At 66.0% G+C, this 56,978-nt stretch carries 51 protein-coding genes and 1 pseudogene (2 of these 52 cut by a window edge); 30 read left to right on the top strand and 22 right to left on the bottom strand.

Going from position 1 to position 56,978, the window contains the following annotated elements:
• From AKG07_RS09860 to AKG07_RS09830, 7 genes are all read left to right on the top strand, one after another.
• Positions 1–449 carry the 3' portion of a carbohydrate ABC transporter permease gene (locus AKG07_RS09860; protein ID WP_308418027.1) on the top strand. 379 nt of this gene lie to the left of the window's left edge, so the window shows 449 of its 828 coding nt (coding positions 380–828); its start codon lies off the left edge, out of view; it ends in the stop codon at positions 447–449.
• Entirely contained in the window at positions 446–1,369 is a 924-nt protein-coding gene (locus AKG07_RS09855) for a carbohydrate ABC transporter permease (RefSeq protein WP_082297886.1), read from the top strand. Before AKG07_RS09860 ends, AKG07_RS09855 begins: the two co-directional genes overlap by 4 nt.
• The gene (locus AKG07_RS09850; RefSeq protein ID WP_233277242.1) at positions 1,366–3,846 is read left to right on the top strand and encodes a glycoside hydrolase family 2 protein; all 2,481 of its coding nucleotides are present in this window, start codon (positions 1,366–1,368) and stop codon (positions 3,844–3,846) included. Before AKG07_RS09855 ends, AKG07_RS09850 begins: the two co-directional genes overlap by 4 nt.
• Positions 3,843–4,841 carry an ROK family protein gene (locus AKG07_RS09845; protein WP_053097706.1) on the top strand — a complete coding sequence of 333 codons (999 nt, stop codon included), beginning with the start codon at positions 3,843–3,845 and terminating at the stop codon, positions 4,839–4,841. Before AKG07_RS09850 ends, AKG07_RS09845 begins: the two co-directional genes overlap by 4 nt.
• Positions 4,838–7,588, top strand: a complete 2,751-nt coding sequence (locus AKG07_RS09840; RefSeq protein ID WP_053097705.1) for a CIA30 family protein — start codon at positions 4,838–4,840, stop codon at positions 7,586–7,588. Before AKG07_RS09845 ends, AKG07_RS09840 begins: the two co-directional genes overlap by 4 nt.
• Positions 7,589–7,977: 389 nt before the next feature.
• Positions 7,978–9,102, top strand: coding sequence for a hypothetical protein (locus tag AKG07_RS09835; protein WP_150115114.1), 1,125 nt, complete (start codon positions 7,978–7,980; stop codon positions 9,100–9,102).
• 24 nt (positions 9,103–9,126) lie between these two features.
• Positions 9,127–9,750: a uracil-DNA glycosylase gene (locus AKG07_RS09830; protein ID WP_053097703.1), complete on the top strand. Its 624-nt coding sequence runs from the start codon at positions 9,127–9,129 to the stop codon at positions 9,748–9,750.
• 14 nt (positions 9,751–9,764) lie between these two features.
• Here the strand turns inward: AKG07_RS09830 and AKG07_RS09825 are convergent, their stop codons facing one another.
• The 6 genes from AKG07_RS09825 to AKG07_RS17665 all read right to left on the bottom strand — a co-directional run bounded on the left by AKG07_RS09825 (position 9,765) and on the right by AKG07_RS17665 (position 14,425).
• Positions 9,765–10,454 (bottom strand): HNH endonuclease, encoded by a 690-nt coding sequence (locus tag AKG07_RS09825; RefSeq protein ID WP_053097702.1) that lies wholly within the window; start codon positions 10,452–10,454, stop codon positions 9,765–9,767.
• Positions 10,451–11,554 (bottom strand): hypothetical protein, encoded by a 1,104-nt coding sequence (locus AKG07_RS09820; protein ID WP_053097701.1) that lies wholly within the window; start codon positions 11,552–11,554, stop codon positions 10,451–10,453. Before AKG07_RS09820 ends, AKG07_RS09825 begins: the two co-directional genes overlap by 4 nt.
• Complete coding sequence (locus AKG07_RS09815; protein WP_150115112.1) at positions 11,554–12,363, bottom strand: hypothetical protein; 810 nt, start codon at positions 12,361–12,363, stop codon at positions 11,554–11,556. Before AKG07_RS09815 ends, AKG07_RS09820 begins: the two co-directional genes overlap by 1 nt.
• Positions 12,344–12,739, bottom strand: a complete 396-nt coding sequence (locus AKG07_RS09810) for a hypothetical protein (RefSeq protein ID WP_053099243.1) — start codon at positions 12,737–12,739, stop codon at positions 12,344–12,346. The genes AKG07_RS09815 and AKG07_RS09810 overlap by 20 nt, the downstream gene beginning before the upstream one ends.
• A 118-nt stretch (positions 12,740–12,857) precedes the next feature.
• Positions 12,858–13,238, bottom strand: a complete 381-nt coding sequence (locus tag AKG07_RS09805; RefSeq protein WP_053097699.1) for a hypothetical protein — start codon at positions 13,236–13,238, stop codon at positions 12,858–12,860.
• Between the two features lie 980 nt (positions 13,239–14,218).
• Positions 14,219–14,425 carry a hypothetical protein gene (locus tag AKG07_RS17665; RefSeq protein ID WP_150115111.1) on the bottom strand — a complete coding sequence of 69 codons (207 nt, stop codon included), beginning with the start codon at positions 14,423–14,425 and terminating at the stop codon, positions 14,219–14,221.
• 508 nt (positions 14,426–14,933) lie between these two features.
• Between AKG07_RS17665 and AKG07_RS09800 the strand changes: the two genes are divergently transcribed.
• From AKG07_RS09800 to AKG07_RS09780, 5 genes are all read left to right on the top strand, one after another.
• Entirely contained in the window at positions 14,934–15,434 is a 501-nt protein-coding gene (locus AKG07_RS09800; protein WP_053097698.1) for a hypothetical protein, read from the top strand.
• Between the two features lie 1,751 nt (positions 15,435–17,185).
• Complete coding sequence (locus AKG07_RS09795; protein WP_053097697.1) at positions 17,186–17,413, top strand: helix-turn-helix transcriptional regulator; 228 nt, start codon at positions 17,186–17,188, stop codon at positions 17,411–17,413.
• Entirely contained in the window at positions 17,413–18,549 is a 1,137-nt protein-coding gene (locus AKG07_RS09790) for a tyrosine-type recombinase/integrase (RefSeq protein WP_053097696.1), read from the top strand. Before AKG07_RS09795 ends, AKG07_RS09790 begins: the two co-directional genes overlap by 1 nt.
• Positions 18,550–19,063: 514 nt before the next feature.
• Positions 19,064–19,756, top strand: a complete 693-nt coding sequence (locus tag AKG07_RS09785; protein ID WP_053097695.1) for a hypothetical protein — start codon at positions 19,064–19,066, stop codon at positions 19,754–19,756.
• Positions 19,749–20,135, top strand: a complete 387-nt coding sequence (locus AKG07_RS09780; protein WP_053097694.1) for a hypothetical protein — start codon at positions 19,749–19,751, stop codon at positions 20,133–20,135. The genes AKG07_RS09785 and AKG07_RS09780 overlap by 8 nt, the downstream gene beginning before the upstream one ends.
• A 162-nt stretch (positions 20,136–20,297) precedes the next feature.
• On the opposite strand, the gene AKG07_RS09775 is transcribed toward AKG07_RS09780, so the two are convergent.
• Positions 20,298–23,255, bottom strand: a complete 2,958-nt coding sequence (locus tag AKG07_RS09775) for a DEAD/DEAH box helicase (RefSeq protein WP_171821940.1) — start codon at positions 23,253–23,255, stop codon at positions 20,298–20,300.
• A gap of 425 nt (positions 23,256–23,680) precedes the next feature.
• On the opposite strand from AKG07_RS09775, the gene AKG07_RS17870 reads away from it, so the two are divergent.
• The 7 genes and pseudogenes from AKG07_RS17870 to AKG07_RS09745 form a co-directional block, all read left to right on the top strand.
• A complete protein-coding gene (locus AKG07_RS17870) occupies positions 23,681–23,845 on the top strand; it encodes a hypothetical protein (RefSeq protein ID WP_171821939.1) in 165 nt (54 codons plus the stop codon).
• Between the two features lie 418 nt (positions 23,846–24,263).
• Positions 24,264–24,842 carry a TetR/AcrR family transcriptional regulator gene (locus AKG07_RS09770; RefSeq protein WP_201778455.1) on the top strand — a complete coding sequence of 193 codons (579 nt, stop codon included), beginning with the start codon at positions 24,264–24,266 and terminating at the stop codon, positions 24,840–24,842.
• Positions 24,843–24,957: 115 nt separating this feature from the next.
• Positions 24,958–25,584: an NAD(P)-dependent oxidoreductase gene (locus AKG07_RS09765; protein WP_053097691.1), complete on the top strand. Its 627-nt coding sequence runs from the start codon at positions 24,958–24,960 to the stop codon at positions 25,582–25,584.
• A gap of 17 nt (positions 25,585–25,601) precedes the next feature.
• Positions 25,602–26,474: an oxidoreductase gene (locus AKG07_RS09760; RefSeq protein ID WP_053097690.1), complete on the top strand. Its 873-nt coding sequence runs from the start codon at positions 25,602–25,604 to the stop codon at positions 26,472–26,474.
• A gap of 68 nt (positions 26,475–26,542) precedes the next feature.
• Positions 26,543–27,010 (top strand): nuclear transport factor 2 family protein, encoded by a 468-nt coding sequence (locus AKG07_RS09755; protein ID WP_053097689.1) that lies wholly within the window; start codon positions 26,543–26,545, stop codon positions 27,008–27,010.
• Positions 27,011–27,084: 74 nt separating this feature from the next.
• A complete protein-coding gene (locus AKG07_RS09750; RefSeq protein ID WP_171821938.1) occupies positions 27,085–27,414 on the top strand; it encodes a DUF2316 family protein in 330 nt (109 codons plus the stop codon).
• Positions 27,415–27,542: 128 nt separating this feature from the next.
• Positions 27,543–27,797 (top strand): annotated as a pseudogene (locus tag AKG07_RS09745) (gfo/Idh/MocA family oxidoreductase); the annotation flags it as partial.
• A 118-nt stretch (positions 27,798–27,915) separates the two neighbouring features.
• Here AKG07_RS09745 and AKG07_RS09740 read toward each other — a convergent pair.
• Both AKG07_RS09740 and AKG07_RS09735 read right to left on the bottom strand, forming a co-directional pair.
• Positions 27,916–29,010 (bottom strand): rhamnogalacturonan acetylesterase, encoded by a 1,095-nt coding sequence (locus tag AKG07_RS09740; protein ID WP_082297883.1) that lies wholly within the window; start codon positions 29,008–29,010, stop codon positions 27,916–27,918.
• Positions 29,011–29,120: 110 nt separating this feature from the next.
• Positions 29,121–29,909: a sialate O-acetylesterase gene (locus tag AKG07_RS09735; protein ID WP_053097686.1), complete on the bottom strand. Its 789-nt coding sequence runs from the start codon at positions 29,907–29,909 to the stop codon at positions 29,121–29,123.
• A 179-nt stretch (positions 29,910–30,088) separates the two neighbouring features.
• On the opposite strand from AKG07_RS09735, the gene AKG07_RS09730 reads away from it, so the two are divergent.
• Positions 30,089–32,830, top strand: a complete 2,742-nt coding sequence (locus AKG07_RS09730) for an exo-rhamnogalacturonan lyase family protein (RefSeq protein WP_053097685.1) — start codon at positions 30,089–30,091, stop codon at positions 32,828–32,830.
• 205 nt (positions 32,831–33,035) lie between these two features.
• Positions 33,036–34,322, top strand: coding sequence for an ABC transporter substrate-binding protein (locus tag AKG07_RS09725; RefSeq protein WP_053097684.1), 1,287 nt, complete (start codon positions 33,036–33,038; stop codon positions 34,320–34,322).
• A gap of 149 nt (positions 34,323–34,471) precedes the next feature.
• Here the strand turns inward: AKG07_RS09725 and AKG07_RS09720 are convergent, their stop codons facing one another.
• A complete protein-coding gene (locus AKG07_RS09720) occupies positions 34,472–35,473 on the bottom strand; it encodes a hydroxyacid dehydrogenase (protein ID WP_053097683.1) in 1,002 nt (333 codons plus the stop codon).
• Entirely contained in the window at positions 35,470–37,446 is a 1,977-nt protein-coding gene (locus AKG07_RS09715; protein WP_053099241.1) for a DUF2264 domain-containing protein, read from the bottom strand. Before AKG07_RS09715 ends, AKG07_RS09720 begins: the two co-directional genes overlap by 4 nt.
• A gap of 112 nt (positions 37,447–37,558) precedes the next feature.
• On the opposite strand from AKG07_RS09715, the gene AKG07_RS09710 reads away from it, so the two are divergent.
• Positions 37,559–38,626, top strand: coding sequence for a LacI family DNA-binding transcriptional regulator (locus tag AKG07_RS09710; RefSeq protein ID WP_053097682.1), 1,068 nt, complete (start codon positions 37,559–37,561; stop codon positions 38,624–38,626).
• A 681-nt stretch (positions 38,627–39,307) separates the two neighbouring features.
• A complete protein-coding gene (locus tag AKG07_RS09705) occupies positions 39,308–39,913 on the top strand; it encodes a hypothetical protein (protein WP_053097681.1) in 606 nt (201 codons plus the stop codon).
• A 286-nt stretch (positions 39,914–40,199) separates the two neighbouring features.
• On the opposite strand, the gene AKG07_RS09700 is transcribed toward AKG07_RS09705, so the two are convergent.
• Complete coding sequence (locus AKG07_RS09700) at positions 40,200–41,441, bottom strand: Fic family protein (protein WP_082297882.1); 1,242 nt, start codon at positions 41,439–41,441, stop codon at positions 40,200–40,202.
• A gap of 648 nt (positions 41,442–42,089) precedes the next feature.
• Here AKG07_RS09700 and AKG07_RS09695 point away from each other — a divergent pair.
• Entirely contained in the window at positions 42,090–42,617 is a 528-nt protein-coding gene (locus AKG07_RS09695) for a GNAT family N-acetyltransferase (RefSeq protein ID WP_082297881.1), read from the top strand.
• 72 nt (positions 42,618–42,689) lie between these two features.
• On the opposite strand, the gene AKG07_RS09690 is transcribed toward AKG07_RS09695, so the two are convergent.
• The 3 genes from AKG07_RS09690 to AKG07_RS09680 form a co-directional block, all read right to left on the bottom strand.
• Complete coding sequence (locus AKG07_RS09690) at positions 42,690–43,346, bottom strand: hypothetical protein (RefSeq protein WP_053097679.1); 657 nt, start codon at positions 43,344–43,346, stop codon at positions 42,690–42,692.
• A 107-nt stretch (positions 43,347–43,453) separates the two neighbouring features.
• Positions 43,454–45,097: an MFS transporter gene (locus AKG07_RS09685; protein WP_233277241.1), complete on the bottom strand. Its 1,644-nt coding sequence runs from the start codon at positions 45,095–45,097 to the stop codon at positions 43,454–43,456.
• Between the two features lie 148 nt (positions 45,098–45,245).
• The gene (locus AKG07_RS09680; protein WP_053099234.1) at positions 45,246–46,613 is read right to left on the bottom strand and encodes a D-alanyl-D-alanine carboxypeptidase family protein; all 1,368 of its coding nucleotides are present in this window, start codon (positions 46,611–46,613) and stop codon (positions 45,246–45,248) included.
• Positions 46,614–46,754: 141 nt separating this feature from the next.
• Between AKG07_RS09680 and AKG07_RS09675 the strand changes: the two genes are divergently transcribed.
• From AKG07_RS09675 to AKG07_RS09665, 3 genes are all read left to right on the top strand, one after another.
• A complete protein-coding gene (locus tag AKG07_RS09675) occupies positions 46,755–47,405 on the top strand; it encodes a hypothetical protein (protein WP_053097678.1) in 651 nt (216 codons plus the stop codon).
• A 130-nt stretch (positions 47,406–47,535) separates the two neighbouring features.
• Positions 47,536–48,396, top strand: a complete 861-nt coding sequence (locus AKG07_RS09670) for a CPBP family intramembrane glutamic endopeptidase (protein ID WP_053097677.1) — start codon at positions 47,536–47,538, stop codon at positions 48,394–48,396.
• Positions 48,397–48,428: 32 nt separating this feature from the next.
• Positions 48,429–48,941, top strand: a complete 513-nt coding sequence (locus AKG07_RS09665) for a GNAT family N-acetyltransferase (RefSeq protein WP_053097676.1) — start codon at positions 48,429–48,431, stop codon at positions 48,939–48,941.
• A 17-nt stretch (positions 48,942–48,958) separates the two neighbouring features.
• Here AKG07_RS09665 and AKG07_RS09660 read toward each other — a convergent pair whose 3' ends face one another.
• The 4 genes from AKG07_RS09660 to AKG07_RS09645 form a co-directional block, all read right to left on the bottom strand.
• Positions 48,959–49,309, bottom strand: coding sequence for a hypothetical protein (locus AKG07_RS09660; RefSeq protein WP_053097675.1), 351 nt, complete (start codon positions 49,307–49,309; stop codon positions 48,959–48,961).
• 67 nt (positions 49,310–49,376) lie between these two features.
• Positions 49,377–49,694, bottom strand: coding sequence for an NIPSNAP family protein (locus tag AKG07_RS09655; protein WP_053097674.1), 318 nt, complete (start codon positions 49,692–49,694; stop codon positions 49,377–49,379).
• Between the two features lie 40 nt (positions 49,695–49,734).
• Entirely contained in the window at positions 49,735–50,175 is a 441-nt protein-coding gene (locus tag AKG07_RS09650) for a hypothetical protein (protein WP_053097673.1), read from the bottom strand.
• A gap of 137 nt (positions 50,176–50,312) precedes the next feature.
• Positions 50,313–51,608, bottom strand: a complete 1,296-nt coding sequence (locus AKG07_RS09645; RefSeq protein ID WP_053097672.1) for a DUF1254 domain-containing protein — start codon at positions 51,606–51,608, stop codon at positions 50,313–50,315.
• 101 nt (positions 51,609–51,709) lie between these two features.
• On the opposite strand from AKG07_RS09645, the gene AKG07_RS09640 reads away from it, so the two are divergent.
• From AKG07_RS09640 to AKG07_RS09630, 3 genes are read left to right on the top strand one after another with little or no spacing between them, the layout of a single operon-like run.
• Complete coding sequence (locus AKG07_RS09640; protein WP_053097671.1) at positions 51,710–51,970, top strand: hypothetical protein; 261 nt, start codon at positions 51,710–51,712, stop codon at positions 51,968–51,970.
• Positions 51,963–52,436, top strand: a complete 474-nt coding sequence (locus AKG07_RS09635) for a BLUF domain-containing protein (protein WP_053097670.1) — start codon at positions 51,963–51,965, stop codon at positions 52,434–52,436. Before AKG07_RS09640 ends, AKG07_RS09635 begins: the two co-directional genes overlap by 8 nt.
• Positions 52,437–52,480: 44 nt before the next feature.
• Positions 52,481–53,275 (top strand): alpha/beta fold hydrolase, encoded by a 795-nt coding sequence (locus tag AKG07_RS09630; protein WP_053097669.1) that lies wholly within the window; start codon positions 52,481–52,483, stop codon positions 53,273–53,275.
• Between the two features lie 39 nt (positions 53,276–53,314).
• Here AKG07_RS09630 and AKG07_RS09625 read toward each other — a convergent pair whose 3' ends face one another.
• The 3 genes in view from AKG07_RS09625 to AKG07_RS09615 are tightly spaced (each overlapping or abutting the next) and all read right to left on the bottom strand, a layout consistent with a single transcriptional unit that may run on beyond the window.
• The gene (locus AKG07_RS09625) at positions 53,315–54,934 is read right to left on the bottom strand and encodes an MFS transporter (protein WP_053097668.1); all 1,620 of its coding nucleotides are present in this window, start codon (positions 54,932–54,934) and stop codon (positions 53,315–53,317) included.
• Complete coding sequence (locus tag AKG07_RS09620; protein WP_053097667.1) at positions 54,931–55,665, bottom strand: ion channel; 735 nt, start codon at positions 55,663–55,665, stop codon at positions 54,931–54,933. The genes AKG07_RS09625 and AKG07_RS09620 overlap by 4 nt, the downstream gene beginning before the upstream one ends.
• Positions 55,662–56,978, bottom strand: partial view of a DUF2252 domain-containing protein gene (locus AKG07_RS09615; RefSeq protein ID WP_053097666.1) — the 3' portion only. Its footprint extends 150 nt past the window's final position; only the last 1,317 of its 1,467 coding nucleotides appear in the window; its start codon lies off the right edge, out of view — the gene reads right to left on this strand; its stop codon occupies positions 55,662–55,664. The genes AKG07_RS09620 and AKG07_RS09615 overlap by 4 nt, the downstream gene beginning before the upstream one ends.

Raw genomic sequence — 56,978 nt, 5'->3', positions numbered from 1 at the left:
AAGACCCGCCTCAGTGGCTAGGAGACCCCTCGTTCGTCAACGCTTCCCTCGCGGCCACGTCGGTCTGGCGCTACATGGGGCTCAACTTCGTACTCTTCCTCGGTGCGATCCAGTCCGTGCCGGCAGAACAGTACGAAGCCGCCGACATCGACGGGGCGAACTCGTGGCACAAGTTCCGCTTCATCATCCTCCCCAGCATCCGTCGCATCCTCGGGCTGTCCTTCATCCTCGCGATCGCCGGCGCGCTGTCGGCGTTCGAGATGCCGTACATCATGACCGGCGGTGCGAACGGGTCTGAGACCTTCGTGATCCAGACGGTGAACACGGCATTCAAATTCTCGAAGGTGGGCCTCGCGTCGGCGATGGCGGTCGTGCTCCTGGTGATCGTCCTTGTCATCACGTTCGTCCAACGCCGGGTCTTCCCCGATGAGAAGGGAGGCGAGTCATGACCGTGACCGCAGTCCGCACGCAGGGTGCGCCGCCCGAGCCCTCGTCCTCGCGCGAATCTCGAGCGCGCCGACGCGCGAGCACCCACCGACGCGGAGCCGCAGCGCTGACGGCGACGACCCTGAAGTACGCATCGCTCATCATCGCGAGTCTCTTCGCCCTCGTGCCGCTGGCGACCATCTTCATGCTCGCCTTCAAGACCGACCGGGAACAGCGAACGACCGGACCACTGACCCCGCCGTCGAACTGGTTCAACCTCGACAACTTCGTCGTCGCCTTCGACCAGGGCGGTATGGTCACCGGATTCCTGAACACCGCGATCATCCTGCTGGTCTCAGTGACGGGTACGATTCTGATCGGCACGATGGCGGCCTACGCCCTGGACCGCTTTCGCTTCCGGGGTCGCAAGCTCGTGATGGCGCTGTTCCTGCTCGCGACCCTCGTGCCGTCCGTGACGACGCAGGTGGCCACTTTCCAGGTCGTCTCCGCGCTCGATCTCTTCAACACACGCGGCGCGGCGATCCTGCTGTTCATGGGCACCGACATCGTCGCGATCTACATCTTCCTGCAGTTCATGCAGTCGATCCCGATCTCGCTAGATGAGGCGGCGATGCTCGATGGCGCGAACCGCTTCACGGTGTACTGGCGCATCATCCTCCCGTTGTTGAAGCCCGCCGTCGCCACCGTGGTGATCATCAAGGGCATCGCCATCTACAACGAGTTCTACATTCCCTTCCTCTATATGCCCTCGCAGGATCTGGGGGTGATCTCCACGTCGCTGTTCCGTTTCATGGGTCCGTTCGGAGCGCAGTGGCAGATCATCGCGGCCGGCACCGTGCTCGTCATCATTCCGACGCTCGTCGCCTTCCTCTTCCTGCAGCGATACATCTACAACGGCCTGACATCTGGAGCAACCAAGTGAGCATCACCGACATCACCACCGCCCGTCCATCGACCAGCCGTGCGCTGCATGAGGGATGGAGTCTGCGCGCCACGGGAGGTGCGGTTCCTGCGTCCTTCTCTGGTCTGAGCGTCCCGGCGACCGTCCCGGGCCTGGTCCACACAGATCTTCTCGACGCCGGGCTGATCCCGGATCCTTTCCTCGACCGCAACGAGCACCTGGTGACCTGGATCGGCTCCACTGACTGGGAGTATCGCACCGCGTTCGATTGGACGCCTGACGGGCACGATCGCCACGACCTCGTCTTCGAAGGACTCGACACCGTCGCGACCATCTCACTGAACGGCAGCGTCGTGGCTGAGACGCGCAACCAGCACCGCACCTACCGCCTCGATGTCGATGCGCTCCTGCGGGAGGGAGAGAATGAGCTCGTCGTGCACTTCGGCTCGCCCGTCGCAGCCGCCGATCGTGCGAGCCTCGAGATCGGGTATCGGCCGCATACCTACTTCCACCCCTTCAATGCCATCCGCAAGGCCGCCTGCAACTTCGGGTGGGACTGGGGTCTCGACGCCGCATCGGCAGGGCTCTGGAAGCCGGTCAGCCTGCACGCATGGTCGGGTGCACGACTCGCGTCCGTGCGTCCGGTCGTCACGGTGGACGGTGACGACCGTCGCGTGGCGGTGCACGTCGAGGTGGAGCGCGCAAGCGATGCCGACGTGACCCTGGCTGCCGTGGTCGCCGGGGTGACCGGCCGCGTCGAACTCAGTGCCGACGAGACCATCGCCGTCGTGGACCTCGCTGTCCCCGACGCTGAGCTCTGGTGGCCGCGTGGTTTCGGTGAGCAACCCCTTTACGACCTCGCTGTGATGCTCGAGCAGGGCGGCGAACACATCGCGGACTGGACGCGTCGCATCGGGTTCCGCACCGTCGAGGTCGAGTTGGAACCGGACGTCGAAGGCACGTCCTTCCGCTTCGTCGTAAACGGTGAGGCCGTGTGGGTGCGAGGGGCGAACTGGATTCCCGACGACGCCTTCGTGACCCGAGTCGATCGTGCTCGTCTGTCGCGCCGCCTCGACCAGGCGGAGTTCGCCAACATGAATCTGCTCCGGATCTGGGGCGGCGGCTACTACGAGTCGGATGACTTCTACGAGCTGTGCGATGAGCGCGGCATCATGGTCTGGCAGGACTTCCTCTTCGCCTGTGCAGCGTATGCCGAAGAGGAGCCGATGTGGAGTGAGGTCGAGGCCGAGGCCCGCGACAACATCACCCGGATCATGCCGCATCCGAGCATGGTGCTGTGGAACGGCAACAACGAGAACATCTGGGGCTTCGAGGAGTGGGGCTGGGAGAAGCGCGTGCAGGGCCGCACATGGGGAATGGGGTACTACCTCGACCTCCTGCCTCGTCTCGTCGCCGAACTCGACCCGGCCGGGAACTACACCGCGGGTAGCCCGTGGTCGGGAACGCCGGAGATTCCCGCAAACGATCCTGATCACGGCTCGGTGCACCTGTGGGAGCTGTGGAACCGCGTCGGCTATCCCGCCTATCGTGACGTCTCGCCCCGATTCGTCGCCGAGTTCGGATGGCAGGGCCCTGCCACCTGGTCGACAATCGAACGGGCGATCTCAGACTCGCCTTTGACGCCCGAATCGCCGGGGATGATCCATCACCAGAAGGCGACAGATGGCAATGACAAGCTCACCGATGGGCTCGTCGCGCACCTGCCGCTTCCGGATGACACCGAAGACTGGCACTGGGCCATGTCGCTCAATCAGGCCAACGCCGTGACCGTCGCCATCGAGCACTTCCGCTCGCTGAGCCCGCGGTGCATGGGATCCGTCGTCTGGCAGCTCAACGACTGCTGGCCGGTGACATCGTGGGCGGCTGTCGACGGGGATGAGCACGCGAAGCCCCTGCTGTACGCGCTTCGACACGTCTATGCGGATCGCCTGGTCACCGTGCAGCCGCGTGGCGAAGGACTCGTTGTGGCGGTGCTCAACGACAGCCCCGACGCCCTGACGGAGGATCTGATCGTCCGGCGACTGCGGTTCGACGGGACGGAGCTGGCATCGGCGACGATCCCGCTCGACCTCGATCGTCGTTCCTCCGTCACCGTCGACATCCCTCCGGGGGTGGCGACCGTGTCGTCCCGCGAGGATGAGGTGATCGTGGCCACGGTCGGCACCGAGCGGGGGTTCTGGTACTACGCGGAAGCGCGTGACTCCAGCCTTCCGGCGCCGGCGTTCACCACCGATGCACAGCCCTGCGAAGACGGGTACACGGTCACTGTCACGGCCGAGGTGTTCCTACGAGATCTGGCTCTGCTCGTCGACAAGGTCGACCCTGCAGCCGTTGTCGACGACCAGCTCGTGACGATGCTGCCTGGCGAGACTGTCACGTTCCAGGTGCGCACCAGCGCGACGCTTGATCCCGCCGCTCTGGTGTCGACCCGCGTGCTGCGCACGGCGAACCAGTTGGTCGCAGACTGGGCGCGATGAGCATCGTCTCAGATTCCCCGAGGTCGATCGCGCTGGCGATCGACCTCGGGGGCACCAAAGTCGAGGCGGCGCTCGTCGACTCGGAGGGCGCGATCCTGCCTGGCAGTCTCCACCGCGAACCGACGGGGTCGGGAGCTGGCCGGCGCGAGCTCGAAGAGTCGATCGACCGCGCCGTGCGCGCATCGATCGAGCGAATGCCGGAGACGGCAGCACTGATCGGAGTCGGGGTCGGGTCGGCCGGCCCCGTCGACCTGGGCCGCGGGACGGTGAGTCCGAAGAACCTACCGGAGCTGCACGGTTTCGACTTCGCAGCTCACTTGGATCGGCTGGTCCCCGGTCTGCCCGTCGTCATGCGTCTGGACGGCACCTGCATCGCCCTCGCCGAGCACTGGCTGGGGGCCACCCGTGGCGCAGCGCACTCGATGGCGATGATCGTCTCCACCGGAATCGGCGGCGGAATCATCCTCCACGATCGGCTCATCTCCGGGCGCAGCGGCAACGCAGGGCATATCGGACAGGTGCAGATCGCCACGCGTACCGAGTCGGACTCCGCCGACGACGTCACGCTCGAACGGATCGCGTCCGGCCCCCGCAGCGTTGCCTGGGCGCAGGCGAACGGGTGGTTCGGCGGCACGGGGGAGGAACTGGCCGCAGACGCAGCCCGCGGAGAACCGGTCGCGCGCGCCGCGATCATCCGCTCAGCGACGGCCGTCGGCCAGGCGATCGCCAGTGCGGCGACGCTGCTCGACCTCGAGATTGTCGCCGTCGGCGGGGGATTTACCGCGGTCAGCACCGATTACCTCGAGCTCGTCCGTCGCGCGGTGCAGGACGCGATCGTCTTCGACTACGCCGCCGACGTGATCGTCACCGGCTCGGCACTCGACGGAGCCGGCCCGATACTCGGCGCCGCCGCACTGATCCACCGGGCGGATGCGCTCGGCAGCACCATTCCCGAACCTCTGCACGACCCCAGACGAAGGAGCCTGGCTCGATGAACCGACGCACCCCCCGCCCCCGAAGCACCGGTGGCCGCCGACTCTCGGCGGGTATTCTCGCCGTCACGGTGGCCGCAGCGCTGCTGCCGGCGGCTGCCGCCCCGGCCTCGGCAGCGCCTGAAGACTGGACCTCGCTCAACAGCACCTTCGTGCAGCGCGACGGCAGTCGGCTCGTGCTCGATGGTGACACATTCCGCTTCAGTGGGCCGAACATCTACTGGCTGGGGCTGGACGAGAACGTGGGCGGTGTGGACTACCCGACCGCGTTCCGTATCGCCGACACTCTCGATGCCGCCGCACGGATGGGGTCGACGGTCGTCCGCACGCACATGATGACCTCGACCGGCCAGGACGGCGCGAGCCCGCTGGCGATCATGCCGACCATCGGGGAGATCAACGAGGAGGCATTCGCGACGATCGACTTCGCGATCGCGTACGCCGGCACGCTCGGCATCCGCTTGATTTTGCCGCTCACCGACGAGTGGGAGTACTACCACGGAGGACACCGTGACTTCACGGCACCCTTCGGGCTGGCATCAGCCGACTTCTACACCGACGATCGAGCGATCGGCGCCTATCAGGACTACGTCGACACCATTCTCCAGCGCACCAATGCGCTCACCGGCATCCGGTATGTGAACGATCCGACCATCATGGCGTGGGAACTCGGAAACGAGTTGGAGGGGATGACGGCGCCTTGGATCGACCAGCAGGTTGCCTTCATCAAGGAGCGCGCCCCGCAGCAGCTCGTCGCCGCCGGCCGTCGGTTCGACATCGATCCGGACACACTCGCCGCCCCTGGGCTCGACATCGTCGATGTGCACTACTACCCGCCGACGGCCTCGCGCGTGTCTGCGGATGCCGCTGCTGTGGCGGCCGCTGGGAAGGTATACGTCGGCGGGGAGTATGCCTCGACCGCTGCCAGCACCGAGCTGCTCGAGCCGTTGGTCGAGGATCCGAACGTGACGGGCATGCTGTTCTGGTCGCTGTTCGGCAATAATGACCGGGGCGGCCTCGTGCCCCACGACGACGGATTCACCATTCACGCGCCGGGAGTAACCGACGCAGAGCGGGGTCGCGTGTCGGCGATTTCGGCATACGCGGCCGCCGTCGGTGGCTCATCCGCGCAACCCGCCATCGGTTCTCCCCTCATCATCGCGATCGACCGAGTCGACGGAATCAACACGGTGTCGTGGCGCGGTGCGGGTGGCGCCTCGGCCTACCGTCTGGAGCGATCCACCGACGGAGTCGCGTGGGCGCAGGTCGACACCTCCGTACTGGGTGCGGATGCCGAGTCGGCAACGGACTTCGTGTCGCCAGCCGGCGCGATCTACCGCGTCGTCGCCGTGGATGCATCCGGCGTGGACGCCACGGTGTCGGAGCCGGTGGCGACAGAGGCCGACACGCGAGTGCTCGTCGATCCGCTGGAGTCCTGGTTCCTCACGGAGGCGCACGAGAACGTGAGCATCGTTCCCCGTGCGGACGGCACCAGCGTCGTCGCGACCGGCGACGTCGCGACCATCACCTGGAAGCAGGATCGCCTGACTGCCGCGAGTTTCATCATCTCTGGGTCGGTCGTCGTGGAGTCGAGTGCGGATGCCGTGAGCTGGACGACGGCGTCGACGCAGGCGAGCGATGGAGTGCTGACGGCAAGTGACCTCGTCGGCCCCTACCTGCGAGTCAGCCTGGCGGGTGACGCGAGCATCTCGCGCGCCACGATCTGGTCGGCGGTCGATGCGCCGAGCGGTCCGCCTGCTGCATTCGGATTGATCGCCCCCGCCGCGGGCAGCATTGATGTGACGGCCACCCCCACGTTCGAGTGGGAGGCGGCAGCGGGCGCAGCCTACTACCGCTTCACCCTCGCGAAGTCGGCCGATCTCGCGAGCCCCCTGGTCGTCACCGAGGGTATCCAAGCGACGACGGTGAAACCGGATGTCGAACTGGAGCCGGGGGAGCGGTACTGGTGGTCGGTGACGGCCGTCAACGGCATCGGAACCACCGCATCGTCTGCGGGACCCGCCGACTTCATGATGAAGTCTCTGCCGAGCGATGTGCTGGTCGTGGAGGACTTCGAGTCCTACGCCGATGATGCGGCTCTCGCCGCGACTTATGTGCGTAACACCGGCGGCGGCGCGATCGCTCCCGCCCTCGCGCCGAACCCCGAGACGGGTTCCCAGGCGATGCTCGCCGCCTATGACCTCGGTGGCCCCGGCTATGCGGGCGTCGTGCGAACGTTCGCGGAGCCTCAGGACTGGTGGGGGTATGCCGGCCTCGAGTTCTGGGTGCAGGGCACTCCCGGTGACGCCGTGACCGTGCAGTTCGTCGCGCAGGGCTCTTACTGGGAGACGCTCGCGCCCATCGAGGGCGACGGATGGCAGCGCGTGGAGATCCCCTTCTCCGACTTCGCACCTCCGGCATGGGCGCCGGACGCCGCCTTCGATCCGACTGCTGTGACGCAGCTGGGGTTCTACCTCGGAGGTGAGGGCGCCGGCGAACTTCGGGTGGACGATGTGGTCACCGTCGTCCAGGCAGTGGACCCGGATCCGGGTGAGGAGCCTGGGGCTGAGAATCCTGGCACCGGCGACCCCTCGAGCGGCGGGGGAGGCGCTGATGGATCCGGGGCTGGGAACGGCGGAGAAGACTTGGCAAGCACAGGAGGGGCTGTCGGGCCGTGGATGTTCGTAGGGGTGATCATCCTTGCCCTCGGAGGAGCACTGCTCGTATGGGGACGTCTGCGCAGGAGCTGACGGAAACGCACGCCGACGTTAACGGCCGCCCCCGATGCAGTGGGGGTGGCCGTCAACGCTCGCTACTTCTCTCCCTTGTTTCGGGCGAAGGCGATACGACTCCGGAGTGTGAAGCGTGGATCGATGCCGGCGACCACACGTTTCGGATCAGCGACGAGTCGCGGCGCTGCGCGTTGCCGGACAGTCGGGATAACTGGTCTTATCGTGGCCAATGGGCCAGACGTTGAAGTGAGATGGGGCTGAGTAGGTATCTGGCGTCTGAGCAGTGCTCGAGCGGGATCGCGGGGGTGCGAGCGTCTGCAAAGAGGATCAGAGGTCCTGACGCCGCGATTAGGCTCACGACATGGGACAGGCTCAGCACTCAGGTGGCCCGCGACCGGTTGACGCGAATGAGTGACAGCTGGCTGCCGGAGCATCAAGAGCATGCGCTGTACACCGCTGCGCACATAGATGCGCAGATTCTGCGGCTCGGGCAGATCCTGCATCCATACTTGGCTGCCGACCCCCTCAAACTGGCTCAGAGGCTGACGCCGACCACCGAGGAGGTCGTGCTCGCTTCGATCGCACCGCTGCCGCAAGCAGTGCCCCGGCTGTTCGCGGACGCTCTCAATCAGACCCGCAACCTCATGGAACACTGCCTGTTCGCGGAGGTCGAGTCGCAACTGGGGCGCGATCTGGATCGCAAAGAGGCTGCCCTGATCGAGGTACCGGCGAAGCTCTCAGCGGAAGAGTTCGATGCCTGGGCCTCCGATAAGCGACGCAGACCGTTAGGCGTCTTCGTCCGCGGGAGCGAGCTGTACGAACGCCTTCACCGGCTCCAGCCTTTTCACCGCCGAGACGTGGACATGCACCCCCTGAGACGTCTCGCAGAGCACACAAACTTCGCGAAGCACCGAGAGCCGAGCGTCACGCTGACCCGAGTCGGTCGGGTCGACCTCGAGGATGGCTCACACATGGCCTTGCGCGCCGGCGAGCAACAGGTCGCTGAGGTTGGCAGCGTTCTTGCTTCCGTTCCTCGAGGTACGAAGATGGGCGTCTCCATCTGGCCGGAGGTGGTTGTCCGGAGACCTCACACCGGTACGGTGTACACCCTCATGCACGAGGTGGGTCAGTTGGAAGAATGGGTCCGAGAGCAGGCCGTTCCAATCCTGGTGAGAGGAAGCACAGACCTGCCGAAGATCCCGCCGAACCTCGACCTTTCACGCGGGTACGCGTCGTTCTCCGACGCGTGGAACGCCGCCAGCCGGGACGTAGCCCACACGCGCCTCACCCGACGTATGGCTGGTGAAGGCGTTAGACGCGATCTCCTCGAAATGCTCGCCGAATCCTACGGCGATGACAAGCGAACCGCCTTCGCGGGCTGGCTCAGCACTCTCGACGAATCGGAGGTGCTGGCTCTTTTCGCACCCGTCGGCGAAGCCGCGCTTCGGGGAGATCATGCAACCATCGAGCATCACCTGCAGCTCTGGCGTGAGCGAGCTGGCGTCGCGATTGACGCTGACTCCGCCCGGTAAGCAGCGCACTGCTACCGTCAAGCCATGCCGAAGCAGATGGCCATCGAGGCGTTCCGTGAGCAGCAGTGGGCTGATCGCTACGCGGCTCACGTCGCGCCTGTGAACGAGTACGTCGACGAACTACGCGAGGTGGGTCGAGGCTGGGCGCCGTACGTCGCTCCCCTCCATGGCGGAGTCGAGTCCCGGGTGCTGAGCATCCTGCGCGACCCAGGCCCGGCGACGCAGGACGAGGTCGGCAGTGGGTTCATCTGCGTCGAGAACAACGACGGCAGCGCCGAGCTGCAGGCGGTCTTGCTCGAGGAGGCCGGGGTCTCGCCCTTCGAGTTGCTCCCGTGGAACGCCTACCCCTGGTACATCAACCGCGCTCCGAAGGCGTCAGAGCTGGATGCCGGAGTCGAGACGATCCTGCATCTGCTGGAGCTCGCGCCGAAGGTGAAGATCGTCCTGCTTCAGGGCGGTGACGCAGACCACGCCTGGCGGCGACTCTTGCGCATCGCCCCGACTGTCGAGCGGGATCGTGGGCTCACGGTCGTGCGCACGTTCCATCCGTCGCCGCAGGCGTTGTTCGTGCGCGATCTCGAGGAGCGGGCAGCCCGCGTGGCGCGGCGACGCGAGGCATTCCACGAGGTGGCGGCGCTGCTCGCCTGATCATCGCGAGGGCGTCAGCGCGAGATCGGTGCTTCAAGCACTCTCGCGGCGTCCGCCTGGCGGTCGAAGCGCTGCAGCCACTGGAGGTGGTAGCCGGAGGCTGAGTGACGGCGACCGCGGTGGTTGCCCGCGATGACGAGGTCGGCGTATCGCGAGAGGAGCCCGTCCCAAGAGGTCTCGGTGGCCGGCGGGACGAGCTGCACCTGGGGGAGTGACTCTGCAGCGAGGCTGGATTTCCGGGTGTTGCACATCGCGTGCAGGGTGGTGAGGTTGTCGACGTCGCTTGAGCCGCCGCTGGCGTGGGCGAGCTTGTGGTCGGCTTCGGGGGCGAGGGCCCAGTATGCCGGGTGCACAGTTCCTCGGCGGTAGTGGGCGTAGTAGGGGAGCGCTTCGGGGAAGACGTCGCTGATCGCGACGAGGACGCAGCGGGGGATCGTCCGGCCGCCGCAGTAGGTGCAGAGGAATCCGTCTCGGAGGAACACCCGCGCTCTTGTGCGGTCGGAGACGCGGCGCGACGAGCGATCGGTGATTCCGGCGGCGGCCGTGCCGTGGAGGGTCAGCGTACCCGTCCACACTTCGCCGGCGATGGGGGCAAGGCGCTGCTCAGCCAATTCGAGCGACGGCAGAGCCTCGGCGACGCCGGCGAGAGTCTCGCTGTACAGGGCGACGGCGTCGTCAGGCAGAGCATCAACCGCGACCGTCACGCGGGATCCAGCTCTGTCGTCGAGGGGGCATCCGTCGCGAACTCCCGAGATCGCATGACGGCACCGACTCCGAGGAAGCCCGCAAGGCGGACGGCGTCGTTGCCGCCTCGGAGCCTGTTCAGCGTGAACTTCGCGGGGAACTGCTCGAGCAGATCGTTCTCGTCAGCGAACGAGCTCTCGGTTTTGAGGGCGAAGATGCGGGTGGTGTCGAGCGCGCGGTAGCTGTCGATCGAGATGATCGACTTGTCGACGTCGCCGAAGATGAGGCGATCGAACTGCTTCTGGGTGGTCCAGTGCTGACGGACGCGCTTGGCGATGCCGGTCCAGCCGTTCGTTGCACCGACATAGACCTGTGCGTACTCGTCGAGCACCATCACGTAGAGCCCGGCGACGCCGTCCCAGTTCGTCAAGTCCTTCACCTCGACCATGCCGCGCTGGCTGGCGACGGCCGATCGCAGAGCTCGCTCGAACTCGTCGCGGTCGAGGGATGCGAAGTGGGCCATGTTCAGGTCGAAGTTCTGAAGGGCGCGCTCTCGGTGCTCCTCGCACCACTCGTCAGTGAGGATGCGGTGCTCGGCGTCTTCGTAGACGCTGTCGAGGGCGTCCCAGAGTTCCGGGTTGTCGTCGCGGTGCCAGCGAGGTGACGACGAGCGCTTGTTGATCGTCGCATAGACATCGCGGGAGATGCGCAGACCGAGGCCGCGGGTGCTGCGCACCGTGGTGCCGAAGTGCGTCGCGGTCTCGGTGCCGCCGGCGCGCGGTCGGCCTCGGCGGGGGATCGCCACCGGGACGCCCCAGACCTTCCGAGAGAGCCGCGTCTGCCAGCGATGCCATATCAGCGTGTGCCCGGAGTCGACCAGCGCATGCAGGGTCGCGTTCGCGTCAGCGCCGATGCCGACGTCGAAGATGCGCGCGGGGTCGAACTCTAGGTGCTCGCCGTCAGGGATGAGACCTGCGGTGTCCAGACCCCACGGGTCAGCGTCGCGGACGAGGTAGCCGGCCTCGGTGAGTTCCCGGCGCAGCTCTTGAGCCGCTTGGGGCCGCGGCGCCCACACGTGGGTCTCTCGCGGGGTGACGGTGACCTCGAGTTCCATCACCATCACCGCGATTTGATCTTGCAGAGCACCTGAGCGGCCCCGAAAGCCGCGTCGTCCTCGAGGATCGGCTCGGTGCGGATCACCTTCGCCGGCTCGTCCAGTCCGCTGTCGACCTGACGCATCCAGTACGCCCAGCACAGACCAGAACCGTCGGCCGGGCGGCCGTGCTTGGAGAGGAACTGGATACCGAGCGGCAGCGTGCCATCGTCGAGCTGGACGTGCTCTCGAATCGCGGCGGCGATCGCCGTGGTGAGCACGCGGTCATCGCCAGTGAGGTCGGCGAGGGTGAGCGGCTTGTCCGAGTCGCCGTCCTTCGTGGGCCAGGGACCGGTGACGAGGTCATGGATGGCGGCGATGGTCTCTGTTGCCGAGGCGTCGATCCACCAGCCATCCGGATACTCGATCGTGTACAGCGCACGTCCGTCGCGGAAGGCGCGGGGGAGCCATGAGGCCTTCATGTGATCAGACTCGTCCCACTCGGTGACGATCTCGTTCCAGTAGTCGTCGAGGCTCTTCCCCATCGCATCTGCGGCCGGCTGCAGCGCGCGGCGTTCGGCGTTGATGTCGGTGCGATAGGTCGCCAGCAGCTCCATGAACGCGGTGACGCGGTCGGCGCTGCTGTAGATGGTCCGTCCGATGGTGTCGTAGCGGCTCCAGCTGCCCGGGTCGTCGGTCGATTCGCGCGGCTTCGGGGCCAGGGCACCGTACGACTCACGGGCGATACGGAACGAGGACACCGGACCCGCAACGAGTGCGAGTCCGGTGTCCTGGCAGATGCGCCGAGTGCCCGGCTCAGCCACTGAAGCTGTCATCGATCAGGGCCTGGGCTGCGTTCCCCACGTCCCTCAGGCGGTCCTCGCGGATCGCCATGATCGGGGTGTCGTACTCAAGCCAGGGGTTCGCGCCGATGAACCAGACGCGAGCGACATGCTCGCCCTCAGCCTCGGCGACCTTCTGCCACTGCTCATACGCGAACATGAGGCGCTTGACGACCTCAGCTCCGGGCTGGGGACCGGTCTCCTTCGCCCACTTGTAGGAGGCCTTCGTGTCCTTGGATCCGGCGAGGGTCGACACCAGCGTGCCGCCGAGCGCTGCGTTCAAGCGACGGGTGACCTCGCGAACGTCGAGCTTGATCACTCTCTTGTGGGCGCCGTGCTTCGTGGCCGTTGCGATCGTCTTGCCGCTCATCATCCGACCTCCTCCTCCGTGACTCGTAGTCACACTCTACTCCGGCGACACTGAGAAAGATACGATCGTGCCACTAGAAAACCACTACGTCGACACGAGGCTACGCGGCGCGCACACGTCACGCGTCAGCGGTCCCGGCGATGAATGACTCGACGGCGTCGGCGACCTCACCATGACGGCCCTCGCGGATCGCCGTGATCGGGGTGTCCTCGCGCAGGTGCGGGTTCCCGCCGATGAACCACTGCCGGGCAACGTGATCGCCGTCTGATGCAGACAGGAGAGTCCACTGACGGTGAGCGAACGTCAGGCGGTTCGAGGCGTCCGAGCGCGGCTGGGGGCCGTCGGCCCTTGCCCAGCGGATCGGGAGCTTGCGGTCCTTGGATCCAGCGAGGCTTGCCACAAGCGTCGGGCCGAGGGCTGCGTTGAGCTCGCGCACGATGTCGTGGATGTCCATACGCATGGTGCGGCCGTGTGCTGTCGTCGGGGTCAGGGTTTCCATATCGCCAGTTTACCGCCGTGCTACCCTATAAGCCACCCTAGTTACACCCATATGGTGGGGTCGACGGATGAGCCGTTCATGCGACCGGCTCCGGCGGCGTGGGTCATTGGGCTCGGCGGTGCGGGAGTTGCAGTTGCTCAGTAGGAAGAGTGAAAGTCCTTCCCTTTGCGGCTGTACTCGTTCTGTTTCTCCGAACACATTCTGGGCGATGTACCGTCGTTGAAAATCCATCGGCGGTACACGCCACCTACGGATAATCACCTGTTCAAAGGGTAAATACGAGTTCGAGCGTGGGAGAAATATGTACCGGCGATTGAAGGCGAGAATCCATCGGCGGTACACGCAGGAGGCGTGTTTCGGCCTGATCTTTCAAGGATTTGAGAGGAAGGGAGGAAGGTATGTGACCGATGTACCGCGAGATCCGAGAAAGTCCACACATGCGCGCATGCGCACACGTACGCATATAGTTCCGCCGAAACTGCGGTACATACGGTGCATAGCGCATTTTTCGCAGGTCAGCGCTCAGATCGGCCACAGTGGCGCTGGTACAGAAGTGGTTACACGGCGGCGCTGCACACCCCCGGCGAGCAAATCGTTAGTATCGCTGAACAGGGGTTCTTGTGGCCTCAAGAGGTTGGTCTCCGCGTACCGAATCGGCGGTACACGCCCCGAGACAGAGAAGAAACCCGCGAGGAGCAGATGATCCCCGGGGCTTCATGGGCCGTCCTGGCGCTGCGCGTTGAGCTCGGAGTGAGCGCGTGAAGATCCGACTGCCTCGGAATCTCCATCTACCGCCGGTAGACGAGATACGGGATGGTCTAGCGATCCCGTAACGGGGCGCGTGTCGCCTCATATGCGGCGCGGTGGCGTGCGGTCTCCTCCTCGGCGGTTGCCTCATCTCTGCCGCCGCGGCCAGACGTGCGGCGTCGATCTCAGCAACGATGTGAGCGGCTTCCATGGCCTGGCGGCTAATCCATCGGCTAGCTCGATTCGTCTATCTCGTGCTTGACGATCTCCTGGAGTGCTTCGTTCATCTCCACTCGCGCGTCCTCAGGGCTAAGCTCGCCGGTCAACACGCGTCGGGCGAGTTCCATCGCGCTCGGTTCGGGATAATTCCCTCCGAGCTGCGCGCCCTTTTCGATCAGAGCAAGCGCTCGTTTGACTTCATCAGGGGTCAGTGGAGGCACCGCTCTATTCTCGCTCCAGACACCGCTGCGAGGGAAGCGGGATCACGGGTGATCTCTTTGCATGCGCGTTCTGGACGCCGCGCACTTTCACTACGGCAAGTCGGCGGAAGCGCCTCATAACGAGCCTTTTGTGCGACACCGCGACACAGACGAGCTATTGACTGCGATCGTTCGCCGAAGAGGCGAGCGGACGCCTTTGCTTCCCCGAGAGGCTTTCGGGAAGGAAAGACTTTCGGGAAGGAAAGGCTTTCGGGAAGGAAAGGCTTTCGGGAAGGAAAGGCTTTCGGGAAGGAAAGGCTTTCGGGAAGGAAAGGCTTTCGGGAAGGAAAGGCTTTCGGGAAGGAAAGGCTTTCGGGAAGGAAAGGCTTTCGGGAAGGAAAGGCTTTCGGGAAGGAAAGGGTTCCCGGGAAGGAAAGGGTTCCCGGGATGGAAAGGCTTTCAGGCGTCGCGTCCGCGAAGCCCCGCTGACCGATTCATTTTCTCCCCGGCGAACCGCTATACAGAGAGGATGCTTCGCACTCGTCTTCTCGCCGCATCGGGCGCTCTCATTCTCGCGGTCGCCGTCGCCGGCTGCTCCGCACCCGACGCTGACTCGGCGGCTGATTCCTCGCCCTCGGCCTCGGCGAGCACCGTACGCGAAGTCACGCCTTCGCCCTCGGACACCACGGTCGAGCCCGTGCCGTCCGAGTTCCCTCCGGCGCTGCAGCTCGTGAATTACTTCCAAACCCAAGGCCTCGTCGTCGAGGATCCTCGCGACAACACTGCCAAGGGGTGGTGTGACGCCGACGTCTGGGACTGCTCGGAGTTCTTGACCTCCGAGCAGGTGTCGATCGTCATCCTGCCGAGCGCGGATGGCGCCGAGCGGCTGATGGCCACCGGCAGCGCCTACGTCTCCAGCGACGGTCGAGTCGGACTCTCCTTCGCCGCGCAGCGCACACCCGTCGAGCAGCAGGACCAGTTCACCCGCGCGCTCGAGGACTACCTCCTCACGGCGCCCGCTCAGGACTGAGCTTCACTCACCTCACACTTCTACTAACCGCCCGTTGCCCTCCGGTAGCGGGGGTTCTTCTTTCGCCGGTGTCCGGCGCTCGTCGCACGCCTGAGTGGCCGCCGGCAGTGGGGACCGCTCCTGGCCTCGTGGTGGCCTCGACGTGGACTCGCGGCGGTCACTTCGCGCCCACGGAGGGGCGCTCGATGGGGTCACGAGACATGGTTCGGTGCAGGTGACCAGCGGGAGGCCACCTGGCGACCAGGGGGAGGCCCGCAGATGGTCACTGCGTGGCCACCCTTGCGTCTCGGGGTCAAGTGTCCTCAAACGGAGCCTCGACTGCACTCCCGACGGTCGCGCGGTGGACTCGGATTGGTCACTAGACGGTCACAAGGGGGCGTCTAGTGGGCGGGAAGTGACCATCAGTTCCCGACGCTGCCGCGCCGGATTCAGTCAAGAGTCCGACCGATACGCCCCCATCGATGGTGTGACAGCCGTCAGCAGAGAGGCCGCAGCAAGCTGCAGCCTGCGCTGCGCGAGTGGCTAAGGCACCCGCCTCCGGGCGGCCGCGTCGGGGTTGAGTCAGGCTCGCTACGCTCCCCTGGCGTCGCTTCGCTTGAGCTTGTTAACACGGTGCCACTTGGTTCTAAACCGTGTTAACAAGCAAGCCCCGACTTTCCGGGGACAGAGGATGACCCTGTTGACAGGCTGCCTCCGTCGTTCCTCCTGAGTCAACCTGCCAACAATGAGTTTGAGTCATTCTCTTTACCCCGATCACGCAGCAAATTTGACTCCGATTCCTCGCTGAAGCTCGGCCTCGGGGCCAAAAGAGGAGAAGAGCATAAGGGGAGGTGGCACCGGGCTGCGTTTCGCACTTCGCTTCGCTCGGCAGAAACTTGACCGGTGGTCGGCGCAGCCGACACCTCCCGGGGCGCTTGGCTGTCGCTTCGCTCGTCCCGCTGACGCTGACGCTGGAGATCTCTCCACACGCTCCTCTTCTGACTTGTCGAAGGACGCGCAGACAGAAGTTCCGCAAGCTGCGTCCAGCGTCATCTCGCTGCGGGGAGTGGCCCGGTGTGACTTCTGTGCCGATCGCTGCAGGTTTCAGTGTCAGGTCACTTTGCAAGGATCTCGGGAGTCCATGTGCGGGTCCTCGGCGGACGGGTTGACCGCTAGTGGCGCGTGTACCTGCACCTGTTCCTGCAACGCCAGGTACATGGTCGAGGGGCAGAAATCCCAGTTCGCGGGAGGTTTTCGGGCCGTCGAGAGAAGGTGACGCAGCTTCTGCGCTATTTGCATCTGATCTGCGATTTTCACGAATGTACCTGGTGTACCTGCCCTCGAACGCAAACCTCTATATAGGAGGCCTACTGGCTCAGACGAGATAGAGATGTGGACAACGACAATGTCTTTCTCCTTTTCTAGTTAGACCAGTTACACCAGGTACACACCGGGGAAGAGAAGCTTTGAGGTGCAGAAAGACGCCGATCTTGATGTAACTGGTGGTGTAACTGGAAGCCCTGATTCCGCAGGTACGCACCAGGTACACACCGCTTGCCGCTAGCGGAGGGGCGAACGCGAGTGGCAACACATCGACGGTTGGCATCGTCGTGCGCGTCGAAGTGTCCGCGGTGCTGTGTACAGTCGTGAGCAAGCCTGAATGAGAGTAAAAGGGCAGGGCCAACGCGGGTCCGACCGGTGGATACGCCAAGCAACCGCTAACGGGTTCGGCTACAAGGTCCTCTTGGAAGTTCGACTTCTAAGGGAGATCCATGTCTTTTACCACCCCTGTGAGCACGAGCCTGCTGGACTCGTTGATCACGCCAGAAACGCTCGCCGCCCGTCTCGGGACAACCGAGCGCAGTCTGAGCGAATGGCGCATCACCGGCCGCGGGCCGAAGTTCATCCGAATTGGCCGCAGTCCCCGCTACCGTCCCGAGGCTGTCGACGAATGGTTGCTCGCACAGGAGTATGCAAGTACATCGGAGGAAGCCGCCTGATGGGCAGCGCATACTCGTACGACACAAAGAACGGCAAACGCTGGGAGGCGCGGTATCGCAAACCAGACGGAAAGACCGCTCGCAAAGGCGGATTCACGCGTAAGCGGGACGCTGAGGCGTACATCACCTCGGTGGAGTCCGCAAAGCTGCAAGGCGCGTATATCGCCCCGGGGGAGTCTCGAGTCACGGTCGGTGAACTCGGTGCTGCCTGGCTGACCGCGCATGCCGTCGCGGTGAAGCCGTCCACTTTCCACAGTGACGAGAGCGCATGGCGCGTGCACGTCGAGCCTGCGTGGGGCGGACGCCGTGTTGGCGCCATCCGGCACACGGAGGTCTCTGCTTGGATCGCAGAGTTGAGCGTCGACCGTTCAGCGACGACTGTCAAACGCTGCCATGGGGTCCTCGCATCGATCCTTGATGGGGCGGTTCGTGACCGTCGGCTTCAGTCAAATCCTGCGCGGGAGGTGAAGACCCCGCGCAAGGTCCGGAAGAAGAGGGCATACCTCACGCATCAGCAGGTCGAACGGCTCGCAACGGCGTCGCTCTATCCCGACGTCGTTCGCTTCCTCGCCTATACAGGGCTTCGTTGGGGTGAAGCGACGGGACTCACGGTCGCAGATGTCGATGTGGCGCGACGCCGGCTGAACATCTCGTCGAACGCCGTGATCGTGAACGGACATGTGATCGTCGGGACGCCGAAGACGCACGAACGTCGTACCGTTGTCTATCCAGCCTTCCTGGACGCGGCGATGGCTCGAGCGATCACGCACAAGCGTCCGGACGAGCTGATCTTTCCGGCGGCGAGCGGGGGCTACCTTCGGCCGGGCAACTCGGAGTCCGGGTGGTTCGCAGGCGCATGCAAGCGCGCCCGACTCAAGGACGCGGCTGACGCTGCTGATTCCAGGGCGCGGGGCGAGGGGATTCGTGCGGTCATGCCGCGTGTGACGCCACACGATCTTCGACACACTGCCGCTTCGCTCGCGATCAGCGCCGGCGCAAACGTCAAGGCCGTCCAGCGGATGCTCGGGCACGCGAGCGCCGCGATGACTCTCGACACATACGCTGACCTCTTCGACGACGACCTCGATGATGTCGCCGTAGCGCTGAACGTGGCGCGTATAGGTGCTCTGACTTGAATCATGGGCGGCGCTGTCGATGCCGGGCTGTCGCGCAGGCGTAGAAACCGGGGCCAGAGTCGTGATTTCACGTCGGCTACTCTCTAGTCATGAGTCCCGTCGCCGCGAGTTCCCATCGGAAGGCCGTTCTTCACGGGACGGATCGCCTGCGGCCTGGAACAACGGTGCGCCAGTGGACGACCACCGCCTCAGAACCCATGAGTCTGTCTGTAATCCTTCAGACGGCAGCGGCCACGGCTATTCCGCCGATGAGCGAGCATTCGAGCGAAGGACGCTGCGACCTCGTTGGGGCCGGCTTGCACGCGACGAGGGCCGTCGTGCACGGTGTCGTCAAGCACGCGCCCTCCTCTGCAGGCCGCTCCGGCGAGTGCGGATCGTGTCGGCAGCTTCTTATTTTGGACGCCCTTAAGAGTGCCCGGGAGGAAAGCAGTGAGTTGGCGGGCTCTCCAGACCAAACGCGCCGCCGGCAGAGAGCCGTTTCAATGGCGACCGACTGGCCGAGGATCTGAGGCACGTGTCCACGCTCAAGAAGTTCTGGATTCTCTTCGCATCGGCAGCTGCGGTGGCTGGGCTGTACTTTGGCGCGGCGGCTCTCGAACTGGAAATCGTATTCTGGCTGATAGTTGCGCTCTGCGCGCTAGGCGCAGTCTTCTGGACTATCGTCCCTTGGTTCATCAAAGTCGTTCCAAAGATTCGAAATTATGACAAGTTGCTTCAAAAAGTCGGGAGACTGCAAGGCGACTTGGACGACGCTCGGTCACAGGCCGCGAGACTTGACTCCGTTGCCGAACGAGTGTGGGGCTTAGGCTACGAAGCTGGCATTGACGAAGCTTTGGGGGCGACGCTCGGGATAATCTCGCCGATTCCGGTCTTGACTCAGGTTGTGACGACCGAGCGCGGCGTCAGCTTTTTGGCGACTACGGGCACGCCGGAACCGAGGATTGGCGCTCGATACTCGATTGTTGCCGCGGCTACGGCGGAGGTCCGTGGGGTTGTCGAAGTGATCAGGACTGTTGCCGAGGAGAATCGCGTAGTGCTGTTGTGTGTGCGTAGATCAGTGCCCGCTTACTGGGAGCAACTCGAGCAACGGGCAATGGTTGACAACTCAGTTCCGACAGGCACCGAAATCAAGCATCTGCAGATCTCCCGCAAGTCCGTCGCGCCATCCAACTTGCTTGAAGTGCCTGAGGAGGATTCACATGGCTGAAGATAATGTTGTCGTTGTTGCGAAGGTAGCCACGGTCATCAGCGATTACGAAGTCGCTTTGAACGTGGGTAGGGAGTCGGGTGTCGAGATCGGCGATGTTGCAGTGCTGTTCCGAGAGGTGGTCGTGGAGGACCCCGATTCGGGTGAAGAGCTTGGTGTGGTCTCGTACCCCAAGCTCCAGCTAAGGGTGAACCTAGTGCAAGACCGCTTCTGCACCGCGCGCATCATCGACTCGGCTGCGACGTCGTTTGTGAGCAGCCTGCTCGTAGCCTCCGGCAGCACGCGGAAGAAGATTACGTCATCAGGAGTTAGAGCGACCGCGGACAGCGTATACGTCGAGATCGGCGAACCTGCTGAGGTGCGTCGGTCAGCCGTCTAGTCGGTCTGGTCGGATCGATCGCCGTTAGCTGCACGTGTATCTCTTCGATGACGATCCGGTCGCGTTCGCCTCAGCGTGAACTATCACTCATCTTCGATAAGAAGACGCGCCAGGGAACGATGCGCGGTGCAGAGAGTAGGAAACTTCGTTGCTCGCTCAAGGCTAGACACTGCAGATCACCTCGATCTGTGACAAAGCGGTGTCTGACAAATAGGTGTCGACGCTCGCAAGAAGCTCGAGTTGCCCAGCGGAGACCAATGCAGCGCTTAGACCAGGCTGAGCGATCGTGATCTGCATACGCGGGGCTAGATTCGGTGACTGCTCAAACATCGTGTGCAACTGCTCGATGTTGCCTCGTACAAAACCGGTTCGATCCTTTTTCGCCCGAGTTCGTTCGCGGCGAATCAGTCTCGTGAACATCGAGTCCGTGTTACGCCTCCATGCTGCAGACCGCTGGGCCTGACCGGCAACTTCGTACAGATCCGCTAGACGAGATCCTGGTTGATCTCCATGCGAGTACTTGCAGTGGATCAATCGAATGAGCAGTGCGCCGTCGATAACCCGAAGGCAAACGATGTCTGCGACCTCCCCGCTACCATCGTCATCGATCACGATGTCCCACTCTTCTCGCAGCACGCGTGCGATCATGAACCCCTGCACAGTGTGCGGGTCGCGAGCAAGGCCCCACGACTCACTACGAATATTCACGTCCTCCCATGCGATCGCTTGCAACCTGTCCGGGTCGAACGGCTCGAGCTCTCGATTGGGGCGGAGGAGTATTCCAGGTGGCTCGACGATGGAATCGGCCTCGAGGAGAACTCGCACGCCGTATCGTGTCAGCAGCTGCGACAGCGAAGTCTCGGATCGCGTGCGCTTGACCATGACGGCATCCGTGGTCGAGGTGGGTTTGATAGCAAGTCCGGACTTCTCGAGCACGAGCTGGTAGGCCACCGTCCAATCGGGCGAGATCACCTCGATCGGGAGGACCGAGGTGGTGGGCTGATCGGCCACACGCAGCTCGATGTCGTGAAATGGCGCAGACTTCCCGTTCGCCACGAACTCTGCATCAATAAGGAGTTGAGCCAGTTCCGCGGTGATCTCGACTCCAAGCGCCCGCAAGCCAGGCCACGCGTCGATGTCGACGGGCCGGATGAAGCCAGCCATGATGTCGTCGACGCTGATGGAGGCGTCAGCAACCTTCGGCCCGACGACATCGCACCAGTCGATCCAAGGCTTGAGGCCGTCGGCGGTGCGGTGACTCCAGATTCGACCTTTCAAGGACCCTGCGATCGAGTACCGAGCACCGTTGAGAAACCCTGTCCCGGCGATGTGCGTTTGGGTCTTCGTTTGTGTCTGCGAAACCGGAAGCGCATCGGTTACATCGGTTCCGTTGTAGCTGGTGTACCTCCTGTTGCGGTTGCGAGCGTCTAGGAGACCAACGTTGTTGGGAGTCAACCGCTGGACCCCGTCAAACACCCGGTAGATCGCCTCCCCGCGCACCGGCTTCATGTTTTCTTCGCCCATAACGGCGTCGGCGAGCTCTTCGTGTACCGAGTCGTTGTTCGAACTGTTTATGTAGAGCAACCCCCGCGCCGCATCCCAATAGATGACGTACAGGTCATAGCTGATCGCATCTCCTTCGCTGACGTCTCCCCACCTTGGTGCGGTTGAGCTTCGCGTGACGAACCAAGCAACGCCGTCGCGAGTATTCACCGGCACCGGGTAGGTGACGAGATTGGTCCGACCGATGGCGTCGACGATCCGGTCAGGATGCCAAGCAACGTTCGCCGGACGGTACACGACCGTGCTCAGCGCGGGGTTCAGGGAATGAATCGAGATCTCGTCCGGCAGCGTATTGAAGGCCTTTGTAAACTCGTCGATCGCCTGCTGCTCGTCCACAGCGTCGGCGCTCAGGTCCTCGATGATCTGATTCCAATCGGCGTCCTCTGCGTACAAGCGCCGCAGAGCTTCGTCGTGACGTACTTCGCTCCGCGCAGCGACAACACTTGCCGTGCCGAGTCCACTCACCCCGCCTCGTGCGAAGCGCCCCACGAACTGGAGCGTTATTCCTAGACTTCGATGAGGATCGTGGAGCGCCGCGATCTTCAACTGCGGAAGATCGAATCCCTCGCCGAACATGTCGACGCAGACAAGTATTCGGGAACCTCGAGACTTGACTGCGGCCAGCAGGGCCGACTGTGTCTTCTTCGGGATTGCGCTATGGATTAGGACCGGCTGCAGGTCGGGCGCTAAGTCCTGATATAGCGCAAGCACCTCCTCTGCGCGGCTGACGCTACGTGTTCGAGCCATGAGAATGTGGTCGAAGTTGTTCTGGATGTCACTTCTCAAAAACGAGATAGCCGTCTTGGCGATCTCAAGGTCGGGGTTCAGCAGACTGAGCACCGACTTGTACCTGATCGTCGAAAAGTATCCCTCCCTCTGGGCCTCGCGGAGAGGAAATACGTAAACGAGGGAGCCCCCAAGGTGTTGTCCGTCCTGGCGGTGAGGCGTGGCGGTGAACTGGACGACCGGCCGCGGGCTGAACTCGTCTCGGATTCGTTGCCATGTGGGCGCGGCTACGTGATGAGCTTCATCAATGAACAGGTGTGAGAACTCTGAGAGGAAGGCGGTCCGAGCTTCCGGTGAGGTGTTGTTGAGTGCGTTGGGCGTCGCGACGACCACATTGCATGCGGTGGCCAATTCGTGTGCATCCTCGCTGCTTTCGAGGCGGCCGAAGAGTCTGCCCACGACGGGCCGCGCCACAGCGTCGTCAACGAAACCCAGTCCCGGCAGAACGCCGAGAACTTCGAACTTCACGGCGAGCTGGTCGCGCAACGCATCCGACGGAACTAGAACCAGGAGCCGCGGAATCCTCTGAGCGACGAGTGTCGCCACCATGGTGTCCGTCTTGCCTGTGCCGGTCGGCATGACGACCGTCGCTGGCAATCGTGGGTCAGTGGTCCAGTAGCCGAGTAGTGAGTGGACGGCCCCGTACTGCGGGCGGCGTAAGCCGGGAGTGCCGTCGTGCTGAACAGTGAGGGGGACGGTTGTCGGCCAAGTTGCGATGACATCCTCGGGGACCATCGGAAGCGCAGAGGCAAGGATTTCGTTGTGGTTCACCAGATACTGTCGAAGGCGCCAACGATTCTCTGACCGCTCCTGCGAGTATGAGAACGCATCCGGAGCACCTGCACCGTCGGCCGTGGTTGGCATCGATCCCCCGTTCCGATGCCGGCGCCGGCATCCCCCTCTTCAGAGTCTGGCGTACGCGGCGGCAAGGGCGCTGGATATGACGCATCGTCGCGCCGTGAGTCGGCGCCGAGAATGGAGTGTTCGACGTAGGCCAGCCCGGCGCACTGCCCCGAGGCCTTGCGAGTGACGGCGATCGGTGTTCCAGCAGTAACGCAGCGGTAACGGATTGCGTGTGCCCACGCGCTTCGAGCTGTGAACAGATGTGACCAACACGGCCAGGATTCCGGTGAACCTCATCACGGTCGGCACCTTTTCTGGGTAGTGATATGGGATCAAATCCCACCGTCACCGCCATGGAAACCCCCGAGAAATCGGGGGTTTTTCCGTATCCGGGGTCGGGCGTGGTGCATTTTTGGTGCATTTTTCGACGACCTAATGCAGCGGTGCTCGCGTCCGATGTGGACGCGGGCACCGCTTACTTCTTCACGCCGTGGTCGGTCGCGCGGGTGGAGGGCTGAGCGGGGCTCAGATTAACCGTCAGTTCCGCGCCGCCTGTTCGGCCTGTGTTCTGGCTGTCTCAAGGGAGTCCGCGACAGCCTCCGCCGTCATGAAACGCTGCACCGGGTCGTCCCTCATTGGGTCGATATCACGCGAGTAGGGGTGGCACTGCACCCGGCCGTGCCTTCGCCGAGCACGCCCGCCAGCACCTTGCGGCAGCAGATCCCAACGCGGCTCCGCGCCGGCCGCGTCAACGACCCCGGGCGACGCCCGCCGCCCTGAGCGCTCGCCTCCGCCGGCGGGCGGACACAGTAGCGAGCACCGGCCCACCGGTGTCCGTCTCGCCCGCCGTGGCACGTCCGTCGCTGCCGGGCGCTGCGCCCGAGTACCATGAAAACGGACACTTGTCCGGACCGACGTGCGCAAGGAAGCAGGATGATGCGGGAAGCCGAGACGGCGCAGCGGGCTGATGCCAAGCGCAACCGCGAGCGGATCATCGAGGCCGCCGTCGAGGTCTTCTCCCGCGACGGCGGTGCGTCTCTGAGCGCCGTCGGCAAGCGTGCAGGCGTCGGTCAGGGCACGCTCTACCGTCACTTCCCTGACCGGGAGGCGCTGGTCTGGGCCGTCTACGACCGCGAAGTCGACGACCTCGTCGCGCGCGCCGACGAGCTTCGCGAAACGATTCCGCCGCTGCGGGCGCTGCGGGAGTGGATGTCGCACCTGGCGCGCTTCGCTCAGACCAAAGCCGGTCTTGGGGCGGCGATGAACGAGCCCATCGTGCGCGAGACGAAGGCCGCGCGGCCTGGCTACATCCGGATCGTGCAGGCGATCGAGGGTCTCCTGGCCGCGGGCCGGGCCGCAGGCGACGTTCGCGCGGATGTCACCGTGGAGGACCTCCTGAGCCTCATTGCCGGGCTCTGGCAGATCGGCCCCGGCGTGGCGGGGGCGGTGCGCGCTCAGCGGCTCCTCGACCTCGTCGTGAACGCCATCAGCGCCGACGGCGACGCGGTGAGCTGAGCCCCGGAGGCTGCACGTGCCGCTGCTTCCCACTTGATAAACGGACAGTCGTCCGTTACGCTTCTTTAAGCGGACGACTGTCCGGTTAGCGATTTGGGATTGGGAGGGCTGCTCAGTGAAGCTCCTCGTACTCGGGGCCACAGGCCCCACAGGACAGCACGTGCTCGAGCGGGCACTCGAGCACGGCGACGAGGTCACGGTTCTCGTCCGCCGGCCCGACGCGCTGGACGGGCTCGCCAACCGCGTCACCGTGGTACAGGGCGACGCCACCTCCACGGACGACGTCACGCGGGCGATGGACGGGCAGGACGCCGTGGTCTCGGCGCTGGGCCGCGCCACGTCGTTCCGCTCCGAGGAGCTGTTCACCCACGCAGCGTCCGCCGTCGTTGCGGCCATGGGCAAGACGGGGGTGCGGCGGCTGGTGTGGCTGTCATCCTTCGGCGTGGGCGCCACGTTCGCCTCGGCCAGCGGCCTGCAGAAGCTGTTCTACCGGACGTTCCTGCGCGCCATCTACGTCGACAAGGCCGCCTCCGAGAAGACCCTGCGCGGTGCAGGTTTAGATCTGACGATCGCGTACCCCACTGCCCTCACGCACGGCCCCGCGCAGGACGGCTACGCAGTCGGGGACCGGCTCCCGATGCGCGGCAACCCGACCATCAGCCGCGCTGACGTCGCCCACTTCCTCCACCTCGCCGCGCACGACCCCGCCTGGACCGGCCGCGACGCCGTCCTCACCGACTGACAAGGAGCACACCGCTGATGACACCCACCAACGCCAAGAACACCTTCCGCCTCGGCGGCGACCTGCCCGTCGGTCGCATCGGGTTCGGCGCGATGCGGCTAGCTGCCAACGGGTTCACCGGACCCGCCCGGGAACCGGAAGCCGGTATCGCCGTGCTGCGCCGGGCCGTCGAGCTTGGTGTCAACCACATCGACACCGCCGCGTTCTACGCCAGCCAGGACAGTTCCGTGCGCGCCAACGACCTGATCCGTGAGGCGCTGCACCCGTACCTAGACGGACTCATGATCGCGACCAAGGTCGGCCCCGAAGTGGTCCCTGGCGGCGGGGTGCGGATGACGAAGGATCCGCAGGCGCTGCGGGCGATGGTGGAGGACAACCTCTCCGGTCTCGGCCTGGACGCACTGGACCTGGTGTACCTGCGCGTCGGCGGCGGCATGGGCCCGGACGGCGAGGAGTCGGTCGCGGCGCGGTTCGAGGCGCTGGAGGCGATGCGCCAGGAGGGCCTGATCCGCCACCTCGGGCTCAGCAACATCACCCCCGTCCACCTCGCCGAAGCGCAGGCCATCGCCACGGTGGCCGCGGTGCAGAACCACTTCCACGCCGCCCAGCGCGACGACCTCGACCTCCTGCACGCCTGCGAGGCCGCCGGGATCGCGTTCGTGCCGTACTTCCCGCTCGGCGGCGGCATGACCGACCTGGGCGGCGAGCTCATCACACAGGTCGCGCAGCGCCACGAAGCGACCATCCCGCAGATCGCGCTCGCCTGGCTGCTGGCGACATCCCCGGTCACCCTCGCCATCCCCGGCACCGGGTCGATCGCCCACCTCGAGGAGAACATGGCAGCCGCCGACATCCACCTCACCGACGACGACCTCGCCCAGCTCGCCTGATCCCCTGACCAATCATCACCGCAAGGGCGCGCGATCACGCGCGCCGAAGAACAGAAATAAGCACCCCCATGAGCTACACCGAGAACGACCTGCAGCGCCTGGTCGACGAGAACTCCATCCGCACCCTGGTGGAGACGTTCGTCGACGCGTGCATCCGCGCCGACCACGACACCTTTCGAACCCTGTGGGCCGAGGACGGGGTGTGGGAGATCGGCGCACCGTTCAACCACCGCTCCGACGGCATCGGCGCGATCGCCGAGACCCTGCACCACCTGCGCGACGAGCGGATCTTCTTCACCCAGCTCGTCCCGACCGGGGTCATCACCATTGACGGCGACACCGCCGAAGCCCGCTGGCCCGTCCGTGAGGTCGCCCAGGGGCCGGGGGAGACCTACTACGACAACCTCGCGATGTACTTCGACTCGTTCGTCCGCATCGATGGGGTGTGGAAGTTCAGCCGCCGCTCCTACAAGTACATGTGGCTGAACACCGAGAAGTTCGACGGCACCGCGTTCGGCGCGCCCGTCGACAACTAACCCCCAACAACACGGGCGGGCCCGCGGAGGTTCCTCTCCACCGGCCCGCCCTCATCCCCTTTCAGGAGGAATTGTTGACGCTCACCACCCAGCAGCGCAGGACCGCATCCCAGGAGGTCCATGCCGACCTGCAGGCCTCCACGCTCGCTCTGGCTAATATCGCCCGCGACCGCGGCCTCTCCCCGGAGCGCGTCCGCCTGGCGTTGTCGGTCGCCGTCCACGCCGACGGCTCCGACGTCTGGCTCGTTCGCGACTACCTTGCCCAGGCCGTCCGCGACATCGGCGCCACACCCGTGGACCACTCGGTGCTGTCCGAAACCACCCGCCGGCGTGCACGGCAGTGGTACGCGATGCACGAGCCGCCCCACCACGACTTCAACCGGGGACACGACGCGCACCCGTAGAGCCCGACCGGCGTAAACGGCCCTGAGGGGCACGCGCGCCCCGCCCACGCGTGATCAGTAGGCGTGTGGGCGGGGCGAGGTGTTCCGGGATCGGGCTACGCGGCCGCAGCGGGCTCAGCCGGCGCGCTTTGGTGGTGCAGAGACACTGGGAAGAAGCGTACGAGATCCCGATTGAGAGCGGTGACGGGGGCCACGGCGGCGGGGATGAACTACTGCTGTCAGAGGTGTTCGGCGCCCCGGGTCATGATCCGCTTGCACGCGCGGCGGACTGGACCGACGGTATCCGCTCCATCGCCGTCGGCATCGCCGGGAACCGCTCGCTGGAAACAGGCGCGCCGGTGAAGGTGAACGAGCTCGGTATTCCACTCTTGGCGGTGAGGTGAAGTTCGAGTGAAACTGTTTGGTCAGGTACGTCCACCACATGCTGTGACCCCTCCTCGCTGCGGTGCGGACCCGCGCGAGGACGAAGCCCTGCCGACTGCACACTCTGGAGAGGCGACGTCATCGCCAGCGTGAGGCGGGTAGAAGGTGCAAGTTCTGCAGCTCCTCCGCGACGATGTCCGCGTACACGCTGGCGCCGTAATCGGACGTGTGAGTCCTGTCTCCGTTGACCCGAACGAGATAGATGGGCTCCGACTCCACGGGGCCGAGCGATTCCACCAGTACTCGGCTGCGCTCGGTGAGATCGATGAGGGGCACCTGAAGTGACGTCGCGACGGCGCGCATCTCTGCGGGGAGGTCGGCCTGATCCGTGACGATCAGTCCGACCCGGTTGATCGCGCCGTCGGTGAAGCGCAGCCGCACGAGGGGCGTGACGAGCACGGCAGTGCCGCCGCGAGCGCGGATGCGCTGAACCATCTCGGAAAGGTTCGCGCGGTACTGCTCGGCGGTCGTCGTCTTGTCGTTGTGGGCGAGCTGGATGAGGACGACGTCTCCTTGGCCGATCTGCGGCTCGAGGGCGTCGAAGAGCTCGGGTTTCGAGAGCGTCGAAACGGTGCTCTCACCTGAGCCCGAGTGGTTCACGACGCTGACACCCAAATCTAGGTGGGAGGGAAGCCGCTGTCCCCATCCCGCGTACGGCTCGACCTCCTGGTCGGTCACCGTCGAATCGCCGACGAGGAAGAGCTGCTTCGTGCGTGGGCTCGCGGGGGTGATGCCGATGCCAGCGAGGGCGGGCGCGTCGCCGGAGAAGGTGAGTGTCAGCCCGGGGGTGCCGGTGCCGACCGGCTGGTTCTGCTGGCCTTCCGGGTCGCGCACGTTGACGGTGAATGAGCGCCGCTCGCGGTCGCCCTGTGCGACGGGCACGGCAGCGAGCATGAGCCTGCGACTCTCCGCGAAGCCTTCGGTGTTCGAGTCGGCGGCGTCCGTGCCGAGCAGCACGCTGACGTCGTAATCACCGGGGGCGAGGTCGCTGAACGTGCAGACGACGGGGTCGGTGCCGGTGCAGGCGGAGGGCAGCCCGGGGTGGATGCGCGGGCCGCCGTGGTGGTTCCCCTGAGGGGAGGCCGACGCGGCAGTGGGTACAGCGATGGCGGTGGCGAGAAGAGCCGCAGACAGAAGCGCAGCTGCCGCCCGGGGGAGTGTTCGTTCCTTCATGACGTCATCGTCCTTTCGGATTCGGTTCGCACCCGACGCTGGGTGCGAACACGATTGTGGTCAGGTCGGAGGGCCGCAGCGAGAACCGGACAAAACCGATCTGCCGGACGTCAGCCGACGGGCGCGGTGCCGTGTGCGACGCCCAGATCCTCGGACGCCCTGTGCATGGCGCGACCGAGCTGCTCGGCACCGTCGCGCGAGTAGTGCAAGACATCATCGGGCCCCGCAGAACACCCGCCACCGGTCACTCCGTCGACGTAGACGGCGCGGTGCACCCGTCGGGGAGTGTCGAGGTGAACATCTCGGATCGCCCACAGCTCCGGCGTGGACGCGACATGCTCGGGCACCATCCCGCCGAGGACCACCGGGACGTCTCCGAGCCTCGATCTGACTGCGTCGATCAGTCGGTCGAACTCAATGATGTACGCGTCGCCGTCGGAATCGGACTCGCCCTGGTGCCACAGGATCCTCAGATCGATGGCGGCACCCGGCCACGTGGTGGCGACCGTTTCGAGCGTCTCCTCCACGGCCTCGATGAAGCCGTCAGCCAGAGCAGGCCCCGGGCCAGGGTGTCCCCATCTCCACGACCCCCGGTCGTTGACGCCGGCGAGGGGAGAGCCTCCGACCGCACCGTTCACGATGACCACGGGGCGTGACGAGTCGTCGATGCGAGCTTCGCGGGCTACCACCGTGCCGATGCTGAGTCCGACCTGTCGTCCTCTGCTCGACAGCGGGACGGTCGCCGTGGTGAGGGCGCTCGACGACCACTCCCACATCAAGATCGACGAATCCTCGGGATCGAGGTCAGAGCTGATCGGGAGCCCTCGACCCTCGGCGTTGGACTGCCCGGCGAGAGCGAGCACCAGGACCCGCGAAGGGCCGGGCGGGGAAGCGTTCATCGCGGTGTTGCTCCTCCAGATCTCGTGACGCGAGGCTACCCCGGGGGTGTCCGGGCATGCAAAAGCTCTCCGAAGGCTGACCGCTTTTGTCCGATCTCCGGAACCGCGACGGCCGTGGTTCTACATTCAGGCCGTCGGGGCCACGACGAGCTCCGAGGATTCGATGAGGAGTCACTGTTATGGACATCAGCCGTCGCGCGCTGCTTCAGACGTCCGTCGCCGCCGGTCTCGCCGCCGCACTCGACTGGAGTTCTCCGGCCGCAGCGTCGGAGGCGGCCCTGCGCGGAACATTCGGCCAGACGACCCCTCAGCCGCTCACCGGACACGGGCCCGTCGGTCTGCGGTGGCTCGAGAACACTGTGCCCAAGCAGCTGACTGCGGGGGTAACGTGGGGCGTTCCCTGGCCGAGGGGTGCGCTCAGCCCTGACCAGGCCTTCGCCCTCGTCGCGGAATCCGGAGAGTCCGTGCCGGTGCAGAGCTGGCCGACCGGGTGGTGGCCCGACGGGTCGGTCAAATGGACCGCCCATGCCATCAGCGCCGCGCCTGCGCGTTCGGCCGTGTACTCGCTGCAGACCGGCACGCCCGCTGCGCCGTCGTCGGCGATTACGGTGGATGAGAATCCCGGGAGAGTGCAGGTCAGCACGGGCATCATCACGGTGGAGTTTCCGAAGCATGGCGAGAGTCTCGTGTCGTGGATCCGGCGGGGGGACGCGGTGATCGCCGAAGCGGGCCGTCTCGTCGTCTCGCGGCAGGACGTCCCCGACACAGACGGTGCCGAGAAGGTCGTGAACGAACAGTTCACCAGCAAGGTGTCCGAGGTGACGGTCGAGCAGCGGGGTCCGGTGCGTGCCGTCGTCCGGGTGAAAGGCACACACAAGAAGGGGAAGCGGAGCTGGCTGCCCTTCGACGTGCGCTTCTACCTCTACGCAGGCTCCGACGGCGTGCGTGTGGTGCACAGCTTCGTCTTCGACGGCGATGAGAAGACTGACTTCATCAACGGGATGGGGCTCCGCTTCTCCGTGCCTCTGACCGCCCAGCTCCACGACCGCCACATTCGCTTCGCCGGAGACGGTGCGGGCGTTCTCGGTGAAGCGGTCCGTGGCATCACGGGTCTCCGGCGCGATCCCGGTGCGGCGGCCCGCGAGGCGCAGATCGCGGGTGTCGCCACCCCCGACCCCGTGACCTGGGACCAGCGCGTCACCTCCCGACTGCAATGGATCCCCGCCTGGGGTGACTACAGCCTCAGCCAGCTCACGGCGCACGGATTCGAGATCCGCAAACGGACATCGTCAGGTCACTCCTGGATCCGCGTCGACGGCGGCAAGCGCGCCCGCGGCCTGGCGTACGTGGGAAGCCCGGGCGGTGGACTCGCCTTCGGGATGCGCAACTTCTGGCAGCTGCATCCGACTGAGCTCGAGATCAGCGGGGCGGCGACCGAGAAGGCGACCGCGACCATCTGGATGTGGTCGCCGAAGGCAGGCGCCATGGACTTGCGGTTCTATCACGACGGCATGGGGCAGGACACGTATCCGAAGCAGCTCGACGCCCTCGAGATCACCTACGAGGACTACGAGCCCGGGTTCGGATCTCCTTACGGGACCGCGCGCACGACCGAGCTGAGCTTCTGGGCACTCGGTGCCACACCCTCGGCTCAGGACTTCAGCGACCTCGCCGATGCGAATGCTCTCCCGCCCCTCCTCGTTAGCAGTCCGGAGCACAACCACTCCGCCGGAGTCTTCGGCTCCTGGGCACCCGTCGACCGATCAAACCTCGCGAAGATCGCCGTCGAGGACAAGCTGGCGTTCATGCACGCCCACTACGTCCAACAGGTCGATCAGCGGTCCTGGTATGGCTTCTGGGACTACGGCGATGTCATGCACGATTTCGACCGAGACCGCCACGTGTGGCGGTACGACATCGGCGGGTATGCGTGGGACAATTCCGAACTCAGTACTGACCTGTGGCTCTGGTACCACTACCTGCGGACGGGAGATGCGGCGGGATTCCGGTTTGCCGAGGCGATGACCCGTCACACCGGCGAGGTCGACGTCTACCACCTCGGCAAGTACCGCGACCTCGGCACCAGGCACGGCATCATGCATTGGGGCGACAGTGCGAAGCAGCAGCGCATCAGCAACGCCGGCTATCGACGTTTCTACTACTTCCTCACCGCGGACGAGCGGGTCGGCGACCTCATGCACGACCTCGTCGACGCGGACAAAACTTTCATGGAGCTCGACCCCGGGCGGAAGATTCGCACCGATGCGTACACTCCCCAGGAGAACGCCCTCGGTGTCTCGAACACCACTGACTGGGGTGCGCTCGCCCTCGCCTGGCTCGCCGAGTGGGAGCGCAACGGCGACCCCATCGCCCAGACGAAACTCATCAATGGGGCGAAGACCATCGCGGCGATGCCCAATGGCTGGGCGCAGGGCGGGACACTTCGATACAACCTGGCCGATGGGAAGTATGCGGAGGAGACCGCCTCGACGGTGGAGGTCGGTTCGCTCGATTCGGTGTTCGGCCTGATCGAGTTGATGACGGAGCTCATCGTGCTGATCGACGATCCGCAGGTCACCGAGCAGTGGGTGAACTACTGCCGCTTGTACAACGGGACCTCTGCTGAGCAGATCGAGATCACTGGGACGGCGTGGGGCGGGCAGAACCTGCGTCAGGCATACTCGCGAGCCACGGCATACGCCGCCTACCAACTCGACGATGTCGCACTGGCCAAGCGTGCCTGGAAGGAGTTTCGCACGGGTCACGCGGGCTATCCGGAGAGTCTCGTGTTCGGCTCGACGCACATCGACGGGCCCGCCGTACTCAACCCCATCGACGAGGCGCCGTTCAGCACCAATGCCAGCGCGCAGTATGGGCTGGCGGCGATCCAGTGCCTGGCCCTCGTCGGAGACCACATATGATTCCGGATGGATCATGGCTGTCGCTCGTGGCCTCGACGAAGAGTGATCGGTTTTGTCCATTTGTCCGAACCGAGCGCGACGCGCTCGTACAGTGGCGCACGTCGCTGAGACATTCGGCGAGGCGAAGTCGCCTCCGAGGGTGCACACACCGTGAGGGTTGCGGGCAACCCCGAGTCCGCGGCACGAGACATGGAGGATCACTGCAATGACGCACACCGCACGCCTTCTGGGCATCGTCGCCGCCGGCGCGTTGGCCGCCGGAACACTCGCCGGTTGCTCCGGCTCCGGCTCCGGAGACCAGGCCGGATCTGGACCGGTCACCCTCGAGATCGCCTGGTGGGGCAATGACTCCCGCGCCGCGATGTACGAGGAGGCGCTTGACCTCTTCGAGGCCGAGTACCCCGACATCACCGTGAAATCGACCTTCGGCGACTTCTCGTCCTATTGGGACTCGCGCTCGACCCAGGCCGCAGCGCGCGACCTGCCTGACGTGATGCAGTTCGACCAGGCCAACCTCGTCGAGTACGGACTCAACGGAGCGCTGCTGGACCTTTCGCCTTACGTCGGCGAGCAGATCGATGTGTCGGGCATGGAAGACGTCGTCATCGACGCCGCCACGGTCGACGGCACCCAGTACGGCGTCCCGGTGGGAACCGGGACGCTCGGCCTGTTCATCAACCCCGCGGTCGTGGCCGAGTCCGGCGTCGAGCCACTGGACCCTGATTACACCTGGGACGACCTGAACGACTGGATCGCCGAGGTCACCGCGTCGGGCGTCACCACGGCTGAGGGCAAGTCGGTGTTCGGCGGGTTCGATCAGGGCCTGACGATGTGGTTCTTCATCCAGTGGCTGCTGCAGCAGGGAGAGGAGCCATTCAACGAGGACGGATCGTTCGCGTTCACGAAGGGCGACGTCAAGGAGTTCCTCGACGCGACGACGCCCTTGCGTGAATCGGCCGCATTCTTTCCGCCGTCGCGCGCGACGGAGATCTCACCCGCTGACGGGTTCGCCATCGGTGAGGCCGCCAGCACGCTGACGTGGGACAGCTTCTTCGCCCGCTACACCGATGTCGAGGGTCTCGAAACCCTTCCCGTGCCCACCGGCGAAGACGGCGACAAAGCTGTGTTCTACACCGTGCTTCACCTTGCCGGCGCCGCGAACACCGAGCACCCGGAGGAGACGGCGCTGCTGCTCGACTTCCTCGCGACCGACCCTGAGGTGGCGAAGGTCTTCGGAACCTCACGGGGCATCCCCGCCGACTCGGGCCAGCTCGAGGTGCTCGACTTCCCTGAGGATTCTCTCGAGGCGAAGTCCCTCGCGTACCGCGGGTCGCTCGAGGAGTACGAGACCGTGAGCACCCCCGTTCTGCCAGCGTCGTTCGCGACACTCGAGGCGACGTGGGTGAGCTTGAACGAGGATCTCATGTACGGCACGATCACGGTCGATCAGTTCGTCGATCAGTGGTGGTCGGAGGCAGAAGCGCTCGGCTGAGCCGCGACCACGACACGCTGCTGAAGGCGGCGGTGCGAATCACTCGCACCGCCGCCTTCACCTGTCTCGGTGCACAGCTCGCATGATCGAGCAGGGTGCCTTGCGCCGTCAAGGGCCCGGCGCAGAGGTGGCCCGGCGTCGCTGCCGAGTCAGGCGATGGTTGCGAGGTCGCGGTGTCGCACTTCGAACGCGAGTTCGCCCGTGGTCACGAATCGCTCGATCTCGTCGACGGTCTGGCTCCCCATGCGTCGCAGCTCGTTGCCGAGCGATCCGGCGATGTGCGGCGTCAGCGTGACGCCGGGAGCGGAGAAGAGCGGGTGTCCAGCGGGCAACGGCTCTGGGTCGGTGACGTCGAGCACGGCCCGAAGCCTGGCGGTCGTGAGTTCGGCGACCAGCGCGTCGGTGTCGACGAGCGACCCCCGTGCGGTGTTGATCAGCGTCGCGCCGTCGCGCATGGTCGCGAGCTCCGCTGCGCCCAGCATCCGGTAGGTCGCAGGCAGCGAGGGGGCATGGAGGCTGACGATGTCGCTGACCCGCAGCAGATCGGGGAGCGACACCAATGCCGTACTCAGGGCAACAGCATCGGTTGCCGTCAGCGAGGGGTCGTAGAGCACCGTGGTGATGTCGAACGGGCGCAGGAGGTCGAGCACGCGGCGTCCGATGCGTGACGCGCCGACGATGCCCACGGTGATCCCGAATGCACCGGCGTCGCCATGGGGGCGCGCGAGCGACATGTCCTGCGTGCGGCGATAGGCGACCGCCGAATCGAGCGCACGCTTCGCGCTGAGGAGGATCATCGCGAGCGTGTACTCGGCCACCGGTACCGCGTTCGCATCGGCGCTGCTGGACACGCGGATCCCGCGTTTCCACAGCTCGGGCGATACGACACGTTTCACGGAACCCGCCGCATGGAACACGGCGCGCAGGCGAGGCAGGGCGTTGAGCATCCCGGCATCGAGCGCTGGCGCGCCCCAGCCGGTGATCAGGATCTCGGTATCCCTCGCGTCGGTAAGTGCACGTGGATCGGCCCGCGAGACGATGTGCTCGTCGAGCCGCACGATCTCGCGGAGACGGTCGAGGCTGGGGGCATCGAAGAGCTCAGACACCAGTTCGGCGCCGTCGAGAGCGAATGTCGTGCGGGGAGCACTCACGAGTGCACCTCACCCTGGGTCGGAACGACATCGAGGGCCCCGTCCGCCCAGCGGATGTGCAGGGCATGATCGTCGACGTCGATTCCGGCGAGCACCGAGCGGCCGTCGACTGCAGCGCCATCCTGCGAGCAGCCGCTCAGCACCACGAGCGCCGCGACGAACTCTCCTCGCGCAGAATCGGCCGACTGCTCGACCCAGGGCGTCGCCGAGTGGGTTGTGAAGGGATTGGAGCCGCGACGAACGGCGATGCCGCCGCTATCGAGTCGGTGGATCGGGATCACGGCTGTCGTGAGTCCGTCGCCACGCGAGACGGAGGTTCTCCCTGGACTCGTTGGGGAGTCATCGTCGACCGGCAGAGCCCAGCCGCCGATCCGGAAGCGCCAGGGGCCGCGGTCCTCCGGCCATGCGGAGTCTCCGTCCGCGGCCGCGACCGGCCGCGGATCGTTCTCGGGCTGCGTCCACCAGGCCAGCCTCAGTTCATGGATGCCGCGCACGACCGATGCCGTGTGGACGACAGGTCCGCGGCGCAGCGTCGCCCAGGCGGCGGCATCCGCCTCCTCCGTGTCGAGCCAGTGCACGCGCGACCGTGAGACGGCCACCGTGTCGGTCAGATGCACGCGTTCGATGGCGTCGCGGTGAGACGGCCTATCAGCCGAATCGAGCAGGGCGACGTGAGAGTCCAGCGGTGCGGCGATGGCGGACGGCGAGAGCTCGGGTGACGTGACGTTCGAATACGACGCGCGCTGGTAGAACGGGTTGTCGGTGCGGACGCCACCGGCGGGGCCTCGGAAGCCGTCGGAACCGTGGTTCAGAACCCGCACGATGCCGTCGTCCGGAGTGCTCACGACGAGCCATCCCGGTGCGGCGAGGGCGCGCGTGGTCACAGCTTCTCGCTCAGGTATCTGCGGGCTGGTCGTCCACTCCTCATGGTCCCGCGGAAGCAGCAGACCGAGGAACCCCTTGCTCGCCCAGTAGGTCGACGATCCGCTCGTGTAGAGCTGGCGGAGTGGGCGGAACTCGCGATGCCATCCGACGGGGAGCAGGCCCCGCTCGTCGATTGCACCCGCCTCGACAAAATGTGCGACGACATCGGCGCCCAGAACCCGAGTCGCGCCCGGTGCCAGCGGAGAGACACCGGCGATGGATGCAGCCCAGAACGGGGCGAGCATCCCGAATCGGTAAGTCAGCGACCTGCCCTGCAGCAGCGGCGCTCCCTTCGATCCGACGAGATCCTTCGCCTGGTCGATGAAGGCGGCGAGACGGTCACGGTGCACCGACGCGAGGGCTTCGCCCCGGATGCGCGACTCCAGCAGTGGGTAGACATGCCAGGCCCAGCCGGCGTAGTAGTCGAAGCTCTGCCTGACTCCGGTGGGCCCTGCCCCATCGGAGTACCAGCCGTCGTCGATGTAAAGGCTCTCTGCGATCTCGGTGTTGCGGTCGAGGTCGTCCTGATTCCACGGACCGCCGACCTGGGCGAGGAAGGCCTCGATGACGTTCTGGAACCAGATCCAGTTGTTCGTATAGCCCGTGGTTCCCACGATCCCCGCAAGCCAGTCGACGACCTGCTGGCGCTCACGGTCGGCGAGGGTGTCCCACAGCCAGGGGCGGGTCTCGGAGAGCGCGATGGCGATGGATGCCGCTTCGACGACGGCCTGTCGACGCTGCGAGATCGTCGGCCAGCGTTCCGCGCCCGACGGGTCGACTCCCGCGAGCAGCCCAGCGCGGAATTGGTCGAGGAGACGGTGCGGGTCGTCTCCGGCGGAGCCGCGGACGCGGAAGGCGGCGAGCAGGAATGTGCGCGCGAATCCTTCCATCCCATCGCTCCACGGCCCGGATGCGCTGGAGGGCCCGGGAATGCGGATGAGTGAACCGGTCGGCGAGGCATACTTCGAGGTCGCAGCGAGCAGAGAATCGGCCAGTTTCTGCCAGGAGTGGCGGGTCCCATCGAACTGCGGGCTGGAGTCGTCGCGCATCACCGTCACCCCCTGATCGTGCACTACGCTCCTGTACTTACGAGACATTTCGGACAATTTCGATCACCCGACGACAGGGATCGGGTGGACGATTCGACGCGAAGGCGCGGAGATGACTGCACAGAGCCTGTTACCGAGAGCGCGGCACGAGCACCTGCTCCGGCAGCTCGAGTTACACGGGAGCGTGAGCGCCGCGCAGGTGGCTGACGAGCTCGGCGTCGCCCAGGTGACGATTCGCCGCGACATTCTCGAGCTCGAGAAGTCAGGTCTGCTTGCTCGGGTGCACGGTGGTGCAATTGGAGTGTCTGCCGCGCCCACGCCGCAGTCCGCTCGGACCGACATCGGGGTGGTGGTGCCGAGTTCTGTCGGGCATTTCCCGGTCATCGTGAAAGGGATGGACGCCGCGTCGCACGCGTTGCGCGTACGGCTGATCCTCGCGACATCGCAGTATCGGCCCGATCTCGAGCGCCGTCAGGTCGAACGGCTCGTCGACATCGGCGTGGATGGGATCATCCTCGCACCGACCCTGCGCGGCCGCACGGAGGCGGAGCTCCTCGAGTGGGTGGGCACGATCCCTGTGCCGGTGGTCTTCCTCGAGCGGCGACTTCGGTCGACAGGTCTCGCAGCATTCGACAGCGCGCGCACTGACCATGCGGGCGGAGCAGTTCTCGCGGTCGAGCATCTCGCGGCTCTCGGCCACGCGCGAGTGGCTCTCGCGCTGTTCGAACGCACACCCACGGCGCCGCTAGTCCGCGAAGGCTACGCCAGCGCCGTGGCCGATCTCGGTCTGGAACCGGCGCCCCAGGTGTCGTTGCCGAAAGATGACGAGGACGATCTTGACGATGCGCTGACCGACCTGCTCGACAGGTGCGTGTCGACGGGCACCCGCGCGGCGCTGGTGCACACCGACGTACACGCAGCCCGCCTGGTCGAGATGGCGATGGACCTCGGCATCCGCGTTCCCGAGAACCTTGCGGTGATCGCCTACGACGACGACAGCGCCGCGTTGGCCTTGGTGCCGCTCACCGCAGTAACCGCACCGGGGCGGGACCTTGGTCAGCAGGCGCTGCGGACGCTGATGGATCGGATCGCCGAAGACGACGCGGAACGTTCGGCGCCGCGGCACCTCATGATGGGACCAGGGTTAACCGTGCGCAGCTCATGCGGGGCGGCGAGATGAGGGCAGCCGTCAGATAGCCGGATGGGTGCCTGCAGATGTCCGTCGGTATCGGAGGCCCTTCGAGATGGGCGCTCGTCCTGATCCGGATCTCGCGGTGCGAATAGTCAGCTCTCAAAGCGAGGAGTTGTCGCGTCGATCGCAGCTGGCGAGGCCTGGGGGTGGCGAGCATGCGCGACCTCGCACTGTCCGGTGACGAACACGATCTCGGCGACACCCACAGTGGAGACGATCGACTAGTCCTCGAGCAGTGCGATGATGTACGTGGCGAATCCAGACGGTGCAGTGCGCCATCCCTGTGGAGCAATGACCTCAGTCCACGTGGCGCTGAGATGTGCTGGCGCGGGGTTCCAGCGCAACACGCGGACTTGATGCCGAACCTGAGTGATCACTCTGATGCGGCCCGATAGTTCCTCGCCGGTGAACGAGCAGTGTGGTGCTGTATCGCCGCGATCGGGCCCATCGCGCGTTAGTGTCGGCACATGGTGACTGAATCCTCTGTCGGGATCGTTCCTCGCGGATCGACGAGGACTCCGCATAGTGAGGTTTCTGAGGTTGGTGCGCGCGACCGAGGGCCCAGTGATGGGTGTCCGTGGGTACGGTGGTGCGTCTGACGGTCAACCTGACCCGTCTGCGTTGCGGCGGGGCGGAGCGCTCCTATGCACTTGCGTATGGTTGATGAGCATGAAGCTCTCGCAGACCGTCAAGGACCTCGAACGCGTCACGGTGCGGCCGTACCTCAGGGAACGCGGTTTTGAGGGCACCGGCCCGAGGTTTGAGCGCACCGTCGGAGAGACACCCCAGAGGATCGAGGTTCAGCGGGCGAAGTTCGATTACATGAAGGGGTTCGTGTACCTCAACGGCATCATCAGCGTGCCGGTGCTCGACCAGCTCCTTGGACGCACGGTGCGACGCAACATCACTCTCCGCCCCAATCACGTCGATCGGAATCTCGATGAGGCGATCATCGTCACGCACACATCCGACCCGGACGATCTCTCGGCGGTGGCAGTTCGCGGTCTCGACGCGTTGGCCAGCAGGATGAACGAGCTCACGACGACGGCCGACGCCGTCGACTATCTATCCGCCAAGAAGCTCAACGACTTCGAGGGTGTGTTCGGCTGGTACCTGCAGCACGACCAGCTAGACCGTGCACAGACCTTCATCACCGGATTGCACGAGTACTTCGGCGCACAGCCCCGGTGGGAGAAGCTCGCGGGGAAGCTTGATGACGTTGCGGCGCACGTCGCCCCGGACACGGCCTGGAGAACCTGGCTTTCGAACTCGTGACCACGCGATGCTCGCCAACTGAGGTTTGTGGGGTTGAAGACGAGAAGCCCCCGGCATCACGCGGATCAACAAGTTATCCGAAAAGTGAGGTTTCTGAGGTCTCTGCGTGTGGTATCGGGCGAATCGGGTCGCTCGGATGCGCTCGATTGCTGGCGGTCTCCGTCGAAGTGCCCCAGCAATCGAGCGCACGAGAGCGCACGAAATCCGCGAGATTCCGCGGAAGTCGGATCGGGGGTCATAAGCAGTGCCGACCCGCCGGGGCTTATGACCCCGCGCTGGCGCGCGGCTAGCCTCGAGCGGTCATCCGGCGGATCTGCTCGGCGTATCCGTCGAGGACGTCGAAGATCCCGCGGTGCTGCCAGACCCGGTTGCGTCCTTGGTCGGTGGTTTCGGTGAGCACCCCGCGATCGGTGAGGGTGTCCAGCGCGCGCAGCGCCGCCATCTCGCCGAGTCCGAGCGCGCTCATGAGGTACTTCGTGTTCACAGCCGGCTGGCCCACGAGCGCGGGAAGGACCTTCCAGACCGCAGCGTCGGAGCGGACGCCCTGGAGTAGAGCGCGGGACTCGTCCAGCTGCGCGACGAGATCGTCGACCAGCTGCGTCCCCGTGGACGCGGCGATGCGACTCGCCATGGCGAACGCGCGGATGATCGGGGCAGCGTCGCCGGCTCGGAAAGCGGTCAGCGCCTGGAAGTAGCGCCCGGTGTTCACGAGCAGTCCTGCAGAGATCGGTACGGCGGTGGAGTTGACGAGACCCTTGTTGCGCAGGATCGACTGCGCGAGCGCGCGGCCGGTGCGGCCGTTGCCGTCGACGAACGGGTGGATGGTCTCGAACTGGGCGTGCGCGACAGCGACCTGAACAAGCACGGAGATGTCCTGGCGCTGCACGTATCTGACCAGGTCACCGATCGCACCGGGAATCCGGTCGTGGTGGGGAGCTATGAACTCCGCCTGGCGGGGGCCGGCGTTGCCGGGGCCGATCCAGACCTGTTCTTGGCGGTAGACACCGGCTTCCTGCTCGAGGCCTGATTGGTGGCGCAGCAGAGCGTGGTGCATCTGCAGGATGGAATCCTCGGAGATCTCGTCCGAGAGCGCGAGGGCTGCTTCCATGGCGCGGACGTTCCCGATGACGGTGAGCGCGTTGGCCTGGTCGCCTTCATCGATCTCGGCGAGAGCGAGCTGCTTCGCCGACGTCGTCAGCTGCTCGATCTGTGAGCTGGACGCGGACTCTGTGCGCAGCAGGATCGCGGTCATCGGGCCCAGGGCCGGATTGTCGGTGCCCAACGTGCGCCGCGCATGCTCGTCGAACGCGACCAGCTGGCGCGTGGCGTCTTCGACATCAGCGGCGTCTTCGCTGGGAACCTGCGGGCTCCACTCGGCGATCGGTGCTGTGACCGTCGCCTCATACGGCCCGGTCTGACGCACAACCTCGGCCCGCGAGAACATCTCCGGTGCCCGCGGCTTCCAGTCCAGGGTCTCGCTCGAGATGGCATCGATGGGGATGCGGGTGCTGGGCGAAGACGTGGGCATCACACCATGATACCAACACTTATGAAACTAGGTGTTGGTAGGGGGTGACTCAACCCGCGTCTGGCGCGAAGAGCTATCTGCGGCGAGATCATCTCGCCGGATGACCTCGAGCGTCCCTTCGGTCGTGAAGGTTCTACCTCGACGTTCGGCGAGAGCCTCGATCCGAAGCTCCTCCATGCCCTGTCGGATCTCCTGGAGACGTGCGAGACGCGCCTGGTCTGGTGGGTCGATCATGGTGCCTGTCGATGACCTTGAGCGGTACAAGCCCGCGATGCGCGGCAACGCGGAGTACCTCGTCACTCGATGTCTAGTTGAGTCTTGTGGGAATGGATTCGAGCGGGGATCCTGAATCTGCCGGATGGCGCCGGGGGCGATCATCTGGCCGGAGTGACTCCGGCGGGCATCGGCGTCACTCGGGGCGCCTCGCATCAGCGTTCCTCCCTCGCGCGAGGCGTCCCGCATCCGTCCTCCGCGACGAGAGGCCCGGGAGGTCACAGCGGTGATGCCGTGTATCGACGAAGCCAGCGGATCGCTGAGCTGTCGCCGCACCCAGATCGCACCGTCGGACAGCGCCACGGATCGAGAGGCGGCGCATGATCGAAGAAAAGCTGGGGCCGGCCCCCGACTCTCCGTCGTCGCGCCAAACTGATGTGGTCTCTGTGGCGACACAAAGGCCAAGGCCGGGTCTACCGGCTCGATCGGGTGAAGGAGCAGCGGACTGTGCAGACGCGAAGATTGACCGCAGATGAAGTGCGCAGACACGCGCCGCGCCTCCTTGAGCTTCAGCACGAGGCGTACGCTGTCGAGGCTCGGCTGATCGGTGACGACCGCATTCCGCCGCTCCATGAGACGGCGTCCGACCTGCTTTCGGCTGGCTTGGAGTGGCTGGTCTGCGTCGACGAGAATCACCAGATCGCCGGCGCGGTGGGATACGTGATCGAGAATGACGTCGTCGACCTCGACCGTCTCATGATCGACCCCACCCATCACCGGAAAGGCCTGGGCGCCGCGTTGGTGGGGCAGGTCATGTCGCTCGCGCCCCAGACGGTCGTCGCGACCGGGCGCGACAATGCGCCAGCTCGAGCGCTGTACGAGTCCCTCGGCTTCGTGCACCAGTCGGATGCCGAGCCGATTCCCGGCCTCTGGGTCAGTCGCTACTCTCGCACCGGAGCGTGAGCGAGTTCGAGACGAGACCGACTCACCCTTCGCCTGACGCTCGACTCCCGATGCTCCCGCGCGCGCCCGCGCTCAGGCGCAGGATTCGTACGGCGGCTCGTCGAGGGTCGTCGCCGTCACTCCCCAGATGATGTCGGTTCCGGCGGTATAGGTCAGGAAGACCGAACCGGTGCCGGCTTCCGACTCGATCGCGAGATAGCGGCGATCGCCGACGCTCTCGACTTCGACCGCGTCGGGGTAGACGGCCAGCGCCTGGTCGAGCCGGGAACCGAGACCGATCCCCTCAGCGGTCAGCGGGCCGACGGCCGGCTTGCCTTCGAGGTCGACGGGTGAGGCGGACACCTGCACGAGGTCGACCACCGCGGGGTCTTGCTCCGAGACCTCGGGGCGCTGAACGGTGAGCATGTATCCGTCGGCCTCCGTGGACGCGAGCCACGGGCAGGCGTCAACCGGAGCGGCACCCGCCGCCGCCACGGCTTCGTCGTAGGGCGCGCCGAGTTCCACGTCTCCGATGCCCGATGGGCTGACGCCCGCGGTCGGCGTGGAGGATGCGCTGGGCGACGGACTCGGCGCAGGATCAGCGGATGCCGTCACCGTCTGCGTGACCGTCGGGGTCGGGGACGCGGGGGCTGCGCATCCGGCCAGCAGCGCAGCGGCGACCGCCATCCCGAACAGGGGCGAGAGGATGCGTGCACGGCGAACCTGGGGTCGTCTGGTGTCGATATCCATGCTTCGACGCTATCGGCGCGGTCGTGACCAGCCCGTCGATTCTCACGGGATTCCCAGATGCCTCGGCATCCGAAGGCGGATGCCTTCTTCTGTCCCCCTGAGGCCGTTCAGCGCTGAGGTCCAGGTCTCCTGCGGGGCGGCGTGGGCTCGGGAAAGTAGTGCACCTCTCTGGGCTCGCCTTCGGTGTGCGCCCGCGCGGTCGCCTGGATCTCACGGTCGCGACCGGTCAGTCTCTGGGTCTGCTGCCGTCGGTACTCGCCCCAGGACGGGACCATGAAGGACTCGAGCAGCAGGTCCTGCTCTTCGCCGCTGCGGAGGAGCGTCCATCGGTACCCGCCGGTTCGCCGCCGCGAACTCTCCACCAGTCGCATGGATTCTCGGAACGCGTCGATGCTGTCGGGTCGCACGGTGTAGGTGATCTGCACGAGAACGGGGCCGTCGGTCGGCTGGGGGTCGAGGACGAGGGTCGGGGTGGGCCACGACATCGAGACGGTCCGGTCGACGGTGCTCGTGCCCGGCAGAAGCGGCAGCCACATCACACTGGCTGCGATGACGACGAGCAGCGCCGCGGCCACGGCCAGCGACGTCGCCGTGCCGACTGCTCCGGCCAGGGCACCCCAGCCGAACGAACCGACGGCCATCGTTCCCATGAAGACGAGGATGTAGATCGATGCTCCTCGCGATCGCACCCACTGCGGGAGGGTCAATTGCAGTGCGGCGTTCAGCACGGTGAGCGTGCCGATCCAGGCGACCCCGGCGAGAACGAGCAGCAGCAGCATGGGGACGAACGGCAGCCATGCCGCGGCCAGCGTGCCGGCTGCGAACAGCACAGCGCTCACCGCGATCACCGCGTTGTCCGAGAACCTCTTGCGGGCGACGGGCAGAACGAAGATGCCGAGCACGGCCCCGGCGCCGAGCGCTCCGAGCAGGAAGCCGTATCCGCTCGCTGTGAGGTCGAGCCGTTTGGCGGTCACGGGAAGCAGCGCCCACAGTGCGCTGGCGGGCAGGGCGAAGAGCGCGGACCTCAGAAGGATGCGGCGCACGAGGTGGGCGGATGAGACGTACCGGACTCCTGCGCGCAGCGCGGCCGTGAACGGTTCCCTGTCGTCGAGTCCGCTCTGCTGCGGCCGTCGCCACCACAGAAGGGCGACGACTGCTCCGATGAAGCTGAGCGCGTTGATGCCGAAGACGACGGGCGCGCCGAACAGCGACAGCAGCACGCCAGCGAGCGCGGGGCCGACGGCGCGGGCACCGTTCACCGTGACGCCGCCGAGCGCGGAGGACGCGCCGATGAGCGGGCGGGGCACGAGTTCCGGTTGGATCGCCTGCCAGGCCGGGGACGTCAGCGTGGAGGTGATCCCGAGTAGGAACGTGAAGCCGAGGATCGTCCACGGAGTGAGCTCGTTCAGGGCGGCGATGACGGTCAGCGCCGCGGCGATCACGGCGCTCGCCACCGACCCCCAGATCAGCAGTCTGCGGCGGTCGAGGGAGTCGGCGAGCACCCCCGCGGGGAGGGAGAACAGCACGGCCGGGGCCAGACTCGCCGTCTGCACGAGGGCGATGATGGTCGCGCTGGCCGCGGCGTCGACGAGGTACCACTGTGCGCCGACGGTCTGCATCCAGGTGCCGATGTTGCTGCCCAGCTGCGCGAACCACAGCACCCGGAATGCCGGGATGGCCAGCGGCGCCCAGGCGGAGACGGCGGCGGATCTCGGTGCCTCAGGTCGAGGGGTCATCGGGTCCGCTGACATATCCGGCTGTCCTTCCGCAGAGCACATCGGGCCTGGCGCCTCGATGCAGATCGTATAGCCGGAGAACGCAGGCGGAGGCCGATCGCTCGATCTTTCGACTTTCGTCCGAAGGTCGGCACGCAGCGTTCCGATGCGCGGTCGAGCGGCCTCAGCCCTCGGCATCCGTCGCGGAGCCGAGCTCGGACGGGTGGGTGAGGCGCCACCACTCGGTGGGAGGATCGATGGTCCCCGAGATGGTCACCGGGGCAGTGACGGTGTTCGGTCCGGCGGTCCAGGTGACGGTCCCCACGGCCGTGCCGTCGCGGTAGGTGGGAGGGGTGTCGATGTCCATCGTCAGCTCGATCGGCGTGTCCGACCAGGTGAAGATCGATGCGTCCTCGCCGATGACCAGGGTGGCGGTGGACCCCCAGGGTGTCGAGATCGTTCCGATCTCCTGGCCCTCGCTCGCGACGGGCACCTCATGGAAGCCGGAGCGGATGCTCTCGAGCTCGGCGATCACGGTGGCATTCACCGACTCGCGCGATGATCCGCCGAGGACGACGCCGGTGATCGCGAGCGGATCGGGCGCGCCCACGTCGAGCGTCGCCGTGTACAGCAGGCTGTGCGTGCCCTCGCCGAGGTTGCCGGTCTTCAGTCCCGTGATCCCGGCGGTGCCGAGGAGGGCGTTCGTGTTGATCAGCTGACCGGCGCCGGGGATCGAGACCGAGGGGGTCGCGACGATCCGAGCGATCGCCGGATGCGCGGCGGCGAGCTTCGCGATGGCCAGCAGATCGGCGGGCGTGCTCGTGTTGCGCGGACTGATGCCAGTGGGCTCGGTGACCGTCGTTCCGGTGAGGCCGTGGGATGCGAGCCAGGCGCGCGTCGCACTGAGGAAAGCGCTCTGCGACCCGAAGATCCGGGAGGACAGCGCGTCGGCGTAGTTGCTCGCGGAGGGGATGAGCATGACGGCCAGGGCATCATGCAACGACATCGAGGTGCCGGTGGGCATCGGAGCGATGGTCGCGCCCTGCACGTAGTACTGGTCGTAGAGGTCGTGATCGGCCTTGCCGAACGTGATGGTCGGTCCGGGGTCGTCTGCGGAGGCGAGCGGTGACGCGTCGAGGATGACGAGGGCGGTGATGAGCTTGGTGATGCTCGCGATCGGGAGCGGCTCGCCCGTCCCCGTCGCCGACCAGGTGCCGCTCGCCCCCTCGCCCAGGTACGCGTCGGCGCCGGACACGCTGATCGCCGATGCCGCAGCCGTATGCGTGGCGACGGCAGCCGCGTCGCCGACCGGGACCTGCGGTGCGCGTGCGGTCACGGCCGGCGGATCCACCGGAGCCGTGAGCGCCCACCCGACGTACCCTCCGGTCACGGCCAGCAACAGGACCACGCAGACGGCGGTGATGATGAGTCCTCGTCGCCGGCGTCTTCTGTGCACCGCGGGGTCGACCCGATCACCGCTGAACTCCTGCTCATGCGCCATGAGCTCCGCGAAATCGGACAGCCCATCCACCGGCTGCCCGGGTGCCGTCATCGAGAGCCCCTCATCGCGTCCACCCGTCGCTCGCATTCCGCAGAAAAGGCCATCCTCTCGTATGCCGGCATCCTCCGGTATCCGCCGTTCGGGGGACAGCAACCGGTTGAAAGCCGAACGGCGATCCGATGGACTGACGGGATGCGATCGACGACTCCGATGCCGGGCAACCCCTGGCCGCACGACATGTCCATCACCGTGGAGGACAGGCCACAGCTCCTGCTCGAGTTGCTCTGGATTCGAGAGGCGCACGATCTGCGTCCCGTCGGCGAGACGCTGCCGCCGAGGCTGATCGAGATGCCCGCGGCTGCGGCGAACCCGGTGGATGCCGTCACCCGCGACCGCTGGTCGGCAGCCTGGTCGCGGATCTGGGAGGACGTGCTCGCGCACGCCGCCGTCGAACCCGACCGAGGTCTGCTCGATGCGGTGTTCAGCTCAGACCTGAGCTCGACGGAGCGGGAGCGCCTTCTGCGCGAGCTCGTCGGGCCAGCATGGCGAGACGACTTCGGCGGCGATGTCTTCGACGATGAGGCATATCGGGACTGGGAGCGGCGCGGCTTCGATTCTCACGTCGAGACACGACCGACGACGCTCGCCGAGAGTCCCGAGCATCGAGACGTCGAGGCGCTCGCGGATGCCTGGCGTCGCGGCCTGCTGAAGGTCGTGACCATCCCGTGCCGCGAGTTGCACGTGCGACAGATCGGCCCGCACGCGCTGTTGGTCACCGATGAGGTGCGCAGCGACAGCGCGCAGTATCGGTCGGCTCTGGGCTCGTTCGCTCCGAAGGGGTGAGCGACGTCTCTGCGTCAGTCGGCGAACGACGAGCGGAGGGTCCGCAACCCTAGGATTGCCAAGGAGACCGGAAGCTCGCTCTCATGCGGCGTCGACGGGGCGCCGCCCGCCGGATCAGGGGAGCCTCAGGATGAAGACCGCAATCGGAGGTCCCCGCAGCATCTGGCTCGCACTCGGGGTCGTGGTCTTCTACGTTCTCTGCGCATGGGGGCTCGGCAACCTCCTCAGCGGGCTGGTCGGCGACGACGGCTCGTTGGCGGACTTCTCCCTCGGTCACTTCATCCCCCTCGCTGTGGGCATCGGCGGCGTTCTGCTGTTCTTGCGGTGGGCAGGCTGGGGTGCCGAGGTGTGGAGGGAGCGACCGACCCCGACCCTCACCCCTCGCCGGTGGTGGCTGATCTCGATTCCCGTGCTCGCGTTCGCCGTGCCGGTGGTCGAGTTGTTCGACGTGCCCTGGTCTGGGCGCTCGCTCGGCTTCCTGGCCGTCGTGGCGCTGGGAACGCTGATGGTCGGCTTCGGTGAGGAGCTGGTGATCCGGGGCGTCTTGCTCACAGCGGTCCGCGCGCGCTTCGGCGAGTTCGCCGTGTTCCTCCTCACGTGCTTCGTGTTCGCGCTCGCCCATATTCCGGGTTACCTGTTCAGCGGTCTGCCGCTCTTCATCATCGCCTTCAATGTGATCGCCCTGATGTCAGCCGGCGCCACCTACTACTGGATCCGTCGCGTCACCGGACGCATCTGGGTCGCCATGCTCATTCACGCTCTCACCGACTGGGTCCTCTACGTCGGGTCCGACGTCGGGCTTCCGTCCGCATCGGTCCCCGTGCAGCATTCGCCTGCGGACGACTCGGGGACCGGAGCGCTCGGGTACGTGGAGAGCCTGCTTCTGATCCTGCTGGCGATCAGCGTCATCAGCGTCATTCGGGAGAGCCGACGCGACAAGCGGAACGCGCTCAGCGACGACGCGGGGGCCGTAGTCAGCGACCGGATCTGACGTCGCGTCCCGCGCTCTGGCAGGCTTCTGGCATGCATGTGACGATCACTCCGGCGCCGTCTGCGACGTGGGAACGCTACCGAGACCTTCGGCTGGCCGCGCTCGCAGAGTCCCCGGAGATGTTCGGGTCGACGCTGCGGCGGGAGTCCGCGTTCGGCGACGACGTCTGGCGGAGCCGTTCGACTCATCCTGGAGCATTCATCGCGAGCCTCGATGGCGAGGACGTCGGCATCGGCGGCGTCTACGACATGAGTGGCCGCTGGGTGGTCAACGGTGTCTGGGTCGCACCGGATCACCGGGGTCAGGGAGCCGTCGACGCGCTGATGGTCGCCTGCGTGGACCATGTCTCCTCCCGCGGAGCGGACACGATCCATCTCGGTGTGATGGAGAGCAACCCCCGGGGGATCGCGGCGTACACGCGCCTGGGATTCACGCCAGATGGGGCGAGCGAGACGCTCCCCGACGGACGGATCGAGATCATGATGTCGCGGCCCGTGGTCACGGGCGGGGCCGAACATCCCGGCAAACGGTCGCCTTCGGACTGAGGTATCCGGAGTCCGAGCTAGTCGCGGTCGGCGATCAGCTCGAGGAGTTTGCGCAGCTCGTCGCGGATCTCGGTGTGGTCGTACTGCCCGGCACGGCTCTCACCGGAGATGACTCCCGAGCGGCGTACCGAGCGGAGATCCCCGAAGGGGAAGGAGTACGCCTTCTTCGTCTCGGGGTTCTCGCTCTTGTCGATGCCCAGGTGCCAGTGGGAGAACTCGGTCCATCCGTGCTGCTCGATGAAACGGTTCTCGTCGTCAGCGCTGGGCGCGGCCTCCGACCAGTCGTCGCGCTCGTCGCGGACGACCTTGCCGTCGCGGACCAGCGAGCGGGCGTGTTCGAGGGCGGGGTGATTCAGTTCGATAGCCATGCGCAGACGCTAGGACGGAGAGCGGCACCGTCGAACCCCCTTGACGCACCGGGCGGGAGCATCCTCCTCAGTCGGCGTCGGCCGAGAAGACGGGGCTGAGGAAGCGGCGCTCGTAGCGGCGGATGCACTGGGTCCTGCGCGCGAACTCGAAGGCCTCGATGCACTCGGGATCGGTCTTCGATGCCGTGCGGTAGACCTCGTACTCGGCCAACGAGGGGAACGTGAACAGCGCGAACGCCTCATCGCTGTCGCCTTCGCTCGGCATGAAGTAGCCGTGGTGGGTCCCGCCGTGCTTCGCCACCAGACGGATCCACGCCCGGCCGTACTCGGTGAAGTCGTCGAGCTTGTCGGGGTCGATCTCGTAGCGCAGGTGAACCGTGATCATGTCCTTGATCCTGCCAGAGCCGGACCGCGCGTTCCGATCGTTACTCCGCGGCTGCGGCGCTCCGCTCCTGTTCTGAATTCGGCGTCCAGCCGAACCAGCCGTCAGCGCTCTGCACCACGCTCCAGTCGCCGCAGGCGAAGACCGTCTTCGCCGTGTACGGGTCCGGGGCGTCGTCGAGCACCCAGGCGGGGGCCGACTGCCGCTCCACCTCGACGCAGTCCTCGCCGAGCGCGGATTCGCTGGTGAGCAGGATGACGGCATCCGGGGCATCCTCGATCGTCGATGTCCGCACGGTGATCGCGGTGCCGTCCGCAGGCAGCCAGTCCACGTCGACCTCTGCGCCGTCGTCGAACGCTGCGACGTCGTCGAAGGTCGACGTGGCCTGCTTGTGGACGATGCTGTCGTACGCGGCGCATCCGGAGAGAGTGAGCGCCCCCGCGAGGAGCAGAGCAGATGCGGCCAGTGCGATTCGTGCGTTCATGTCTCCAGCCTCGCTGGATCGCCGCGCTGCGGCATCGTGCAAGCGAGGTATCGGCATCCGCCTGGAGGATGATCCGGCGCCCGCTAGTCGCGTCTGTTCGGATCGTCCCCGGTGTCAGGTGAGGCCGAGGGTGTCGGTCACCGCTTCGGCGCGATCGGTGGCAGCTGATAGGTCCCTTCGGCGATGGCAGTGTCTCCTCCATACGCGCGAATGATGACAGTGAATGCCCCTTCCGGAGCCGGCAGCCAGTTCGCGGCTTCCTCGTCGGATTCCGGGCGCCGGTTCTGGACGTACAGTGTGAGCGATCCGTCGTCTCCGTATCGGATCCCCTCCGTCCGGTCGCCGATGGAGTAGCGGTCGATCTCGTTGGCGCTGAGGAGTCGCTCGGGCAGGGTGTAGAGCGTCGCCGACCAGAAGAAGCGTGCCCGGGGCAGCTGTTCGGCGGTGAATGTGATCGTGTACTCGGTGCGTCCTGAGATGCGCTGGCCCTCGGCGTCGACGAGCCAGCCGCCGTACCATGCGATCGCCGGGGGGAGTCCGTAGAGACCTTTCTTCGCGCCGACGTTCCGGTGGTCGTATGCGCCGGACATCTCCTCACGAGTGCCGAACAGTCCGGTGGAACTCGCCGTGCTCGATGCGACCTGCTCGAGGTGGTCGACGCCGTCGTGCAACCCCTGAAGCAGGGCTGCCCGATCGCTGTCGCCGAGGTCGGCGGTGCGGAACCTTCCCGTGCCGTCCAGCCCCAGGGACTTCATCCGCTCACGCACCTCCCGATCCTCTTCGAGCACGGGGGCGAAGCGAAGGAGAAAGTCCAGGATGTCGAAGAAGCGGATGTCGGTTGCCGCTGATTCGTCCCAGGCGGGCCAGTCGACCGCCTCGACGGACTGAGGTGTCGAGCCGTCGATCTCATGCAGCGGAGTCACGATGTAGGACTGCTGGATGCGTCGCAGCTCCTGGAGGTCGCCATCCGTGAAGGACGTGCGTCCGAGGCACCCGACGAAGTCCGTCGAGGCCGTGATCACGCCATCGATACCCGCAGGTGTCTCCCCGCTCCACGACGGCCCCGCGAGCAGATACTTTCCCGGGGCGGTCCCGGTGGTGGCCGCGCTCACGTACCCGGCATACACGGTGTAGAGGTCGTGGAACGGAAGGATGTAGAAGCGATCGATGGCTGGCACCGTGACGACCACCGGCTCGGCGCGCAGGTCGAACCAGCCCCAGGAGTACGGGGTGTCGTTGTTGGGGGTGACGATGTCGGTGTTGTCGGGGGTGAACGGTTCGGAGTAGTGACGAAACAGTCCGAAACCTCCGGTGTAACGGGGATCTGAAGCATCCACCGCCTGCTCGTGGAGGGTGCGATAGTTCTCGATCATCGCGTACCCGAAGGTGTACGCATCGCGAGCGATGGACCTGAGCTTCTCGACGTCAGCCATGGTCTGAAGCTAGTGGTCGTCACGCATTCTGTCAGCCCCTGGACACGACTGAGACGTCGTCATCCGGAGCCCACCCGGAATCTCGAAGGTACGCTGAGGGCATGGGTGATCAATCGCCGACGCCTGTTCGCCCGCTCTGGGCGAGCGTGGCAGACGGCTTCTACGTGGGCAGCCAGGACGGCTCCTTCCTCGGCTACGTCGACCGTCTGTCCGACGGCGTCTGGCGCGCATTCGATGCGGCCTCGCGCTCCATCGGCGACTTCGCGGACCACCATCGAGCAATGGCGGCGGTGACGGCCACCGTCGAGGTCGGCGCGCATCGGTCGGCTCACCACGGCGGGGACGGGGTGCGGAATGACTGAACAGAATCCGCTCGTCTCGCTCGTCTACTGCAGCAGCGCCACGCAGCCGTTCGGCGAACACGAGCTCGGTGAACTGCTGGCGGTGAGTCGCGCCCGCAACAGCGACCGCGACATCACCGGCATGCTGCTCTACCGCGGCGGAGAGTTCGTGCAGATCCTCGAAGGGCCCAGGGCTGACGTCGAGGCGTTGATGGAGAGGATCGGCCGCGACCCGCGCCACACGGATGTCCGCGTGCTGATCGAAGAGCCGCTGCACGAACGGCGCTTCCGGGACTGGACGATGGGATATCAGTCCCTCGTCGCTCCCGAGCCTGGAACGGCCTCGGGATATCGCGACTCGTTCGACGATCTCCGCATGGGCGATCACGACATGATCGGTCGCGCGATCATGGAGCTGACGCTGTGGTTCCGAGTGCGTGAGTCGGCCAGTCGGCAGCCCGTCGAGAGCGAAGCCCGGTCGCGCTAGCCGTCATCTGAGGCGGATGAGCACGCTCGCCGCGCCACCACCCGGTGTCACCCCGGCAGGGTGAGATCGTCCTGTCGGTCTCTTCGGGACCTTCCTACGCTGGCCTGATCCACGCAGGCTCAGGGGGTCATCGACATGTCGACGATCTCGAGGAGCTGATCACGTGGCTCCAGCGCGAACTGGGCGTGCGCAGGGTGGGGGTCCTAGGCCATAGCTGGGGGACGATCATCGGCATCACGGTGGCTGAGCGGCGACCCGATCTGCTCTGGGCCTACATCGGGGTCGGGCAGGTGATCTCCGGCCCCGAGAACGAGGCCGAGAGCTTCGCGTTCGCGATGCGCAGTGCGATCGCCGATCAGAACGACGACGCCGTCGCCGAACTCGAGTCGCTCGGCGAGTACCCCGGAGCGCAGCCGCTCACGCTGGAGCGCATCGTGACATGCAGGAGGTGGGCGCAGCACTACGGCGGGCTGTCTGCCTATCGGTCGGAGTCCGTGTACTTCACGGACTCCGCAGCACTCTCGCCGTACTACACGGAGGACGAGGTGGAACTCATCAGCGTCGGGCAGCAGGTGACCATGCCGCAGGTGCTGCCCGCTCTGCTGTCGTTCGACGCGAGCGACAGGACCGCGTTCGACGTGCCGATGCTCCAGTTCTTCGGACGCCATGACTGGACGACGCCCACGCCACCCGTCGAACGGTGGGTCGACCGCGTGTCCACTCCGTCGACGCACGTCGTCTGGTTCGAGAACTCCGCCCACCTCTGCATGCTCGAGGAGCCGGGGAAGTTCGTCGTGAGCCTCGTGGAGCTGGCACTGCCGCACGCGGACACCGCCTGATCCGGCGGGCGGCGCTCGCCGCGGAATGATCAGACCCGCTCATCCGTCGACGACCCTGTCTTCGCGTCGTCGACGGACCTCGATCTCCTGAGGGATGCCGCGCGAGAAGAACAGCGCCAAGAGGCTGATGAGGATGAGTCCGAAGAACGCGACACGCAGCGAGGAGAGCTGCGATTCGCGGTAGATCTCGGCCAGTGCTTCTGCGTCGTCGGCGCTGAGCCCCGCCTCCTCGGCGATCGCGGGAACGGCCGACGCGGCGACGATCGTGACGCCGTGCTCGGTCGACGCGGCCACCGAGGCGCGGGTCGTCGCGGAGAGGTCGCTCGCGGCGACTCCGGAGGCGAACGAGGTCGACAGGGCCCCGATCAGGATCGACCCGATGAGTGCGGTGCCGAGCGATGATCCCAGATTCTGGAAGACCCCCTGCAGACCGCCCACCTCGCTCGTCTCCTTCGCGCTCACGCTCGACATGTTGACGTTGCCCAGCTGCGAGGCGAGCAGCCCGAGAGCCGCACCCGAGAGGAACATGCCGACGGCGAAGAGGCCGCTGCGCAGGTCGCTCGTCGCCGATCCGAGCAGCACCAGCGCGCTGAAGACCAGAAGGAGCTGACCGATCCGCACGATGGTGCGAGGGGACATCCGCTTGGTGAGGACGGTGCCGACGATGGAGAACAGCACCAGGGCCACCGAGAGCGGGAAGATCCTGATACCGGTCTGAAGGGCATCCAGCCCGAGTGTCATCTGCAGGTACACCGGCACCATGAAGAAGAGTCCCGCCGTCACGGCGTACTGCGCGCCGAGCACCGAGAGACCGCTGCGAAGAGAGCTGATCCGGAACATCTCGACGGTGACGAGGGGCTGACGCCCGACGCGCACGAGCATCCGCTGCCTGGCGATGAACAGCGCGACGAGCAGCACGCCGACGACGATGAGCCACGCCGCGAGCGAGATGCCGAGCGGCGCGACCGGCACGCCCCCGATGACGGGGATGCGCAGGGGCACGATCCATCCCCACACCTTGCTCTGCAGCATCCCGAAGACGACGGCGACGAGGCCCGCTGACGACAGCGCGACGCTCAGGAGGTCGATGCGGATGCGGACCCGCTCGGTGGCGTCGGTGATGATCCGGGCGCACAGCACCACCCCGATCATGATCACCACCTCTGCAGCGAACACGTAGCGCCAGTCGAAGTACGTCGTGACGAAGCCTCCGATGAGCGGACCGGCGGCCACGGCGGCCCCGGAGACCGCGCCGATGACGGCGAACGCGGTGACGCGTTCGCGTCCCTGGTAGTTGTCGGCGACGAGCGCGGCGATGGCGGGTATCACCAGCACGGCGCCGAGCCCCTCGATGACCGACCAGCCGAGGAACAGGGTCTGCACGTTCGGGCTCACCGCCGTGACCAGCGAGCCGACCGCGTACACGCAGGATCCGATCACGAAGGCTCGCCGCCGACCCCACACATCGCCGAGCTTCGCTCCGAGCAGCATGAAGGCCGCCATCGTCAGCGTGTAGAACGTGATCGCACCCTGCATCGCGGCCACGGTGGTGTCGAGGTCGTCCACGACCGTCGAGATCGACACGTTCATGACGGTGCCGTCGAGCACCATCACGAACTGCGCGCTGCCGAGCACGATGACGACGTTCCACCTCGTCATGACGCCTCCTGGCGAGAGTCGGGCCGGGTGGCCGGTCGAAGACTGCTGCCGCGCATGATGCGCGCGACCGCGGTGATGAGGAACAGCTGGCCCGTGATCGCCTCGGCGACGGCGACCGCCTGGCTGCCCGATGTCACCGGTGCGAGGTTGCCGTATCCCGTCGTCGTCAGCGTCGTGAAGGAGAAGAAGAGCTGATTCGACAGCGAGTCCTCGCTCCCGTCGCCGAACATCGGAGCGCTCGACACGAGCGACACGAGGTTGAAGACGAAGGTGAACAGCATGCCGACGAGGAGGTAGGCGGTGATCGTCGCCATCAGTGCTTCGAGATTGAATCCACGCCGCCGCGCCTGGTGAGCCACGATCGCGGCCGGAGCGACCAGAAGAGCGGCGATGGATGCGGCCGAGAACATGACGTCCAGGATCCGCCCTTCCGCCCCGACGAGCGTGGCGACGATCGTCGCGACGCCGGCGGTGGCCAGCACGATCCACGCGACGTGCTGGATGACGGCTCGCACGGCGGTGATGTGGAAGACGACGGCGACCGTGGCGAGGATGAGCAGGAAGGCGGACGGACTCGGGTTCGTGGTGCGCTGGACGGCGCAGAGCCAGTAGGAGAGGGTCAGCAGCACGAGGGCGGCCACGTAGCCGGGGACACCGTGCCTGCCGCGCAGGGCTCTGCGTCCCGCGGCATGCGCGGCGACCGGGCGCCTCGTCTGAAGCGGAGTGCTCATGGCGCGGGTCGTTCGAGATCGGCGGCGGCGAGTCGCCCGGAATCCAACGCGGCGCGGAACGAGGCGAAGTCCCGTTCGTTCTGGTCGGCGTAGGTGTCGGCGAACGCGATGATGGCGTTCTCGAATCCTCGGCCGCGCCCGAGATATCCGGCGATCTCGAGGCGGTCGCCACTGCGGGCGTGGGCCCGGGCGAGGGTCTCACCGCAGACCCGTGCATAGAGCGCGGCGCCTCCGGGAGTCATCGCCTCGGGATCGATCCCGCCCTTCCAATCCTGGAGCTGGCGGATGTAGAAGTCCCTGGTGACGCCGTCGAGGCTGGTGACGCGCTGCCATCCGAGGAAGATGTCCGAGGCCGCCTGCATCAGTCGCTGCCCGCGAACGACTCGTTCGCCGGCGTGATCGAATTCGCTGGGACCGAGGAACTGCTCCAGCACCGACGGCTGCGCCTCTTTCGCCTGCAGGAGCAGCGGATCGTCGTCGTCGCGTCCGCTGAGGAGAATCACCCACGCGCGGGTGCCCACGCTGCCCACCCCGACCACCTTGCGCGCCATATGCCGGTAGCGGTACTCGGAGAGAGGATGGCGGCCGCCCGGCAGAGTCCGTCGGTACTCCTCGAGCAGCTCCCGCATCGCGCTCACGTCGTCGAATCCGTCGTAGCCTGCGGCGAGCTCGTCCACGGGCACGATCAGGGGCGGATTCCCTCGGATCCGCAGCTGGCCGTCCTCGCGGTCCACGAGCTTCGAGAACGACTTCGCGTGATCGCGCTTCCGCGCTCTGGCGAGTGCGGCGTCGAGCCGATCGACCGTCTCGTCGTCGGACCGCCCCTTCCGCCTCGCGGAACGGATGCGCCGCTGCGCGCGGTCCGCGTCGAATCGGTCGTACCAGGCGTCGAGGACCGACGCGTCGGCAGCGCGGCTCATGGCGATCCGATATCCGCGCACCGCGGCTTCGACGCAGTCGTGGATCTGCGCGGCGGTGAAGCGCCGTTGGCGTCCGGCCACGGCGAAGCTCGTCGCCAGTCGCTTGATGTCCCACTCGAACGGCCCGGGCAGCGTCTCGTCGAAATCGTTCATGTCGAAGATGAGCTGGCGCTCCGGCGTGCCGAACAGCCCGAAGTTCGACAGGTGCGCGTCACCGCAGATCTGTGCGATCACACCGCTGTGAGGTGTCGTCGAGAGATCCGCGGCCATGAGCAGCGCGCTGCCGCGGAAGAAGGCGAACGGAGAAGCCGCCATCCGCGAGTGCCGCACAGGCACGAGCTCTTCGACCCGTGAGGCCGCCTGGCCCTCCAGCAGCCCGATCGGATCGGCGCG

It is taken from the genome of Microbacterium sp. CGR1 (assembly GCF_001266755.1).
Taxonomy (GTDB): Bacteria; Actinomycetota; Actinomycetes; order Actinomycetales; family Microbacteriaceae; genus Microbacterium.
This window is presented reverse-complemented; position numbering and strand designations above follow the sequence as displayed.

Bases quoted from the DNA above. Each gene is read 5' to 3' on its own strand.
- AKG07_RS09740 (WP_082297883.1), bottom strand. From the start codon at position 29,010: ATGAAGGAACGAACACTCCCCCGGGCGGCAGCTGCGCTTCTGTCTGCG.
- AKG07_RS09855 (WP_082297886.1), top strand. From the start codon at position 446: ATGACCGTGACCGCAGTCCGCACGCAGGGTGCGCCGCCCGAGCCCTCG.
- AKG07_RS09690 (WP_053097679.1), bottom strand. From the start codon at position 43,346: ATGGATATCGACACCAGACGACCCCAGGTTCGCCGTGCACGCATCCTC.
- AKG07_RS09805 (WP_053097699.1), bottom strand. From the start codon at position 13,238: ATGGAAACCCTGACCCCGACGACAGCACACGGCCGCACCATGCGTATG.
- AKG07_RS09685 (WP_233277241.1), bottom strand. From the start codon at position 45,097: ATGTCAGCGGACCCGATGACCCCTCGACCTGAGGCACCGAGATCCGCC.
- AKG07_RS09710 (WP_053097682.1), top strand. From the start codon at position 37,559: ATGACTGCACAGAGCCTGTTACCGAGAGCGCGGCACGAGCACCTGCTC.
- AKG07_RS09810 (WP_053099243.1), bottom strand. From the start codon at position 12,739: ATGAGCGGCAAGACGATCGCAACGGCCACGAAGCACGGCGCCCACAAG.
- AKG07_RS09665 (WP_053097676.1), top strand. From the start codon at position 48,429: ATGCATGTGACGATCACTCCGGCGCCGTCTGCGACGTGGGAACGCTAC.
- AKG07_RS09700 (WP_082297882.1), bottom strand. From the start codon at position 41,441: ATGCCCACGTCTTCGCCCAGCACCCGCATCCCCATCGATGCCATCTCG.
- AKG07_RS09840 (WP_053097705.1), top strand. From the start codon at position 4,838: ATGAACCGACGCACCCCCCGCCCCCGAAGCACCGGTGGCCGCCGACTC.
- AKG07_RS09790 (WP_053097696.1), top strand. From the start codon at position 17,413: ATGGGCAGCGCATACTCGTACGACACAAAGAACGGCAAACGCTGGGAG.
- AKG07_RS09800 (WP_053097698.1), top strand. From the start codon at position 14,934: ATGCTTCGCACTCGTCTTCTCGCCGCATCGGGCGCTCTCATTCTCGCG.
- AKG07_RS09635 (WP_053097670.1), top strand. From the start codon at position 51,963: ATGACTGAACAGAATCCGCTCGTCTCGCTCGTCTACTGCAGCAGCGCC.
- AKG07_RS09645 (WP_053097672.1), bottom strand. From the start codon at position 51,608: ATGGCTGACGTCGAGAAGCTCAGGTCCATCGCTCGCGATGCGTACACC.
- AKG07_RS09695 (WP_082297881.1), top strand. From the start codon at position 42,090: ATGTGGTCTCTGTGGCGACACAAAGGCCAAGGCCGGGTCTACCGGCTC.
- AKG07_RS09770 (WP_201778455.1), top strand. From the start codon at position 24,264: ATGCGGGAAGCCGAGACGGCGCAGCGGGCTGATGCCAAGCGCAACCGC.
- AKG07_RS09715 (WP_053099241.1), bottom strand. From the start codon at position 37,446: ATGCGCGACGACTCCAGCCCGCAGTTCGATGGGACCCGCCACTCCTGG.
- AKG07_RS09820 (WP_053097701.1), bottom strand. From the start codon at position 11,554: ATGGTGATGGAACTCGAGGTCACCGTCACCCCGCGAGAGACCCACGTG.
- AKG07_RS09755 (WP_053097689.1), top strand. From the start codon at position 26,543: ATGAGCTACACCGAGAACGACCTGCAGCGCCTGGTCGACGAGAACTCC.
- AKG07_RS09835 (WP_150115114.1), top strand. From the start codon at position 7,978: ATGAGTGACAGCTGGCTGCCGGAGCATCAAGAGCATGCGCTGTACACC.
- AKG07_RS09760 (WP_053097690.1), top strand. From the start codon at position 25,602: ATGACACCCACCAACGCCAAGAACACCTTCCGCCTCGGCGGCGACCTG.
- AKG07_RS09795 (WP_053097697.1), top strand. From the start codon at position 17,186: ATGTCTTTTACCACCCCTGTGAGCACGAGCCTGCTGGACTCGTTGATC.
- AKG07_RS17870 (WP_171821939.1), top strand. From the start codon at position 23,681: ATGGAAACCCCCGAGAAATCGGGGGTTTTTCCGTATCCGGGGTCGGGC.
- AKG07_RS09735 (WP_053097686.1), bottom strand. From the start codon at position 29,909: ATGAACGCTTCCCCGCCCGGCCCTTCGCGGGTCCTGGTGCTCGCTCTC.
- AKG07_RS09830 (WP_053097703.1), top strand. From the start codon at position 9,127: ATGCCGAAGCAGATGGCCATCGAGGCGTTCCGTGAGCAGCAGTGGGCT.
- AKG07_RS09650 (WP_053097673.1), bottom strand. From the start codon at position 50,175: ATGAACGCACGAATCGCACTGGCCGCATCTGCTCTGCTCCTCGCGGGG.
- AKG07_RS09815 (WP_150115112.1), bottom strand. From the start codon at position 12,363: ATGACAGCTTCAGTGGCTGAGCCGGGCACTCGGCGCATCTGCCAGGAC.
- AKG07_RS09680 (WP_053099234.1), bottom strand. From the start codon at position 46,613: ATGACGGCACCCGGGCAGCCGGTGGATGGGCTGTCCGATTTCGCGGAG.
- AKG07_RS09620 (WP_053097667.1), bottom strand. From the start codon at position 55,665: ATGAGCACTCCGCTTCAGACGAGGCGCCCGGTCGCCGCGCATGCCGCG.
- AKG07_RS09705 (WP_053097681.1), top strand. From the start codon at position 39,308: ATGAAGCTCTCGCAGACCGTCAAGGACCTCGAACGCGTCACGGTGCGG.
- AKG07_RS09780 (WP_053097694.1), top strand. From the start codon at position 19,749: ATGGCTGAAGATAATGTTGTCGTTGTTGCGAAGGTAGCCACGGTCATC.
- AKG07_RS09660 (WP_053097675.1), bottom strand. From the start codon at position 49,309: ATGGCTATCGAACTGAATCACCCCGCCCTCGAACACGCCCGCTCGCTG.
- AKG07_RS09625 (WP_053097668.1), bottom strand. From the start codon at position 54,934: ATGACGAGGTGGAACGTCGTCATCGTGCTCGGCAGCGCGCAGTTCGTG.
- AKG07_RS09655 (WP_053097674.1), bottom strand. From the start codon at position 49,694: ATGATCACGGTTCACCTGCGCTACGAGATCGACCCCGACAAGCTCGAC.
- AKG07_RS09845 (WP_053097706.1), top strand. From the start codon at position 3,843: ATGAGCATCGTCTCAGATTCCCCGAGGTCGATCGCGCTGGCGATCGAC.
- AKG07_RS09675 (WP_053097678.1), top strand. From the start codon at position 46,755: ATGCGATCGACGACTCCGATGCCGGGCAACCCCTGGCCGCACGACATG.
- AKG07_RS09730 (WP_053097685.1), top strand. From the start codon at position 30,089: ATGGACATCAGCCGTCGCGCGCTGCTTCAGACGTCCGTCGCCGCCGGT.
- AKG07_RS09640 (WP_053097671.1), top strand. From the start codon at position 51,710: ATGGGTGATCAATCGCCGACGCCTGTTCGCCCGCTCTGGGCGAGCGTG.
- AKG07_RS09725 (WP_053097684.1), top strand. From the start codon at position 33,036: ATGACGCACACCGCACGCCTTCTGGGCATCGTCGCCGCCGGCGCGTTG.
- AKG07_RS09670 (WP_053097677.1), top strand. From the start codon at position 47,536: ATGAAGACCGCAATCGGAGGTCCCCGCAGCATCTGGCTCGCACTCGGG.